Consider the following 56,306-nt stretch of genomic DNA (forward strand, 5'->3'; position numbering starts at 1 on the left):
GGACGATACCGGTGTCGCCCTCGGCGTACTCGGGCGCGAACCGCTGTTCGTCCATCACGAACACGAGGTCGCCACGCTGCATGTTCGGCTGCATGCTGCCGCTCTCCACGGCGACCAGCGGCGGCCAGACGCCGCTGACCGCGAACAGCAACACGCCGACCATGGCGACGGTGAGCGCGCTGCTGGCGGCCTCCCGGACGAAGAGGACGCCCGCGTGGTCGGTGCGGAGGAACCAGACGACCGCGTCCCGCAGGCCGCCGCACGGGTCGGGCACGTCGTCGCCACTCGTCATCTACCCCGAGGTTCGGTGGTGTCGCGTTTCAACCTTCCCCTCTGCGTGTCGTCGGGGAGACAGCGGGGCGCCGCGTCCCACGTCGGCACCGTACACTCCGTCGACCCCGGGACCGCCATCCTTTTGCTGGCGGTCGCCGTGCGGACGTGGTGTGCCGCGAGAACCCCCAGTTCGGGTCGTTCGTGAACTGACCAGCCGGGGGTACAACGCCGAACGCGAGGCGGTGACGCTGCTGGCGGGCGCCACGGACCCCGTCGACGCGGTGGAGCGCGCAGTCGAGCACGCGCCCGAGGACGCGCTCACGCTCACGACCGCGCACGTCCGCGAGGTACTCGACGACGCGCTCGACAGCTCCGCCGACGAGTTCGACGCTGGCTCGGCCGACAGTGCCGCTGGGGGCGGTGGTCCAGGAACGGGGAGCGAGGGGACGGGCGGAGCCGCCAGTCCTGGCGCGGAGGCGGTCGCCACGGACACCGCCGACGGTGCGGACGGCGCTTCCGGGACCGACTCGAAGACGTCCAGGGCCGCCGCGTCGGCGACGGGACCGGACACTCGACGAACGCCGGAAACCACCGCTTCTACTGGAGCACAATCGACGAATGAAACGAAGACAGGGACGGAATCTCCAGTAGAAACGAAGGGGGTCGGGACTGGCGGCGTGGAGACCGACCCCGGACCGGGCGACTCCGCGACGAACTTCGACGACGCCGAAGGGGACGGCGAGCGGGTGGACGAGGAGCGCGACAGCGCCGACCGCGACGACGCCGACCGCGACGATGCCGACCGCGACGACGCCGACCGCGACGATGCCGACCGCGACGATGCCGACCGCGACAGCGCCGGCCGCGACGATGCCGACCGCGACAGCGCCGGCCGCGACGATGCCGACCGCGACAGCGCCGGCCGCGACGGCAGCGGCCGCGCTGCTGACGAGGCCGAGTCCGCCGACCGCAGCGTGACCATCGAGGGCGACATCACCGGCGAGTCGACCGGGACCGGCGAGTACGAGGACTTCGTCGCGACGTTCCGCGACCGCTACGACCGCCTCTCGAAGAAGCTCCGCGGCCGCGTCAACCACCGGCCGACGGACGCACTCGACTCGATGCCGGGCGGCAGCGACGCCGCCGTCGTCGGCATGGTCAACGACGTCCGCTCGACGGCGAGCGGCCACTGGCTCGTCGAACTCGAGGACACGAACGGCGTGTTCCCCGCGCTCGTGATGAAAGACCGGGACATCGCCGAGCACGTCGACGAACTCCTCCTGGACGAGGTCGTCGCCGTCGAGGGGACGCTCTCGGACGACGGCGGCATCCTGTTCGCCGACGAGCTCCACTTCCCCGACGTCCCGCGCACGCACCGGCCGTCGACGGCCGACCGCCACGTGCAGGCCGCGCTCGTCTCCGACGTGCACGTCGGCAGCCAGGAGTTCGCGGCGGACGCCTGGTCGGCGTTCGCGGACTGGCTGCACACCGACGAGGCCGACCCCGTCGAGTACCTCCTGATCGCGGGCGACATGGTCGAGGGGGTCGGCGTCTACCCCGACCAGGACGAGGAACTCGACATCGTCGACATCTACGAGCAGTACGAGACGTTCGCGGAGCACCTCAAGGACGTCCCCGGCGACGTGGAGATCGTGGTGATCCCCGGGAACCACGACGCCGTCCGGCTCGCGGAACCCCAGCCGGCCTTCGACGAGGAGCTCCGCTCGATCATGAGCGCTCACGACGCCCGCTTCACCGGCAACCCCTCGACGGTCACCGTGGAGGGCGTCAGCGTCCTGATGTACCACGGCGTCTCCATCGACGAGATCATCGCGGAGAACCCCAGCGAGGCCGTCTCCTACGACGCCCCCCACCGGGCGATGGCCCAGCTCCTGAAGAAGCGCCACGTCGCCCCGCAGTTCGGCGGGCGCACCAGGGTCGCGCCCGAGGACCGCGACTACCTCGTCGTCGACGAGGTGCCGGACGTCTTCCACACCGGCCACGTCCACAAGCTCGGCGTCGGCGGCTACCACAACGTCCGCCTCGTGAACTCGGGGTGCTGGCAGCACCAGACCGCCTTCCAGAAGTCCGTGAACATCGACCCGGACGTCGCCACCGCTCCCATCCTCGACCTCGACACCCTCGACGTCACGGTCCGGAAGTTCGCCTGAGCGCGTGAACGGTCACGCGTCGACCCTCGAAATGCGGACTCCCACATCGCTCTCGCGGCCGCTGTACGTCCCGTGGACGCTATCGGCACTTCTGTGTGGCTGACAGTCTATCCGAAATTCCGGGTTTCGGGGCCCGACGTCCGTGGTAACGCGACCCTCGGAAGTCTTATCCGTACAACACACCTCCCTACTGATGCAATGGCAGAAGGCAACGTTGACTTCTTCAACGACACTGGCGGTTACGGTTTCATCGAGACTGAGGACGCGGACGAGGACGTTTTCTTCCACATGGAGGACGTTGGCGGTCCGGACCTCGAGGAGGGCCAGGCAGTCGAATTCGACATCGAGCAGGCCGACAAGGGCCCGCGCGCGACGAACGTCGTTCGCGCCTGATCTCGGCGTACTGAACTAAAGCGGTATTTTCCCGCTCTCGCGGCGCACAGCGACGCGTCCGCGGAGCACACGCACTCACGTCCCGTAGCGACAGCTGTCGTCGCGCCCCGACCGCTGCTGGTCACCGCGACTGCTACTGGTCGCCGCGCCGATATCGTCGCGCCGCGACCGCTACTGGTCGACGTCGACGCCGCGCTCCGCGAGCAGGTCGAAGAACTCCGCGGGCGACACCTGAGGGACGCCGTGCTCGTCGGCGGCCTCGCGCTTGCGTGCGCCGGGGTTCTCGCCGACGACGAGGTAGTCCGTGTTCCCGGACACGGACGAGGGCGCGTCGCCGCCGTGCCGCGTGACGAGGCCCCGGAGGTCGTCGCGCGTCCAGCCCTCGACGCCGCCCGTGAACACGAACGCCAGTCCCGCGAGCTCGTCGCCGCCCGCCGCGGACGGCGACCGGGGTTCGCCGAGGCGGTCCTCGTCGCGGAGGCGCTCGATGACGCGGCGGTTCCGGTCGTTCGCGAGGAACTCCGCGATGTGGCCGGCGACCACGTCGCCGACGCCCTCGACCTCGCGGTAGTCGGCCTCGTCGGCGTCGAGGAACGCGTCCAGGGTTCCGAAGTGCGCGGCGAGGTCCCGGGCGACGGTCGGGCCGACCTCCTTGATGCCGATGGCCGCGAGGAACGCCCCCAGCGGCGGGTGGCGGGCGGCCTCGAGTTCCGCCAGGAGGTTCCGCGCGCTCCGCTCGCCCCACCCCTCGAGCGCGGCGAGCTCCGCCTCGGAGACGTCGTAGAGGTCCGCGACGTCGTCCTCGACGATTCCCGCCTCGACGAACTGCTCGGCGGCCTCCTCGCCGAGCCCCTCGACGTCGAGGACGTCCGCGAAGTAGCCGACCGAGCGCACGAGCTGGGCGGGGCACGCCAGCCCGCCCGTGCAGAACGCGATGGGGCCGTCGTACTCCACGTCGCTCCCGCAGCGCGGGCACGTCGCCGGCAGCTCGAAGTGGCCGGCGGAGTGGGACTCGACGACATCGGCGACGTACGGGATGACGTCGCCGGCGCGCTCGACGCGCACCTCGTCGCCGACGTCGACCCCGAGGGCCGCGATCTCCTCGCGGTTGTGGAGGCTGGCCCGGGACACCGTGACGCCGCCGACTTCGACGGGTTCCAGGAGCGCGACCGGCGTCAGCCGCCCGGTCCGCCCCACCTGGACGACGACGTCCGTGACGGTCGTGACCTCGGCGCGCGGCGGGAACTTGTACGCGAACGCCCACCGGTAGTGCCGCGACGTGGTGCCGAGGTCGACGCACGCCGCGCGGTCGTTCACCTTGAGGACGACGCCGTCGACCTCGTAGTCGAGGGCCTCGCGGTCCTCGCCGAGCGCGTCCCGGTACGCGACGGCGGCCTCGACGTCGTCGACGAGTTCGGTGCGGTCGTTGACCTTTAGCCCCCACTCGGGCAGCGCCTCGTGTTCGGCCCAGTGGGTCGCCAGCCCGACGTCGAGCCCGCCGCGGGAGGCGTCCGCGTCGACGTCGCTCTCGCTCCCGTCGTCGGCGGCGAGGACGCCGGAAGATCCGCCTTCCGAGCCCCCGCTTCCCTCCCTGGCAGCGAGGACGTCGTAGAAGAAGCAGTCCAGCGGCCGCTCGGCGGTGACGCTCGGGTCGAGCTGGCGGAGCGTGCCCGCGGCGGCGTTCCGCGGGTTCGCGAACGGCTGGTCGCCGCGCTCGACGCGCTCGGCGTTGTACGCCTGGAACGCGTCCCGCGGCATGTACACCTCCCCCCTGACGGCGAGGAACTCCGGCGGGTCGCCGCGGAGCCGCTGGGGGACGCTCTCGATGGTGCGGACGTTCTCCGTGACGTCCTCGCCCGTCCGGCCGTCGCCGCGCGTCGCCGCGCGCACGTACCGGCCGTCCTCGTAGACGACTTCGAGGGAGAGCCCGTCGAACTTCGGCTCGCAGACGAAGTCGACGTCGCCGACGCCGCGTTCGACGCGGTCGGCGAACTCGCGGACGTCGTCGGCGTCGCCGCTGGCGTCGATAGACAGCATCGGCGCGACGTGCTCGACGGTGCCGAGGCGCTCGACGGGCTCGCCGCCGACGCGCTGCGTGGGGCTGTCCGCGGTCTGGAGGTCGAATGCGTCCTCGAGTTCGCGGAGGCGCTCGAACAGCCGGTCGTAGGCGGCGTCGGAGACGACGGGGTCGTTGCGGACGTAGTAGCGGTAGTCGTGGTAGCGGACGGCCTCCCGCAGCAGTTCGGCCTCCGTCTCGGCCGCCTCCTCGGTGACGTCCCCGAGGGGCGCGAAGTCGGTGTGGGGGTCGCGCACGTAGGGGTTGTCCTCGGGGGCGTCGTCGAGTTCGTCGTGGACGTCGTCGCGTCCGTCCGCGTCGGCCATGCGGTGGGGTACACGGCCATCCGTGGTAAGCGGTGGGGGAACGGCACTCCGGGGTAGCGGTGGGGGAACGGCACGCCGGGGAGAGCGGTGGCGAACGGCGGTCCGCGACCGGCACCGAGTGACGCTCCACCGCGAGTGGGAGCCACTCGCAGACCGGCAGGCGTTGCATGGATCCGACCACCTTATCCGCGTTCGCGCCGACGTCCCGGTATGCGAGAGGACTTCCTACTGCTGAATCCGGGGCCGGTGCCGATGACGCGCGAGGCGCGCGCGGCGATGGCCGAACCCGCTGTGTCGCACCGCTCGGCCGCCTTCGAGGCGGTCTACGAGCGCGCCCAGGACCACCTCGAGTACGTGTTCGAGCACTCGACGCCGAGGGGGGCGTCGACGTCCGCCGGCGGCACCGCCCTGCTGTTGAACGGCACGGCGACGATGGGGATGGAGGCGGCGGTGGCGAACCTCACGGACCGCGACAGCGAGGTCGTCTCCGTGGTGAACGGGAAGTTCGGCCGGCGGTTCGCGCGCATCGCGGACCGGCACGCGGACGCGACGCGCGTGGACTTCGACTGGGGGACGTCCGTCGACGTCGACGCGGTCGCCGACGCGATCACGGACGACACGGACGTGGTGACCATCGTCCACAACGAGACGAGCACGGGCCTGCTGAACCCCGTTGAGGCGGTGGGCGAGCTCGCCGCCGAGCACGACGCGCGCTTCGTGGTGGACGGCGTGACGAGCATCGGCGGCGACGAGTTCCGCGTCGACGACTGGCACGTCGACGTCGCCGTCACGGACGGCCAGAAGGCGCTGGCGGGGCCGCCGGGCGTGAGCGCGCTCTACGTCACCGAGGCCGCCGCGGACCACGTGCACGGCGAGGGCGCGCCGTTCTACGAGGACCTCGACTGGCACCTCCGGAAGGCCGAGTCGAACCAGACGCCGTTCACGAGCGCGGTGCCGCTGTTCCGCGGGCTCGCGGCGGCGGTCGCGGACATCCGCGAGGAGGGGATGCCCGACCGCATCGCGCGCCACCGCCGGCAGGCCGCGGCGTTCCGGGAGGCGTTCCGGGCGATGGGCCTCGAGTCGTTCCCGGAGGTGGCCGAGGGCTCCGCGCTCTCGAATACGGTCACCGCCGTCCGCCTTCCGGAGGCCGTCCGGGGCGACGCCGCGGACGACTTCCACGACGCCGTGGCCGCTCGCGGCGTCTCCATCAGCGGCGGGCAGGCCCACCTCGGCGGGGAGATCTTCCGCGTGTCGAACATGGGCGGCCTGACGAGCGAGCAGATCCTGCGCGGCGTCCGCACCGTCGGCGAGGCGTTCACCGAGGTCGACGTCGACGTCGACGCCCGGGCGGGCGTGGAGGCGGCGCGCGACCGGCTGCGCTGAGGCGGCGCCGGGCCGCTACGCGTCCGGGTCGAGGCGCACCAGCGCGGGGAGCGCGAGCAGCGCGAGCGCGAGTTCGGCGCCGCCGGCGACGAGGAACGCGGTGAGGTAGTCGTGCTGTTCGGCGACCCAGCCGCCGCCGACGATGCCGGCGAGGAAGCCCAGGGAGCCGGCGGCGTTGAAGCCGGCCATGGCGACGCCGCGCTCGCTGTCTGCGGCGAGGTCGGTGACCAGCGCCATCGTCGCGGGCGCCATGAGCGCGCCGAGGACGCCGACGACGACCATCCCGCCCTGGGCGACCCGGAGGTGGGGGGCAAGGCCGACGCCGAGGACGGCGAGGCCGTAGGTGGCGGAGCCGGCGGCGATGGGGGCGGTGCGGCCGACGCGGTCCGACAGCCGCCCGAAGGGGTACTGGAGGAGCGCGAACGGCGCGAAGAACAGCCCGAGGGTGAGGCCGACCGCGCCGGCGTCGAGGCCGAACGCGTTCCGGAAGTACAGCGTGCCGACGAGCGCGAAGAAGCCGGCGGTGAAGCGGTCGATGAACCCGAACGCGTAGGGCACGCCGAGGGCGGGCCGGTCGGCGAGCGTGCGGAGGCCGCGCCGGAGCGGGTCGCCGTGGCCGTCGGGCGCACGGTCGGGGATGCGGACGGCGAGGGCGGCGGCGACCGCGAGCACGACCGCGCCGGCCGCGAGGGGCGCACGCGGGTCGAGCTCGGTGAGTTGACCGCCGACGGGGGCGCCCAGCGCGGTCCCCGAGCCGATGGCGATGCCGGCGGCGCCCATGTCCTTGCCGTGGTCGTCGGAGAGGTCCATCAGCATCGTCATCGCCAGGGAGAACGCGCCGATGGTGGCCGCGCCCTGGGCGACGCGGAGCGCGAGCACGGCGCCGAAGGAGACGTCGGCGAGCGCGAGCGCGGCGTACCCGAGGCTGCCGGCGAGCGCGCCGGCGACGATGAACGGGACGCGGCGGCCGGCGCGGTCGCTGGCGACGCCCCAGACGCCGGCGAACGCGACGAACGCGCCGAACTCGGCGGCGAGGAACCACCGGCTGGCGGTCTCGGTGTCGGTGGCGCCGAACGACGCGACGACGTCGGCGGCGCCGGGGTAGAGGAGGACCTGGGCGAACAGCACGGTGAAGACGACGCTCGCGAGCGCGCCGCGTTCCCGCGTGACCATACGCCGCGTTGGGAGGCGGGTGTGAAGAACGCGCCGGAATCGGACGCCCCGCCGGACGCGTCCGGCCCCGGGCCCGCTGGCGGTTCCGCCGACCCGGCCGCCCGGGGCAAGCGTTGCCGTAACTGGCACGCATATTCTCTCCCGACTCTATTACCTCGATACATGACCGACGCGAGCGGCGGGCGCCACACCCGCAGCGTCCACGCGGGCCAGGACGTCGACCCCGCGACAGGGGCGCGCGCCCCGCCAATCCACCAGACCACGTCGTACGTCTTCCCGGACGCCGACGACGCCGCCGACCGGTACGCGCTCGACTCCGAGGCCGACGTCTACTCGCGCATCTCCAACCCCACCGTCGCCGTCCTCGAGGACCGCCTGGCCAGCCTCGAGGGCGGCGTCGGCGCCGTCGCCACGAACGCCGGCATGGGCGCCATCGACGGCGTCACGACTGTGCTCGCCGACGTCGGGTCGAACGTCGTCGCCGGCGAGGACATGTACGGCGGCACCGCCACGTACTTCTCGCACATCGCCGGCAAGCGCGGCGTCGAGACGCGCACCGTCGACGCCCTCGACCCCGACGCCGTCGCCGACGCCGTCGACGAGGACACCGCGTTCGTGCACGTCGAGACCGTCGCGAACCCCTCGCTGGTGACCCCGGACTTCGACGCGCTCGCCGACGTCGCCCACGACAACGCGGTCCCATTGGTCGTGGACAACACGTTCGCCACCCCCGAACTCTGCCGCCCCGTCGAGCACGGCGCCGACGTCGTCTGGGAGTCCACGACGAAGTGGCTGCACGGCGCCGGCACCACGCTCGGCGGCGTCGTCGTCGACGGCGGCACGTTCCCCTGGGACCACCCGGACGCCGACTTCCCCGAACTCTCCGGGGAGAACCCGGCGTACGGCTTCGACTTCGCCGAGCGGTTCGGCGACCGCGCGTTCGCCGCCGCGGTCCGCCAGCGCGCCGTGCGCGCCACCGGCACCGGCCAGGCCCCCTTCGACGCCTGGCAGACCCTGCAGGGCGTCGAGACGCTGCCGCTCCGGATGGACCGACACTGCAGCAACGCCGCCGCGCTCGCGGACTTCCTCGCCGACCACGACGGCGTCGCGTGGGTGTCGTATCCCGGCCGCGAGGACCACCCCACGCACGACAACGCCACCGAGTACCTAGACAGCGGCGGGGACGGCGCTGGCGGCGGCTACGGCGGCATGCTCACGTTCGGACCCGAGGGCGGCTTCGACGCCGCCAAGCGGTTCTGCGAGACCGTCGACCTCGCGTCGTTCGCGGCGAACGTCGGGGACGCGAAGACGCTGGTCATCCACCCCGCCAGCACCACGCACGCACAGCTCTCGGCGGCCGAGCAGCGCGCCGCCGGCGTCGAACCCGACATGGTGCGCGTGTCGGTCGGCATCGAGGACGAACGGGACGTGCTCGCGGACTTCGACGCCGCGCTCGCGGAGGCGCACCGATGACCGTCGCCCGGACCGCCGCGGCCGCGCGACCGGAGGTGGGCGCCTGATGCCGACGACGACGTTCGACCGCTTCGAGTTCGAGTGCGGGCAGACCCTCGCGGACTTCACGGTCGCCTACGAGACGTACGGCGACTTCGACGGGGACAACGCCGTCCTCGTCTGCCACGCGCTCACCGGCAGCCAGCACGTCCGCGGCCGCAGCGACGGCCAGGGACGGGGCTGGTGGCACGACGTCGTCGGCCCCGGGAAGGCCATCGACACGAACGAGTACCACGTGGTCTGCGCGAACGTCCCCGGGTCGTGTTACGGCACGGACGGGCCCGCCAGCGAGGGCCCCGACGGCGAGCCGTACGGCACGGACTTCCCGCCGGTGACGGTCGGCGACTGGACGCGCGTCCAGCGCCGCCTCCTCGACGACCTGGGGGTCGGCCGACTGCACGCCGTCCTCGGCGGGAGCGTCGGCGGCATGAACGCCCTCGACTGGGCGCGCCGCTACCCGGACGACGTGCGGCGCGTCGCCGCCATCGCCGCCGCGCCCCGACTGGACGCCCAGTGCCTCGGGCTGAACGCCGTCGCGCGCCGCGCCATCCGCGGCGACCCGGACTGGCAGGGCGGCGACTACTACGGGGACTCGCCGGCGGACTCCGCCGGCCCCGAGCAGGGACTGGCTCTCGCGCGCCAGCTCGGCCACCTGATGTACCTCTCGAAGGACTCCATGGAGCGGAAGTTCGGCCGCCGCACCGCGGGCCGGGAGGCCGGCGGCGACGCGTTCCCGGTCGACGAGGCGGCGGGGTTTTTCCCGTACCGTGACGTGGAGTCGTACCTCGACTACCAGGCCGAGAAGTTCACCGACCGCTTCGACGCGAACAGCTACCTCTACCTCACCCGGGCGATGGACGACTACGACCTCGCCGAGGGCTACGAGTCCGACGCCGCCGCGGTCGGCGCGTTCGCGGGCGAGGCCCTGCTCGTGTCGTTCACGGGCGACTGGCACTTCACCGTCGAGCAGAGCGAGGGCCTCGCCGCGGCGTTCCGCGAGCGCGACGTCCCCGTCTCCCACCACGTCGTCGACTCCGACCACGGCCACGACGCGTTCCTCGTCGAACCCGAGTCGGTGGGGCCGCCCGTCCGGGACTTCCTCGCGGACGGCGTCGCCGGGCGCGCGGTGACGGACACCGTCGAGCACGACGAGGACCGCCGGACGCAGTACGCGCCCGTCCACAACAGCCTCTTCTCGGGGTAGCCGGTCGGGACCGGCGGCCGCGTCACAGCGACCGGCAGGAACTGCAGGTGCCCACGCGCCTTATCGTCCTGCGTCCCTCCCTGTGCGTATGGCTGACGACTACGGCTTCGACACGAACAGCGTCCACGCGGGCCAGGACGTCGACCCCGCGACGGGGTCGCGCGCGCCGCCCATCTACCAGACGACCTCGTACGTCTTCGAGGACAGCGACGACGCCGCCGCGCAGTTCGGCCTCGAGAAGCCCGGGTACATCTACTCGCGGCTGATGAACCCGACCGTGGAGACCCTCCAGGAGCGCCTCGCGGCCCTCGAGGGCGGCGTCGGCGCGGTCGCCACCGCCTCCGGGATGGCGAGCCTGGACCTCGCGACGTTCCTGCTCGCGAGCGCGGGCGACAACGTCGTGGCGTCCAGCGACCTCTACGGCGGCACGTACACCTACCTCACGCACAGCGTCGAGCGCCGCGGCGTCACGACGCGGTTCGTGGACGCCCTCGACTACGGCGCCTACGAGGACGCCGTCGACGAGGACACCGCGTACGTGCTCGTCGAGACCATCGGCAACCCGAGTCTCACGACGCCGGACCTCGAGCGCCTCGGCGACATCACCGACGAGGCCGGCGTGCCGCTAATCGTGGACAACACGTTCGCGACGCCGTACCTCTGTAACCCCATCGAGCACGGCGCCGACGTCGTCTGGCACTCCACGACGAAGTGGCTCCACGGCGCCGGCACCACCGTCGGCGGCGCGCTCGTCGACGGCGGCACCTTCGACTGGGCGGAACACGCCGACAGGTACCCCGAGATCGGGGCGGAGAACCCCGCCTACCACGGCGTGAACTTCGCCGAGGCGTTCGGCGACGCGGCGTTCACGTACGCCGGCATCGCGCGCGGCCTCCGCGACCTCGGGAACCAGCAGTCGCCGTACGACGCCTGGCAGACCCTCCAGAAGCTCGAGTCGCTGCCGCTGCGCATGGACAAGCACTGCGAGAACGCCCAGCGGGTCGCCGAGTACCTCGCCGACCACGAGGACGTCGCGTGGGTCACGTACCCGGGCCTCGAGGACCACCCCACCCACGACAACGCCAGCGAGTACCTCGACGGTGGGTACGGCGGCATGATCGCGTTCGGCCTCGAGGGCGGCTACGAGGCCGCCAGGCGGACCACGGAGCACACCGTCCTGGCGAGCCTGCTGGCGAACGTCGGGGACGCGAAGACGCTGGTCATCCACCCCGCCAGCACCACGCACCAGCAGCTCACGGCCGAGGAGCAGGCCGCCGCGGGCGTTCGCGACGACATGGTGCGGCTGAGCGTCGGCATCGAGGACCCGGCGGACGTGGTCGCGGACCTCGCGGACGCCATCGAGGCGGCGACCGAGTGAGCGGGCCTACCGGCGGAGCCGGTGGACGAGCGAGCTCCGCTGGCTGTACGTCCGGTAGGCGCCGGCGACGGCGACGGCGGCGAACCCGAGGACCGCCCACGCGCTGGCCCCGACCGCGCTGACGCCGGGGACGCCGGTCTCCGCGGCGGCGACGAGCAGCGCGCCGAGCACCCCGAGCCCGGCGACGAACTCGCCGAACGACAGCCCGTACTTCGGGACGACCTCCATGTAGACGCCCACCTCGGGGGCGTTCTCGGCGGGCCGGACCTCCTTCGTGTTCTCGTCGTAGTCGACGATGCCCAGCGACTCGAGTTTCGGGAGGTGCGTCTGCTGGAGCGAGATGTAGACGCTCTGGCGGACCTTCCGCGGCGGCGGGTCCTCGCCGGCCTCCCGCGCGGCGATGGTCTCCGAGAGGTCGCGCGCGGTCAGCGGGCCGTCGGCGTCGCCGAGCAGTTCGATGACCATGCGGCGCCGGTCGTTCCGGAGGACGTCGTGGATCTCGGCCTCCGGGAGCCGGTCGTCGGTCGCGTGTTCCCCCACCACTGTCCGACCGTAGCCGCGCGCCCCAAATCAACGTTCTCGTTGCGTCCCCGACAGAAAACCGCGCGATGAAACGGTGTTAACGCCCAATTAAGCAAGGGACGGACCCACCTAGGTGCGACCGCCCGGGTCGAGTCCGCTCAGTGTGCCCTGGCCGTTCGACCCGGGAACCCCGCGACCCCACCCGTCGCGGGTTTTTCCGTCACACGCTCCCGACAGCCGGTCGACGAGCGGCGGCCGAGCGACGACCGACGGTAGGACGACGACCGACGATAGACAGCACGACGACCGACGGCGGCGGGGCGGTGCTCGTTCGCGCCGGAGTGGTCGCGGAATTTACCTGTAAGTTTTAACACCGGTGAGGGGAACCGTACGGTCGATGTCAGGTCAAAACGACGACGCCGAGTCGCCGGGCGAACTGCGGACGGACGACCAGCCAGCGGGCCAGCAGCCAGCGGGCCAGCAAGCAGCCGGCCAGCCGGCGGGCGGTCAGCAGGCGGCAGGACGCGCCCAGCCGTCTGTCGGGGACCTCGTGTCGGACCCCGCCACGAGGGCGTACGTGAAGTTCGCCGTCGCGTGCTTCGGACTGGTCGGGGTGGCGGTCGGCCTCGGCGTCGTCTTCGTCGGGTTCGTCGGCGGCAACCCGCTGTCGTCGTCGCTGGTGTCGTCGCTGAACGGGCTGGCCCAGATGTCGGGGGCGAGCGTCGACGTCGGGCCGACGATGGACCAGCTGTACGTCAACCGGCTCGCGTTCCAGGCGATCAACACCGCGCCGGTCGCGGCGGGCGTCCTCGGCGTCGCGACCGGGCTCTACGTCGCCGGCAACCTCGACGGCAGCGACCGCCACTCCTACGTGGCGTCCGCGCTCGGCGGCGGCGTCGGCGCGTTCGTGCTCGTGTTCGTCGTCGGCGCGCTCGCGTCGGTCGCCATCGCCGACATCCCGGTCCCCGAGGAGGCCCTGGAGAGCGCCGGCACGGGGACGTCGAGCGCGGCGCTCTCCCAGGCGGGCATCTCCGCGAGCGACGCGGTCTCCTCGAGCCTGTCGACGATGTACATCGGCGGGACGGAACTCGCGTTCGAGACGCTGGCGTTCAACGCGGCCGCCGTCGGCGTCGGCGTCGCCGTCGTCAGCGTCGGCGCGGCGTACGTCAGCAGGGAACTCGCTCCGACGAACTGAACCGCCGCGGTCGCGGCGCAGTCGGGCGGTCACACACTACTTGTTCGGCTGACAACTGTGGCGAAGCTATAAGTCCCGCAGGTGTCAGTCCATCAGTGATGTCAGGTCAAGACGCGGACACCGGCGTGGAATCGCAGCCGACCACCCAGGCGGCCGGCGCGGCACAGCCAGCGGGGGCGGCCCGGCAGTCGTACGGCGACCTGCTGACGTCGCCGCTCACGAAGCGCTTCGCGAAGTTCAGTGCCGGCGTCAACGGCGGCGTCGCGGTCGGCCTCGGCGTGACGTTCGTCCTGCTGAAGTACCTCGGGAAGCCCGCCGTGACGTCCTCGTCGTCCGGCACCGGCGGCCAGGAGGGGGCCGCCGCGATGGCGGCCACGGAGTTCGCGAACACCAGCGCGCAGTTCGCCATCTACGTGCTCCCGGTGCTCGCGGCGGCGGTCGCGGCCTACGTCGGCCTGTACGCCGCCCGCGAACTCGACGTCGGGGACCGCGAACTGTTCGTCGCGGCCGGCGCGGGCGCCGCGGTCGGCGCGTTCCTGCTGGTCGTCGCGGGCGCGTTCCTCGTCTCCATGGGCTTCGGGACGGCGAGCGTCGAGGGCCAGCAGGTCGTCGGCAAGCCCGGGACGGTCGACCTCGCGAACGTCGCCTTCAACGGCGTGGCGGTCGCCGTCGGCGCGGCCGTGCTGAGCGTCGCGACGGCGTGGACGGACCGCACGCTCGCCTAGTCGAGGACGCCCCGTCCGCGAAGCAGCTCCTCGAGTTCTCCCATCGAGTCGACGACGACGTCGCAGTGCTCGGCGACCCCCGGTTTCGGCTGGAACCCCACGCCGAGGCCCGCCTCGGCGAGCATCGGCGCGTCGTTCGCGCCGTCCCCGACGGCGACCGTGTCCGCGACGTCGACGCCGAAGTCGTCGGCGACGTCGACGAGCGCGTCGTCTTTCGTCCCCTCCACGAGCGGTCCCTCGACGTCGCCCGCGAGCTCGCCGTCGGCCTCCGGCAGGCGGTTCGCGACCACGCGGTCGACGGCGACGTCCGCGGCGTCCAGCGCGGCCTCGACGCCGCGGCCGAAGCCGCCCGTGAGCACGACCACGCACACGCCGTCGTCGGCGAGCGTCCCGAGCAGGTCGCCGGCGCCGTCCCGCAGCCGGACGCCGTCGTAGACCTCGGCGGCGGCCTCGCTGTCGAGGCCGGCGACGAGGGCGGCCCGCTCCCGGAGGCTCTCCGCGTAGGAGAGCTCGCCGCGCATCGCGCGCTCGGTGATGGCGCTGACGTCGTCGCCGACGCCGCGCCGGGCGGCGAGCCGGTCCATCATCTCGGAGTCCGCGAGCGTGCCGTCGAAGTCGAACGCGACCAGCATCACCGCGCCGTAGGCGACGCGCAGGGAAAAGCGTCGCTGCCGTGGCAGACGTTGTAGCCGTCCTCACGCGCGACCGTACCGCTCGCAGACCGCCGCCCGCGTCGCGACCAGCGCGCCGAGGTGGTCGGCGTCGACGCGCCGGAGCTCGCAGTCCGGGAGCCGGTCGGCGGTCCGCTCGGCGGCCGCGAGCGCGACGTTGTCGTCGCGCTCGCCGTGCCACCACCGCACCGGACAGTCCACCGCGAACAGCGCGTCCTCCCAGTCGTCGGCGGACCGCGCGGCCTCCCGGACGACGCCGCTCCGGGACCGCGAGAGCGCCTCCAGGAAGTCCCGCTTCACGGCGGCCGCGACGTCGTCCGGGACGGGGTCGCCGCGGTCGCTGGCGGTGTACTGCGCGGTGACGAACGCCGGGGGGCGGCGGCGCGCGAGCCACGCCTGTCCGCGCAGGAGGCCGCCGAGCAGGCGCGGCGCGCGGGCGGCGAGCGCGCCGAGCAGGCGCAGGGGCGGCGGCGTCTCGTCGCGCTCCGGGCCGGGGACGCCGCCGGCGACGACGTCGACGCCGCGAACGCGCTCGGGGAGGCCCGCAGCGGTGGCGAGCGCGTGCGGCGCGCCGCCGGAGAACGCCGCGACGCCCGCGGACTTGACGCCGGCGTCGTCGAGGACGGCCGCCACCAGCGAGGGCGCGTCGGCGGGCGAGTAGTCGTCCCGGGGGTCGCTGCGGCCGTAGCCGGGTCGGTCGACGGAGAGGACGCGCACGCCGGCGTCGCGTGCCGGGCCGTGGTAGAGGCCGCCGAGCAGCCGCGACCCGGGCGTGCCGTGGAGGACGACCAGCGGTTCGCCCCGGCGGTCGCCGTACTCGGCGTACGCGACGCTCGCGCCGCCGACCGACGTGGTCCGGGGTGGCGACGACCTACCGTCGCACGGCGGTTCCTCGGCGTCGTCGGTGCGTTCACGCGGGCTCGCCGTGGCGCTCATGGTGGACGATTGCCGGCCGCCGGTGGTGTGCCCGTCGCCGCACACATCCGGTGTTTTAAATTGGTGGGCGTGGTGTCTCGGCGCGTGAACCGCGTCACCTTCGAGGCCGCGTACCCGCCGGAGTACACGCACCCGGTCCACGCCGCGGTCGTCGAGCGCGACGCGCTCTCGCGGGTGTCCGTGCTGACGTGGGGGCCGGTCGGGAGCGCGACGACGCTGACGGTCTTCGACGCCGGCGAGGACGTCGTCCGCGACGTGCTGGCCGGCGTGGACGCCGTCGCGGACTGGAGTCTCGTCGCCGACCCCGACGGCACCTTCGCGTTCACGCGCCAGACCGAGTACGGGTTCGCGGCCCCGCTGTTGGACCTGGTCGCGGCCGCGGACGCCGCGTTCCTGCCGCCGCTGACGTTCCGCGCGGACCGCACCGCGCGCTTCGAGGCCGTGGGTGACTCCGCGGCGCTCGCGGCGTTCCACGAGGACCTCTCGGCCGTCCTGGACGCGCGCGTCGCGTCCGTCCGCGACTTCGAGCACGGCGACGCGCCGGCGGCGCTGACCGGCCGGCAGCGCGAGGCGCTCGCCGCGGCCCTGGACTGCGGCTACTACGACGTGCCGCGCACGGGGTCCGTCGCCGACGTCGCGGCTGCGCTGGACTGCGCGACCAGCACCGCCGGCGAACTGCTGCGGAAGGCGGAGGCGGCAGTCGTCCGCGACGCCGTGGGTGGTCGCTGACGCCGTGGGTGGTCGTCCGTGACGCCGGGGTCGCGTGGCGCCGAGCACGCTCGCGCGAGGCGGGTGCGGCAAGCGCCGCCGATTGCACGCGCGGGCGTGGACAGTCCCGCCGCGAACCGCGCCCCGAATCCCACGAACGTGCACATCGTACGCCGAGCTGACAGTCGACAATTCATGCACGTGCGGAAACGCTTATCCGCGGCGGCCCCCGACCCCTGTTGCATGAAGGTACTCGTGACGGACCCCATCGCGGACGCCGGCCTCGACCGACTCCGCGAGGCGGGCCACGACGTGGAGACGGCCTACGACGCCGAGGGCGACGACCTCCTCGACGCCGTCGGCGACGCGCACGCGCTCGTCGTGCGCTCGGGCACCGAGGTCACCGAGGCCGTCTTCGAGGCGGCGCCCGACCTCGTCATCGTCGGCCGCGCCGGCATCGGCGTCGACAACATCGACATCGACGCCGCCACCGAACACGGCGTCGTCGTCGCCAACGCCCCCGAGGGGAACGTCCGCGCCGCCGCCGAACACACCGTCGCGATGGCGTTCGCCGCCGCGCGCTCCATCCCCCAGGCCCACGCCCGCCTCCGGGACGGCGAGTGGGCGAAAGGCGAGTTCCTCGGCACGGAACTCAACGGGAAGACCCTCGGCGTCGTCGGCCTCGGCCGCGTCGGCCAGGAGGTCGCGAAGCGCCTCGGCGGCCTCGGCATGGACCTCGTCGCCTACGACCCCTACATCGGCGAGGAGCGCGCCGACCAGCTCGGCGCCGAACTCGTCGAGTTCGACGAGTGCGTCGCCCGCGCGGACTTCCTCACGGTCCACGTCCCCCTCACGGACGAGACGGAGGGCCTGATCAGCGAGGACGAACTCGCCCAGCTCGAGGGCGGCTACGTCGTGAACGTCGCGCGCGGCGGCGTCGTCGACGAGGACGCGCTCGCCGAGGCCGTCGCGGACGGCGTGCTCGCCGGCGCCGCCCTCGACGTGTTCGCCGAGGAACCGCTCCCCCGTGACTCGCCGCTGCTCGACGTCGAGGACGTCGTCCTCACGCCGCACCTCGGCGCGTCCACGCAGGCCGCCCAGGAGCACGTCGCCACCACCACCGCCGACCAGGTCGTCGCCGCGCTGCGCGAGGAGCCCGTCCTGAACGCCCTGAACGCGCCGAGCGTCGACGAGTCCGCGTTCGGCCGCATCGAGCCGTACATCGACCTCGCGGAGACCGCCGGCAAGGTCGCCGCCCAGCTGTTCGACGGCCGCATCGAGCGCGTCGAGGTCAGCTACGAGGGCGACATCGCCGATGAGGACCTCGAACTCGTCACCGCGAGCGCCCAGAAGGGCGTCTTCGAGCCCCTCGAGTGGCAGGTCAACGCCGTCAACGCCCCCCGGGTCGCCGCGGAGCGCGGCATCGACGTCACCGAGTCGAAGTCCCGGCAGAGCGAGGACTTCCAGAGCCTCGTCTCGGTCACCGTCGGCGACGGCGAGGGGGAACTCACCGTCTCCGGAACGCTGTTCGCGGGCGACGACCCCCGGCTCGTGAAGATCGACGGCTACCGCGTCGACGCCGTCCCGCACGGCCACATGCTCGCCGCGCGCAACCGCGACGAGCCCGGCGTCATCGGCTTCATCGGCACCGTGCTCGGCGACAACGACGTCAACATCGCGGGGATGTTCAACGCCCGCGAGACCATCGGCGGCGAGGCGCTCACCGTCTACAACCTCGACTCGCCGGTGCCAGCGGGCGTCGTCGAGGAACTGCTCGCCGACGACCGCATCATCGACGCGAAGGCCATCGAGCTGAACGGCGAGTGAACCGCCGGCGGCCCGGTCGGAACCCGTCCGTCCTGGGGTGGAGCGGTCGAACGTCCGTCCTGGGGTGGCGCGGTCGAACGTCCGTCCCGGGCTAGATACGCTCCCCCTGGCGGCACGCGCGTGGACGCGGAGACGGCAGCTCGACGCGACGCGCGCGACCCTAGTTCTCGTAGACGGTCACGGCGCCGACGTCCACCTGCTCGGAGAGGACGTACGCGCCGGCCACGACGGCCACGACGCCGACTGCGAGCGCCGCCCACACCGGGGTCCCGTAGCCCGCCGCGAGGAACAGCAGCGTCGCGACGCTGCCGGCGAGGACGGCGTACGGGATCTGGGTGTTCACGTGGTCGACGTGGTCGCTCGCCGCGAACATGCTCGAGAGGACGGTCGTGTCCGAGATGGGCGAGCAGTGGTCGCCGAACAGCGAGCCGGTGAGGATGGCGCCGACGGCCGCCGGGAGCGGGCCGCCGATCTCGACGGCGAGCGGGACGGCGACCGGGAAGATGATTGACATCGTCCCCCAGGACGTGCCGATGGCGAACGAGATGAGCGCCGCGCTCACGAAGATGACCGCCGGCAGGAGCTCGGGCGTGACGAGCCCCTCCGTGATGCTGACGACGTACGGGCCGACGCCGAGCTGCTGGCTGACCGCGCCGATGGTCCACGCCATCGACAGCACGGCGACGGGGAACATCACCATCTTGAACCCCTCGAAGATGGAGTCGCTGACGTCCTCGAGTTCGACGCGCGCGTGCCCGACGAGGATGGCGAGGATGGTCGCCGCGCTCGCGAACGCCGCCCAGAGGATGGCGTTCGCGGTGTTGGCCTCGCTGAGCGCGTCGACGACGCCCCGGCCGCCGAAGAAGCCCCCGGAGTACAGCAACGAGAACCCGGTCATCCCGACCATCACGAGGATGGGCGCGGCGAAGTACCACCACTCGCCCTCGACGTGGTCGGGCGTGTCGATGTCGTCCTCCTGGGTCTCGATGAGCGGCGTCGCGTCGTCGCGGACGAGCTTCCCCTCCTCGCGGGCGCGGCGTTCGGCCTCCTTCATCGGCCCGAAGTCGAGGTCGCCGAGGACGACGACGAACACGAGCGCCATCGCGAGCAGGCTGTAGAACCGGAACGGGATGGACTGCAGGAACAACACGAACGGGTCGACGCCAGCGCCCGCGTTCTGCAACTGGGTGCGGATGAGGCCGACCTCGAACCCGAGCCACGTCGAGACGACGGCGACCGACGCGGTCGGCGCGGTCGTGGAGTCGAGGATGTACGCGAGCTTCTCCCGGGAGATGTCGTAGCGGTCGGTGATCGGCCGCATCACCGACCCCGTGATCATCGTGGAGGCGTAGGAGTCGACGAAGATGAGCATCCCGAGGACGCCGGTGCCGAGCTCGGCCTGCTTGCGCGTCTTCACTCGCCGGGTGATGCGGTTCGCGAGGGCGTTCATGCCGCCGGAGAGGAACACCATCCCGAGCATCGCGCCGATGAGGAACGTGAACAACAGCAGCCTGACGTTGAACGGCTCGGTGACCTGGACCGCCAGGAGGTCGAGGCTCTTCGCGGCGCCCGCGATTGGGTTCCAGCCGACGAGGACGGTCGCGCCGATCCAGATGCCCGCGAACAGCGAGAGCAACACCTGCCGCGACCACAGCGTGAGGGCGATGGCGAGCAGCGCCGGGGCCAGACTGATCGCGCCGTACGTCTCTGCGGTGGCCATGACGTCCCGAACGCAGGATTGTCGGACGGAAAAATGGCGTTGGCGGAACCATGTTCAGAGCACCCGACACGACGGTAGTGGCGGCGAGGCGGCTCCGACGCGCCCCGAGTCGGGCGAGCAATTTTGCCGGCGGCGGCCGTCTCTCCGGCGTGCCAACCGTCACCGACACCTACATCGAGAACCGGGTGCGCGTCCAGCCCAACGACACGAACAACTACGCGTCCGCCCACGGGGGCAACGTCGTGAAGTGGATGGACGAGGTCGGCGCGATGTCGGCGATGCGGCTCGCCGGCGAGACGTGCGTCACCGCGCGCATCGACGGCCTGGACTTCGAGCGCCCCATCCCCCAGGGCGACACGTGCGTCATCGAGTCGTACGCGTACGCCGCCGGCCGGACGAGCGTGCGCGTCCGACTGCGGGCGTTCCGCGAGGAGCCCCGCACCGGCGAGCGCGAGCAGACGACGACCTCGCAGTTCGTGTTCGTCGCCGTCGACGAGGACATGCACCCGACGACGATTCCCTCCCTGGACGTCGAGACCGAGCGCGACCGGCGCCTCCGCGACGAGGCGCTCGACGCGGAGGCCTGAGCCGCCCTGGTGGCGTGTGCTGCGCTGGGCGTGTCCGCCACGCCTGTGGCGTGTGCTGCGCTGGTCGCGTCCGCCGCGTGGGTCGCGCCGCGACGACCACGGCGCTGCGCTCGCCGGGGCTACAGCGCGTCCAGGACGCCGTCGGCGTCCGCCGGGACCGGCGTCGGCTCGCCGCCCGCGTCGGCGGCGGCGTCGGGGTCTTTGAGGAGGTGGCCGGTCGTCAGGCAGACGACGCGCTCGTCGGCGCCGACCGCGCCGCGCTCGCGGAGCTCGAGCAGGCCGGCGACGCTCGCCGCGGACGCCGGTTCGACGCCGACGCCGTCCTCGGCGAGCGTGCGCTGGGCGGCCGTGATCTGGTCGTCGGAGACCGCGACCGCGGTGCCGCCGGTCTCGTAGATGCCCGGCAGGGCCTTCGGCGCGTTCACGGGGTTGCCGATGCGGATGGCGGTCGCCTTCGTCTCCACGTCGTCCCAGCGCTCGACGTGGTCGCGGCCCGCCTCCACGGCCTCCACCAGCGGCGCCGCGCCCGCGGCCTGGACGCCCGTCAGCTTCGGCACCTCGGTCTCGTCCATCGCGCCGGCCGCGACGAGCTCGCGGAAGCACTTGTACAGCGCCGCCGTGTTCCCCGCGTTCCCCACCGGGAGGACGACGCGGTCCGGCCACTCGCCGGTCGCCGCCAGCGACTGCTCGAGGACCTCGAGCCCGATGGTCTTCTGGCCCTCGAGGCGGAACGGGTTCAGGGAGTTCAGGAGGTACGCCTCGCCGCGGTCCGCGAGCTCCGCGACGACGTCCAGGCAGTCGTCGAAGTTCCCGTCCACCTCGCAGATGCGCGCGCCGTGCAGCGCCGCCTGTGCGACCTTCCCCGCCGCGACCTTCCCCGCGGGGAGGAGGACGAGGACGGGCGTGTCCGCTCGCGCGCCGTACGCCGCCAGTGCCGCCGACGTGTTCCCCGTGGAGGCGCACGCCAGCCGGTCGACGCCCAGCCGGTCGGCGACCTTCACGCCGACGGTCATCCCGCGGTCCTTGAAGCTCCCCGTCGGGTTCGCGCCCTCGTGTTTCACGCGGACGTCCGCGACGTCCGCCGCGGCGGCGACGTCCGGCACCTCGTACAGCGGCGTGTCCCCCTCGCGGATGGAGACGCCCTCGTCGAACGGCAGCGCCGCCGCGTACCGCCAGACGCCGCTGCCGTCGAAGTCGTCGAACGTGGGGTAGTCGGCGTACCGCGCCTCGAGGAGGCCGTCGCAGTCCGGACACCGGTACACCACGTCGTCGAACGGCGCGACGGTCGCGCCGCACTCCACGCACGCCAGCCAGACGCCGTCGTCGGCGACGGCCGGCGGTTCGCCGCCCAGCGAGAGGTCGCTCATGTCCCCCACTCCGTGGCGGACACACAAATACCGGCCGGGTGCTGCGTGTTTTGCCGGCCCGGCGGCGGGCGCCGCGACGGCCGCGGGGACCCGCGACCTCGCGCGCACGACCGCGCTCGGTCTCGGCTACGGCGTGGTGCTGTGGGCGGTGCTCGCGGTGCTCGTGATGCCGGTGTGGCTGCAGGCGGTCGGCTTCGGCGGCGCGCCGAGCGTCCCGACCGTCAGCGTGCCGAGCCTCGTCGGCCACGTCGTCTACGGCGCGGTCACCGGCGTCGTGTACGCCGCCCTCGACTGACGACACGGCCCTCCCGACCGACGGCCTCGACTCGCTCGACGCCGACTCGCTCGACGCCGACTCGCTCGACGCCGCCGGAGTCCGGGGTCAGCCGAGCAGGTGGACGAGCAGCGCCTTCTGTGCGTGCAGGCGGTTCTCGGCCTGCTGCCAGACCGCGGACTGGGGGCCGTCGATGACGTCTGCGGGTACCTCCTCGCCGCGGTTCGCGGGCAGGCAGTGCATGAACGCCGCGTCCCCGAGCAGGTCCGCGTCGACCTGGAACCCCTCGAAGGCGGCGAGGCGCTCGTCGCGCTCGGCCTCCTGGCCCATGCTCACCCAGACGTCCGTGTAGACGACGTCCGCGCCGTCGGCGGCCGCGCCGGGGTCGCTCGTCACCGACACGCTCCCGCCCGACGCCGAGGCGTGGCCGCTCGCGCGGTCGAGGACGTCCTCGCTCAGGCCGTAGCCGTCCGGCGTCGCGACGCGCACGTCGTAGCCGAGCATCGCGGCCCCGACGGCGAACGAGGCGGCGACGTTGTTGCCGTCGCCGACCCACGCCACCGTCCCCGAGTCGCCGACTTCCTCGCGGAGCGTCAGGAGGTCCGCCAGCCCCTGGCAGGGGTGGGCGTCGTCCGTGAGGCCGTTCACGACCGGGACGCCGGCGTTCGCGGCGAGCGTCTCCAGGTCGCCGTGGCTGAACACGCGGGCCATCACCGCGTCCGCGTACAGGCCCAGCGCGGCCGCCGTGTCCGAGAGGGGCTCGCCGCGGTCTAACTGGACGTCGTCCTCGCCGAGGAACGCCGCGTGGCCGCCGAGCTGGGTCGCGCCGACTTCGAAGCTGACGCGCGTCCGCGTCGACGGCTTCTCGAACAGCATCGCGAGCGTCCGGCCGGGCAGCGCCTCGTGGGGGATGCCGTCGGCTTGCGCGCGCTTCAGCGCCGCCGCGTCCTCGAGGACGGCGGCGAGGTCGTCGGTCGTAAGGTCGTCGATTGTCAGGAAGTGCATGTTCGGGTGGTCAACGGCCGCAGAGGCGGTCTGCGGCGGTGGTGAGTACCTCGACGCCGCGGTCGAACGCGGCGAGGTCGATGCGTTCGTCGGGCGCGTGGTCCAGCGACGAGTCGCCGGGCCCGTACGTCGCGACGGGGCAGTCCCACGCGTCCGCGTAGACGTTCGCGTCGCTCGTGCCGGTCTTCCGGAGGTGCGTGGGGTCGCCGCCCGCACCGCGGATGCCCGCGCGGAGCGCGCCCGCGACCGGCGTGCGCGGACTCGCCATCGCGGGCGGAATCGACTCCGTCCACGCGAGCTCGCCGTGCGTGGTGCAGTCGGCGACGGTCGCCTGCACGTCGCCGGCGGTCGTCCCTGGCGGCAGGCGGAACTGGACGTCGACGGCGGCCTCGACGCGCTCGCCGTCGGCCGCGAGGCCGCCGTCGAACGAGACGGGCTTCACCGTCACCGATTCGAACACCGGCGCGTCCGCGGCGCCGCCGTCGCCGGTCGGTTTCGCGTCGAAGGCGGCCTGCACGCGCTCGACCCACGCGGTCGCGTGCTGGACGGCGTTCGGTTCGGGGCGCGAGGAGTGGCCGCTCTCGGTGGCGACGGTGTACGTCCCGGCGAGCATGCCGCGGTAGCCGAGCGCGACCGCGTCCCAGCCCGAGGGCTCGCCGTTCACGACGGCCTCGGGCTGTTCGCGGTCCGCCACGAGGTGGCGCGCGCCCTTCGAGGTGGTCTCCTCCTCGACGACGCCCGCGAACGACGCGCCCGTCGCCACGCTGGCGGCGGCCATCGCGGCGAGCGGCCCCTTCGCGTCGACGCTCCCGCGCCCCCAGAGTTCGCCGTCTTCCTCGCGCACGTCGATGTGGCCGGGGACGGTGTCGACGTGACTCGTCAGGAGGACGCCGTCGTCGGCGGGCGCGCGGACGTTGCCGGCGTCGTCGGTCCACGCGGTGCGGCCGCTGGCCTCGAAGTAGTCGACGAGCACGCTCGCAGCTTCGGCCTCTCCACCGGAAACGGAGGGGGTGGCGACGAGGTCGCGGAGGAGGTCCCGGGGCGTCATAGCACGTCGTCGAGCGCGGCGACCACGCGGTCGGCGTGGCGCTCGTCGACGGTCAGCGGCGGCAACAGCCGCACGACGGTGCGTCCCGCGGGGAGCGCGAGAATCTCGTGCTCGAGGGCGAGCGCCCTGAGCGCGCGGTTCGCCCCCCGTTTCACCTCGACGCCGACCATGAGTCCCTCGCCGCGCACGTCGCGGACGTCCAGCGCCGACAGCCCGGCCCGGAGGTAGTCACCCACGTCCGCGGCGTTCGCCGCGAGCCCCTCGTCCTCGAGGACGTCCAGCGTCGCGAGCGCCGCCGCGCACGGCACCGGGCCGCCCGAGAACGTCGACCCGTGGTCGCCGGCGTCCTCGGCGATCCAGTCCGCGACCAGCGTCGCGCCGACGGGGAGCCCGCTGCCCAGCCCCTTCGCGACCGTGAGCGCGTCGGGTTCGACGCCCGCCTGCTCGCACGCCCACAGCGACCCCGTGCGGCCGAGCCCGGTCTGGATCTCGTCGAACACGAGCGCCGCGCCCGCGTCGTCGCAGGCGTCGCGGGCGGCCTGCAGGTAGCCCTCGGGCGCCGGGTTCACGCCGCCCTCGCCCTGGACCGGCTCGAGGAGCACGGCCGCCGTCTCCTCGTCGACGGCCTCGGCGAGCGCGTCGGCGTCCCCGTAGTCCACGAACTCGACGTTCCCGGGGACGGCGAACCCCTCGCGGTACTGCTGTTTCCACGTCGCCGCGAGCGCGCCGAGCGTGCGGCCGTGGAACGCGCGCTTGGCCGCGACGACCGTCTCGCGGCCGGTGGCGTGGCGCGCGAACTTCAGCGCCGCCTCGTTGGCCTCCGTCCCCGAGTTGCACAGCCAGACGTTCTCGACGCCGCCGGGCGCCAGGTCCGCGAGGCGGTCGTACAGCGCCGTCCGCGTCTCGGTGGGGTACGACCCCTGGACGAACAGCAGGTCGCTCGCCTGCGACTCGACGGCGTCGACGACCGCGGGGTGGCAGTGGCCGACCGGCGCGCAGGCGTACGACGCCCCCGCGTCCAGGTACTCGGTGCCGGACTCGTCGTAGACGTGGACGCCGTCGCCGGACGCGACCTGGATGGGCTTCTCGCCGAACACGAACCCGCTCACCGCGACCACCCCTCACCGTGCGACCCCGACGACACTGCCGTGTCGCCGGTCATGCCGCCTCACCGTTGCCGTTCGCGTCGTCGGCGAGCGCGTCCGGGCTGAAGCGCGTGCCGGCGCCGCCGAGCGCGCGCACGACGGGGTCGCGGCTGTTCGCGTCCGCCACGACGACCTCCTCGGCGCCGTCCTCGAGGGCCTCCGTCGCCGCCAGCACCTTCTTCGTCATGAACCCCTCCGCGGCGTCTCTCGCGCCGTCGAGGTCGCTGGGCGTCAGCACCTCCTCGATGAGCGAGTCCGGGTCGTCGGGGTCCGCGTAGACGCCCTCGACGTCCGTCAGGACGACCAGCGTCGCGTCGAGCGCGCCCGCGATGGCGGCCGCCGCGCGGTCCGCGTCCGCGTTCACCGGCACGAGGTCGCCGCCGTCCTCGCCGAGCATCGGCACCGAGACGACCGGCACGTAGCCCGCGTCCAGTTGGGCCTCCAGGAGGTCGGCGTTCACCGAGTCGATGCGACCCGAGTGCTCGCCGCGCTTGATCTTCCGCTTGCCGTCCTCGACGACGCGCACCGCGGACTTCCGCGGGCCCGACAGCAGCTGGCCGTCGACGCCGTTCAGGCCGACGGCCGGTACGCCCGCGTTCTCGAACGCCGCGACGAGGTCGGTGTTCACCTTCCCCATCGCCATCTCGAAGACGTCCATCGTCTCCCGGTCGGTGAACCGCCCCGTCACGCCCGACGGCGACTCGACGTACTCCGGCTCCCTCCCGACCGCTTCGAGCGCGTCGTCCACCGCGGTGGAGCCGCCGTGGACGACCACGACGTCCTCGTCGTTCACCGTGAGGTGTGCGACGTCCGTGACCGCGCCCGCCGGGTCGACGGCGCGCGCGCCGCCGATCTTCACGACGACGGTCACGCCGACCACCCTCCGGGAACGCCGGTCATGGACTCCCCACCGGGTGCAGCCCCAGCATGTCAAGTCCCGCCGTCTCCTCGAAGCCGAGCGCGACGTTCGCGGCGTGGACGGCCTGTCCCGCCGAGCCCTTCGTCACGTTGTCGATGGCCGAGAACGCGACGACGCGCTCGTTGCCGGGGTCGACCTCGAAGCCGACCTCCGCGGCGTTCGTGCCGGCGACGGCCTTCGGTTCGGGGTAGCGGTAGACGCCGCTGCCGCCCGCGACCGTCTCGACGAACGGCTCGTCGTCGTACGTCTCGCGGAACGCCGTCCAGAGGTCGCCCGTGGTGGCCGGCTCGTCGGGGAACAGGTGGACGGTGGCGCTCGCGCCGCGCACCATGTCGACGGCGTGCGCCGTGAACGACACGGAGACGCCGAGCTCCTGTTCGATCTCGGCCTCGTGGCGGTGGCCAGTGGGCGCGTACGGCCGCACGACGCCCGAGCGCTCCGCGTGGCTCGACGCCGCGCCGCCGCCCGCGCCGCCCTCCGAGGAGCCGACCTTCACGTCGACGACGACGTCCGCGCCGTCGAGCAGGCCGGCCTCGTGGAAGGGGAGCAGGCCGAGGATGGTGGCGGTGGCGTTGCAGCCGCCGCCCGCGATCAGGTCGGCGCCGGGCAGGTCCTCCCGGGAGAGCTCGGGGAGCGCGTAGACGGCGTCCTCGAGGTGCTCGGGCGCGGCGTGGCCGTCGTACCAGTCGTCGTACTGCGCCTCGGTGTCGAGGCGGAAGTCCGCGCTCAGGTCGACGACGGTGTCCGCGGCGTCCCGCCACTCGTCGACGTGCTCCATGGCGACGCCGTGGGGCGCCGCCGCGAACAGCACGTCCACCGACTCGAGGTCGGTGGGCTCGGAGAACCGGAGGTCGAGGCCGCGGAGGTTCGGGTGGACGCTCCCGACGGTCCGGTTCGCGTACTCGCGGCTGGTCGCCTGCGCCACCGCGAAGTCGGGGTGGCCGGCGAGCAGGCGCAGCAGTTCGCCGCCGGCGAACCCGCTGGCGCCCACGACGGACGCCGTCGCTGTCGCCGCGTCCGCGGCGTCGGTGGCATCGGTGGCCGCCATCACGCCGGCACCTCCAGTTGGGTGTCCGCCTTCTCCTCCAGCCAGTCCGCCACGGCGGCCGGGACGTCCACCTCGCTGACCTCGTTCAGCGCCTTGAACTCGACGGTGTGGTTGACCTCGTGGACGGTATAGCTGTCGCCCGTCTCCATCAGGTCCACGCCCAGGAGGCCGCCGCCGACCGCGTCGCTGGCCTCCGCCACCAGCTGTTCGACCTCGCCGTCGACCTCGAAGGGCGCGGTGTCGGCGCCCCTCGCGGCGTTGGTCAGCCAGTGGTCGCCGGAGCGCGTCATCGCGGCGATGGGTTCGCCGTCGGCCGCGAGCACGCGGATGTCCCGTCCCGGCTTCGCGACGAAGTCCTGGACGTAGAACACCTTGTGCTCGTAGTGGCCCAGCGTCGCCTTGTGCTCGAGGACGGCCTCCGCGGCGTTCCGCGAGTCCAGTTTCGCCATCAGGCGGCCCCACGACCCGACGACGGGCTTCAGCACGCAGGGGTAGCCGTAGTCTTCGACGGCCTCGAGCGCGCTCTCCGTCGTGAACGCCACCGTGGTGTCCGGCGTGGGGACGCCCCCCTCGGCGAGGGCGAGGCTGGTCCGGACCTTGTCCGCGCAGACGGCCGCGGTCTCGGGGCTGTTGACGACGGGGACGCCGTAGTGCCGGCAGAACTCCGTGGCGTACTTGCTGCGGCTGGTCGCCAGACAGCGGTCCACCACGAGGTCGCAGTCCGCGACGGCGGCGTCCGAGCCGTCGAGGCCGAACCCGTGCTCGCGGACGTCGATCTTCTCGACGTCGTGGCCGCGCTCCCGGAGCTCGGTCAACAGGAGCTTCTCGTCCTGGCGGATCCGGGAGTACAGGATGCCGACGTGCACGCTACTCCCCCCAGTCCTCGGCGAGGTCGGGCGCCTCCTCGAGGACCGGCGGGTCGACGTCGACGACTTCCAGTTCGGTGCCACAGGTGCCGCAGTCGACGATCTCGCCGACTTCGAGGTCGTCGTGCAGGGCCAGGTCGGCTCCGCACTCGGGACATGTGCTCATAGCAGTCCCTCCTTCGACCGCATCACACTTAAGCTAATCGGACTTGTCAGACGAACAAAATAAACTACAGTAGCGACTGGTAGCGCGAGAAGCGCGAAAACGAGCGTTCCGCCGAGACCGTATCCACTGATGGATTGTTGTCTATTTGCCCCGGACGGGGCGGTCGTCGCGGTCGCAGCGGCCCGGCGACGCCGACCGGCACCGCGACGGCGTCAGTCATACGACGCCACCTCCGCGGCGAGCGCGTCCCTCGCCTCGGCGAGCGCCGCCTCGCGCTCCGCGACGGCCGCCTCGTCGTCCTCCAGGCCGGCCCGGACGCCCTCGAGTGCGTCGCCGACCGCGCTCGGCGCCGGCCCGCCCGCGGAGTCGCGCTGCGCGACGCTCTCCACGGGGTCGAGTGCGGCCGCCACGACCGCTGGGTCAGCGAGGTCCGCCAGCTGCTCGCCGGTCGCCTCGCGCGCCGCCGCGTCGACGGCGTCCAGGTCCGCGCCGCGCTCCGCTGCCAGCGCGACGATCTCGTGCGCCTCGCGGAACGGCAGCCCCGCCGCCGCGAGCGCGTCCGCGACGCCGGTCGCCGTCGAGAACCCCTCGCCCGCGGCGGCCTCGAGGGCCTCGGCGGGCCAGTCGGCGGTCGCCACCGCGCCCGCCGCGACGTCGACCGCCTCGGTGACGGCGTCGACGGCGGTCCACGCGTGCCCGGTGGCGTTCTGGAGGTCGCGGTTGTACGCGCGCGGCAGCCCCTTCAGCGTCGTCGCCAGCCCCTGGTAGGCGCCGAGCGCGTCGCCCGCCGTCGAGCGCACCAGCTCCAGCGTGTCCGGGTTCTTCTTCTGGGGCATGATCGACGACGTCGACGCGTAGTCGTCGTCGAGGGCCACGAACCCGCGGTTCGCGAAGAACACCACGTCCTCCGCCAGCCCCGAGACCGTGACCGCGACCGACGCGAGCGCGGCGACCGCCTCCAGCAGGAAGTCGCGGCTCGCCGACGCGTCCATCGCGTTCGTCACGACGCCGTCGAACCCCAGGAGGTCGGCCGTGCGCTCGCGGTCCACGTCGAAGGTCGTCCCCGCGAACGCCGCCGCGCCGAGCGGCGAACGGTTCGCGCGGTCGTACGCGTCCAGCAGGCGCCCCGCGTCCCGCGCCAGCGCGCCCTCGTAGGAGAGCGCCCAGTGCGCGACCGTGGTCGGCTGGGCGGGCTGGAGGTGCGTGAACCCGGGCATCACCGTCTCCGCCTCGGCCCCGGCGACGTCCGCGAGCGCCTCGCGGAACGCCAGCACGGACTCCAGCGCGCCCAGCAGGTCCTCGCGCAGGCGGACCCGGATGCAGGTCGCGACCTCGTCGTTGCGCGAGCGCGCCGTGTGCATCTTCCCGCCGACGCGCCCGACGCGCTCGACGACCGCGGTCTCGACGGCCTCGTGGACGTCCTCGCCGTCCGGCAGCGCGTCGAACCCGGCGGCTTCCACGTCCGCGAGCGCGCCGAGAATCGCCGCCGCGTCGTCCTCACTGACGACGCCCTGCTCGGCGAGCATCACGACGTGCGCGCGGTCGACCGCGAGGTCCGCCGCGAAGATGCGGTCGTCGTCGTCCATCGAGGAGAGGAACGACCGCGCGGGGCCGCCGCTGAAGCGGTCGCGGCGAACCACCGTGCCGTCGCCCTCTCCGCCGCTCATTCGTCGCTGTCCTCGTCGCCGGACGGCAGTCCGTCGTCCGCCTCGCTGCCGCCGTCCGCGGCGAGCTCGGGCTTCGACGCGTTCGCGAGGCGGCTCTGGAAGCCGTGGTACTTCGCGACGCCGGTCGCGTCGGCCTGCTCGATGCCGTTGACCGTCTCCGTGTCGAAGGAGGCGGCGTCCGCGGAGTACACCGCGTACTCGCTCTCGCGGGCGACCGGGCGCGCCTGCCCGCCCTCGAACTTCACGGTCACCGTGCCGGTGACCTTCTGCTGGGTCGCCCCGAGGTAGCCCTCCAGGGCGTCCATCAGCGGGTGGTCGACGAGGCCCTCGTAGGCCTTCTCCGACCACTGCTGGCTGATCTGCTCGCCGAACTCGCGCTCCTCGGTCGTCAGGACGAGCTGTTCGAGCGCCTCGTGGGCCGTCAGCAGCGTCGTCGCCGCCGGGTGCTCGTAGTTCTCGCGGACCTTCAGGCCGAGCATGCGGTCTTCCATCATGTCCGTGCGGCCCACGCCGTAGCTCCCGGCGAGGTCGTTCAGGTACTCGACGAGCGGCACCGGCTCCATGGCGTCGCCGTCGACGGCGACCGGCACGCCCGCCTCGAACTCGATGGTGACCGTCTCGGTCTCGCTACCGGGCGCGTCCGTCCAGTCGTAGATGTCCGCCGGCGGCTCGTAGCCCGGGTCCTCGAGCTGGCCGCCCTCGACGCTGCGGCTCCAGAGGTTCGTGTCGATGCTCCACTCGCCGTCGTTGCCCGCCTCCACCGGCAGGCCCTTCTCGGCGGCGTACTCGATCTCCCACTCGCGGGTCAGCCCGAGCTCGCGCACCGGCGCGACCACCTCGAGGTCGCTGGCCCGCCAGACCGCCTCGAAGCGCAGCTGGTCGTTGCCCTTCCCCGTGCAGCCGTGCGCGAGCGCCGTACAGCCCTGCTGCTCGGCGACGTCCAGGATGGCCCCGGCGATGACCGGGCGCGCGAGCGCCGTCCCTAGGGGGTAGCCCTGGTAGCTCGCGTTCGCCTGCACGGCGTCGAAGCAGCGGTCGGCGAAGTCGGCTTTCGCGTCGACGACGTGGTGCTCGACGCCGAGCGCGTCGGCGGTCTCGCGGGCCTCCGCGAACTCCGCGTCCGGCTGGCCGACGTCGACCGTGACGCCGATCACGTCGTCGTAGCCGTACTCCTCTTTCAGCAGCGGTACGCAGACTGTCGTGTCGAGCCCGCCCGAGAAGGCGAGCGCGACGGTTCCTCCCGTCATGTACTGTGTGTGTCTCGTGTGTGTGCCGCGACGTTCGAACGCTGGTGCAACCGACCGGAATCGAAGGATGAGGCTAGTGAGGGGTCAGAACGACCCCGGTCGTCGCGGCACGCGACGGGAGCCGGTCCAGCGGCTCGCGGCGGGCGAGCGCGCTGTGGTGACCGGCGACTGCATCGTTACCACCCACAACTGCCTCCGCGGATTTAAGCGTTGCTGCTCGACGGCCGACTTGCCGCGGCTCGCCGCCGCTCCCACGGGTCGCGGTGGCACGCGACGCGGCACCGGACGTGCCGCGGTGGTACGCGACACGGCACCCCAACGGCGGGTCGCGGTGGCACGTGACGCGGCACCGGACGTGCCGCGGTGGACACGCGACGCGCTCGCTCGCCGACGCCCCGAACTCGTCGCTCGCGCGGCCTGAACGCTTTTCCCGGTAGTTCGCCAACTCGCGGCCATGACCCGCGCTCGCGGCGCACTCGAAGTGGAGGACCTCCTGAAGATCATCCTCGTGCTCGTGGTGGTCTGGCTCGTCCTCGAGGTCGTCGGCGCCATCGTGGACACGCTCGCCGGCGTCCTCGGGCTCGCCCAGCCGGTCGTCGCGGTCGTCATCCTCGTGTTGCTCGTGCTGTGGCTGCTCGACGAGATCTAACGTCAGCGCTTTCACCGTCCGGCCCCCAGTTGCCGGTGTGTACAGCGTCAACGCCCCGGTGCCGGACGCCGTCAACGAGGTCGCCGCCGACCTCCAGCCGGCGCTGACGGGGTTCCGGCGCGTCCGCGAGTGGCGCGAGCGCACGCTCCTCGTCAAACGCGTCCCCGCCGACTCCCGGAAGGAACTCCGCACCGCCTGGCGGACCGCCCGGGACGCGCTCGCGGGCGCGCCCGCCGTCGAGGCCCGCGTCAGCGAGGTCGACACCTTCCGGAACCCGCCGAACGGCTCCAGCCCCGTCGTCTACCTCGCCGTCGAGAGCCCCGGCCTCCACCGCCTCCACGACCGCCTCTGCGAGGTGTTCGACCCCGTCCCCGTCATGGAGGGCGGCGACGACTACGACCCCCACGTCACGCTCGCGCGCGACGCCGACGGCTTCCGGGGCCGCCGCGCCGTCGAGAACGTCGACGGCCGCCAGGTCGGCCCCGTCACGTGGACCATCGACGAACTCCACCTCTACGACGCCGAGTACGGCGAACGCGTCGACTCGCTCTCGCTGCCGGCGTGACCGGAGCCGCCTCCCGTCCGCGCCGCGGCTGCCGGCCGTTCCGACCGCCGCCCGGGAAACGCTTAGGACGCCGGCCCCGCCCCTGACGAACGGAGCAATGAGCGACGACGACACCGACCGGCCGGCGTTGACGCCCGAGAACCTGGACCGCACGCACCTCCCCGAACAGACGATGTACAGGGTCCGGACCGCGGCCGACGGCGATTCGGACGCCGGAGCCGTCCGGTCCACCCCGCTGGTGGTCAGGACGAACGAGTTCCGGCTGCTGTACTTCGAGATGGAGCCCGGCGAGACGATCGACTGGCACACGCACGCGCCCGGCCTCGACGAGGTGAACTACTGTCTCGAGGGCCGGGCGAGGTACACCCTCGAGCGGGCGGACGGCAGCCACCAGACTCTCGACGTCGGTCCGGGGGAGTTCGTCTACCTGCCCGGCGGCGCGCGGCACAAACTCGAGGCGGTCGGCGACAGCGTCCACCGGTCGCTGTCGGCCGCGCGGTTCGACACCGTCGCCCGCCTCGAGGACCTCGAGGACGCGAACGAAAGCGGCGCTGGCGACGCGGATGGGACCGGCGGTGGGGACGCGGATGGGACCGGCGGTGGGGACGCGGATGGGACCGGCGGTGGGGACGCGGATGGGACCGGCGGTGGGGACGCGAATGGAACCGGCGCTGGGGACGGCGAGTGGGGAGACGCCCTGTTCGTCGACCGGAAACGCGACGAGGTCGTCGCGAGAGACGACCGGTACGTCTCGACGTAGCCGGCAGCAGCCCGTCTACGCGCGGAGCAACCCAGGTCACGGACTCGGCGGACTGCCGTCGTAGGCGTCGAGGTCCGTGAAGAAGTTCAGCATCGAGACCCGGAGCCTCTCCGGGTCGATGTCGACGAGCTCGCGGCGGACCTCCGCGGGGAACGTCGGGTTCACCGAGTACTTCCGCATCTCGGTGCGGCTGGCCTTCGTGTACCGGCGGTCGACGAGCATGCGGACGCCGAAGTCGTCCGGGGAGCGGATGACGCGGCCGACGGCCTGCCTGGTCTTCCGGACGGTCGGGATCTCGACGGCGTACCGCCAGCCGGCGTCCTCGCCGCCGTGGCGGCCGTCGTCGCGGTACCCGAAGGTGCGGCTGTAGGCGTCCTGGACGGCCTCGGCGCGCGCGTCCAGGTGGGGGTAGGGGACGCCGACGACCGCGACCGTGCGCGCGTCGTCGCCGTCGAAGCTCACGCCCTCCGCGAGCGTCCCCCACAGCGACGTGAACAGGACGCCGTTCCGGTCGGCGACGAACGACTCGCGGAGGTCGTCGGCGGCGACGCCGGGTTCGTCGAGGTAGCGGGCGGCGTCGACGTCCGACAGGAGGCCGTGGTAGCGCTCGGCCTCGCTGTAACTCGGGAAGAAGAACAGGCAGTTCCCGGGCGTGAACGCGACGGCGTCCCGGAGGACGCCCGCGACCTCCCGCTGGACGCCGGGGTCCTCGCGCTTCGAGGAGAACAGCGGCTCGGTGTCGACGGCGAACGTGCGGCGGCGGTCCTCGGGGAACTGGAGGCCGAACGCCATCGTCGCCGGGTCGTCCAGCCCGAGGACGTCCGCGGTGACGTCGAACGGCCGGAGTGTCGCGCTCATCAGGACGCTCGCGTGCACGGCGTCGAAGAGGTCCGTGGTGACGTCCCGGGGGATGCACGTGTACAGCTCCGCGCGGCCGTAGACGTCGTCGGTGCTCTCGTCGCGCCGGACGGCCGCCGTGGGGTACTGGCCGAGTTCGCCGCCGTCCTCGACGTACGACTCGACGAACTCCGCGGCCTGCTGGACGAAGCACTCGCGGCGCGTCGTCGTCTCGCCGCTCCGGTAGGCCTCGTCGTACGCCTCGTCGAGGGCGTCGCCGAGCGCGAGCGCGTCGTCGAGGTCCTCGCGGATGCCGGGGCCGGTGTACGACTGGAGGAACGCCAGCGTCAGGTCGTCGCGCCGGTCGTCGTTCGCGACCGGGACGTCCAGCCAGTTCGCCCCCACCTCGGAGCGCGCGACCGCGGGGCCGTCGCCGCCCGGGCCGAACGCCGACTCGTAGGTATCGACGAGCGCGTCCCGGAACGCGGCGAGCACGCGCTCGGCGGCGTCGGCGCCCGTCCGCTCGACCGCCTCGAGTTCGGCGAGCGCGCTGTCGAGGGTGTTCTCGGTGAGCGTCTTCGCGGCGTGGTCGCGGGCGGCGTCCTCGACGTTGTGCGCCTCGTCGAACACCACGACCACGTCCTCGGGGTCCCGGCCGAGCCACCGGAAGAACTGCGCGCGGATGCCCGGGTCGAGCAGGTGGTGGTAGTTGCAGACCGCGAGGTCGACGCCCTCGATGCCGTCCTTCAGGAGCTCGTACCCGCAGAGCCCCGCCTCCTCGGCGTACTCGTAGATGTCCTCGGGGGTGCGGACGCCGTCGTACAGCCACTCGTAGAAGTCGTCGGTGTCCCCGACGAGGTTCTCGTAGTAGCGCTCGCAGACGTTCCCCTCGCGGAGGTCCTCGAGTTCGTCCTCGACGGACGCGAGCTCGTCGAGGACCGCCTCGCGCGCCTCGGCGGCCTCGCCGTCGCCGGCCCGACTCTCCTCGAGCAGCGCCTGCTGGCGCTCCTCGAGCTGGCGCTTGTCGCGTTCGGCGTCGACGACTTCGTGGGTGTTGTCCCGGAGCACCTGGCACTCCTGGTAGTCGACGTCGATGTGGCACATCGACCCCTTGCCCTTGAAGACGACCGCGCGGATGGGCGCGGCGTCGTGGATCTCGCGGGCCTCGCGGACGAACTGCCGCATCTGCTGGTGGACGTTCGTCGTGATGACGACCGTCTTGTTGGTCTCGCGGGCGTGCGCGAGCGCCGGCGCGAGCGCGGCGAGCGTCTTCCCCGTCCCGCAGGCCCCCTCGAAGAGGACGTCGCGGCCGGCGTCGAGGGCGTCCCGGATGCCGTCCATCGCCTCCCGCTGGTTGTCGTACGGGGACGGCTTCGGGAAGTACCGGAGGTAGTCGGGGGAGTCGCTCGCGGCCACGATGGGGGTGGATTGGTCGCCACGGCGTATAAACGTCCGGCCCGGGGGCCGCGCGCTCGCCGCCGCGGCGGCGCGTTCCCGCCGGGCGCCGGTGATTTAGGCGGACCAAAACGTATATTCGTGGTGGGGTCCGTAGGAGGTGTCGATGGCAGTCACGCAGGACCGCGAAGACGACGCCCAGGCCCCCGAAGAGGCAGTCGCGGCGTTCCAGTCCTCGCCGGAACGCACCGTCTTCACCGAGTCCGACAACCCCGACGGCTGGATCTCGACCGACGTCACCGTCGACGTCGAGCAGTAGCCGCCGCCCGCCGTCCCGGCCCCCGCCGCGCTCTCTGCACGCTCCCGCAGCACCTGCCGGCCTCGCCGCCAGCGCTCGCCGTGCCGTGGGCTCGCTCTGCTCGCCCACGCTGTTCGCGGGTCGCCGCGCTCCCCGCTCACTGTATCGTGGCGCGCCGGTGGCGCGCCACGCTGCTCGCGGCTCCGCCGTCGCCGCTCGCCGTGCCGTGGGCTCGCTCTGCTCGCCCACGCTGCTCAAGTACTCGCGCCCCTAGACCCGGACAATGAGCGACGCCAGCGGCCCCCTGCAGCCGGACCGACCGGACGCCGAGAAGCCGTTCCGCGTGGACGCGCCGTTCGACCCGGCGGGCGACCAGCCCGACGCCATCGAACAGCTCGTCGAGGGGTACGAGCGGGGCGCCGAGAAGCAGACCCTGCTGGGCGTGACGGGCTCCGGGAAGACGAACACCGTCTCGTGGGTCGTCGAAGCGCTCCAGCAGCCCACGCTGGTCATCGCGCACAACAAGACCCTCGCCGCGCAGCTCTACGAGGAGCTGCGGACGCTCTTCCCGGACAACGCCGTCGAGTACTTCGTCTCCTACTACGACTACTACCAGCCCGAGGCGTACGTCGAACAGACGGACAAGTACATCGAGAAAGACGCCTCCATCAACGACGAGATCGACCGCCTCCGGCACTCCGCGACGCGGTCGCTGCTGACGCGTGACGACGTCGTCGTCGTCGCGTCCGTCTCGGCCATCTACGGGCTCGGCGACCCGCGGAACTACGAGGAGATGAGCCTGCGGCTCGAGGTCGGCCAGACCGTCGACCGCGACGACCTCCTCGGCCGGCTCGTCGACCTGAACTACGAGCGCAACGACGTCGACTTCACGCAGGGGACGTTCCGCGTCAGGGGCGACACCGTCGAGGTGTTCCCGATGTACGGCCGCTACCCCGTGCGCGTGGAGTTCTGGGGCGACGAGGTCGACCGCATGGCGAAACTCGACCCCCTCGAGGGCACCGTCGAGAGCGAGGAGCCCGCCGTCCTCTTCCACCCGGCGGAGCACTACTCCGTGCCCGACGAGGAGATGGAGCAGGCCATCGAGGAGATCCGCGCGGACATGGACGAACGCGTCCGGCACTTCGAGCGCCAGGGCGACCTCGTCGCCGCCCAGCGCATCGAGGAGCGCACCACCTTCGACCTCGAGATGATGGCGGAGGCCGGCTACTGCTCGGGCATCGAGAACTACTCGGTGTACCTCTCGGACCGCGAACCCGGCGACGCCCCCTACACGCTGCTGGACTACTTCCCCGAGGACTTCCTCACCGTCATCGACGAGTCCCACCGCACGGTGCCCCAGATCAAGGGCCAGTACGAGGGCGACAAGTCCCGGAAGGACAGCCTCGTCGAGAACGGCTTCCGCCTGCCGACCGCCTACGACAACCGCCCGCTGACCTTCGAGGAGTTCGAGGCGAAGACCGACCGCACGCTGTACGTCTCCGCGACCCCGGGCGACTACGAACGCGAGGTCTCCGACCGGGTCGTCGAGCAGATCGTCCGCCCGACGTACCTCGTCGACCCCGCCGTCTCGGTGACCGACGCCACCGGCCAGGTCGAGGACCTCATGGCGCGCATCGACGACCGCGTCGAGCGCGACGAGCGCGTGCTCGTGACGACGCTCACCAAGCGCATGGCCGAGGACCTCACCGAGTACCTCGAGGAGGCCGGCGTCGCCGTCGAGTACATGCACGACGAGACGGACACCCTCGAGCGCCACGAACTCGTCCGGGGGCTGCGCCTCGGCGAGTTCGACGTCCTGGTGGGCATCAATCTCCTCCGGGAGGGCCTGGACATCCCCGAGGTGAGTCTCGTCGCCATCCTCGACGCCGACCAGGAGGGGTTCCTGCGGTCGGAGACCAGCCTCGTCCAGACGATGGGGCGGGCCGCCCGGAACGTCAACGGCGAGGTCGTGCTGTACGCCGACGAGACCACCGACGCGATGCAGGACGCCATCGAGGAGACCCAGCGCCGCCGCCGCATCCAGCAGGCGTTCAACGAGGAACACGACGTCACGCCGACCACCATCGAGAAGGCGGTCGGGGACACGAACCTCCCGGGCGCTGAGACCGACACGTCCTCGGTCACGGGCGACGGGCCCAGCGACGAGCAGGAGGCCGCCGTGCTCGTCGAGGAACTCCAGCGACGCATGGCCGAGGCCGCCGACAACCTCGAGTTCGAGCTCGCGGCGGACATCCGCGACCGCATCCGCGAACTCCGCGAGGAGTACGACCTCGACGGCGGCGACGCCGACGACGCCGCGGTCGCGCCCGAGGCCGAGGAGTGGTAGGCCGCTCGGCCGCCGACGGAGGCGTCGGCCACGGGGACCGCACCGGCGTCAGTCGTCGTCGCCGGCGACGCCCGCGCCGCCCGTAGCGGCGCCCTGGCGCGCGAACCGCCACGTCCGGCTGTCGCAGCTCGTGTGAACATTGAGGTACTTTCATGTCGGTGGTTCCGCGATTCGGTAGTATGCCCGCCATCCAGACGGACGGCCTGACGAGGCGCTTCGGCGACCTCGTCGCCGTCGACGCCCTGAACCTCTCCGTGAACGAAGGCGAGGTGTTCGGCTTCCTCGGCCCGAACGGCGCCGGGAAGTCGACCACCATCAACGTGCTCCTCGGCTTCCTCCAGCCGAGCGAGGGAACGGCGACCGTGCTCGGCCACGACGCCGCCAGCGAGTCCCGGCAGGTCCGCGAGCGGACCGGCCTCCTGCCCGAGGGGTTCGAGCTCTACGAGAACCTCACCGGCCGCGAGCACGTGGTCTCGGCCATCGAGACGAAGGGCGCGAGCGACGACCCGGACGAACTCGTCGACCGCGTCGGCCTCGACCCCGAGGCCGCGCGCCGGCGCGCCGGCGGCTACTCGAAGGGGATGACCCAGCGGCTCGCGCTCGCCATCGCGCTCGTCGGCGACCCCGACCTCCTCATCCTCGACGAGCCCTCCAGCGGCCTCGACCCGAAGGGCGCGAAGCTCCTCCGACAGATCGTCCGCGAGGAGGCCGACCGCGGCGCGACCGTGTTCTTCTCCAGTCACATCCTCGGGCAGGTCGAGCAGGTCTGCGACCGCGTCGGCATCATGCACGAGGGCGAGATGGTCGCCGTCGACACCATCGAGAACCTCCGCGACCAGATGGGCACCGAGTCCACCGTCGAGGTCGAGGTCGCGTCCGTCCCGTCGACGGACTCCATCGCAGCGGTCGACGGCGTCCGCGACGTCACGACCTCCCCGCACAAGCTCGAGATCACGTGCACGCAGCCGACCGCGAAGATGCCAGCGCTGCGTGCCGTCGACGACGCGACGGAGGTCCGGGACGTCTCCATCGAGGACGCGTCCCTCGAGGCGCTGTTCGAGCAGTACACCGAGAACGGCGGCGCGCCCGCCACCGAGGCGGACGCCCCCCAGGAGGTCGCCGCGGCCACCGGAGGTGACGCGGCGTGAGCCTCCGCACCGTCGCCCGCGACGACTTCACGAACGCCCGCCGGTCGTACGCCGTACTCGGCGTCGTCGGCGTGTTCACCGCGCTGGTCGCGCTCATCGTCGGGATGGACAGCGGCCACCACCCCGACTTCTACCGGGCGCTGTTGGACGTGTCGTTCTTCCTGTTCCTGGTGTTCCCCATCATCGTCGCGCCGCTCGCGTACCTCGCCATCGCGGGCGACCGCGACGGTGGCGCCATCAAGTACGTGATGGGACTCCCGAACACGCGCGCCGAGTACGTGTTCGGGAAGCTCGTGTCGCGACTCGGCGTCGCGCTCGCGGCCGTGCTCGTCGGGATGCTCGTCGCGCTCGCCATCGGGTTCGCGTCGTACACCAACGCGCCCGCCCTCGACCGGTTCGCCAAGTTCACCGGGCTGATGTTGCTGTTCGCGTTCTCGTTCATCGGCATCTACGTCGGCATCTCCGCGGTCACGGCGAGCCGGTCGCGCGCGATGCTCGGCGTGTTCGGCGCGTACTTCTTCCTCGTGCCGTTCTGGTTCGGGTTCCTCCCGGTCGTCGGCCTCCCCGCGCTCGTCAACACCGCCGCCGACCTGCTCGGGGTGAACGTCTCGAGTGACACCCAGAGCTTCATCCGGTCGCTGTCGCCCGCCACGGCGTACCTGTTCAGCACGAAGATCGTCTACCAGGGCGTCCACGACACCTACCCGATGATCGCCCAGAACTTCGAGGGCGCGTACACGTCCGACGAGCTCCAGGCGCAGTTCTGGTTCAACGCGCTCGTCATGTTCGTGTGGGGCGCCGGGTCCATGCTCGTCGGCTACCTCTCCTTCCGCCGCTCCGAGCTCGGGTAGTCAGAGCCGCCGCTGGATCGTCTCGGCTGTCGCCTCGCCGACGCCCTCGACGCTCCGGAGGGCCTCGGCGCTCGCCTCGCGGACGGCCTCGACGCTCCCGAACCGCCGCAGCAGCCGCTTGCGCAACTCGGGCCCGACTCCCTCGACGCCGTCCAGCGCCGTCGCCACCTCGTCCCGGACGGTCTGGTGGTAGGCCACCGCGAACCGGTGCGCTTCGTCGCGGACGCGCTGCAGGACGTGCAGCTGGGGCGCGTCGCCGTCCCAGTCGTACGTCCGCTCGGGGGTCACCACCACCTCCTCGTCTTTCGCCAGCGCCACCACCGGCACGTCCCAGCCGACGTCCTCGAGGGCGTCCAGCGCGGCGTCCAGCTGTCCCCTGCCGCCGTCGATCAGGAGCAGGTCCGGGTCCGGGCGGTCGTCCCGGCCCTCGACCGCGCGCTCGGCGCGCCACGCCACGAGCCGCCGCACGTTCGCGTAGTCGTCGTTCTCGTCGTCGAGTTTCTTCCGCCGGTAGTCCGGCTTCTCCGCGCTCCCGTCGACGAAACACACGTCGCTGCCGACGACCGCCTTCCCCTGCGCGTGGCTCACGTCGAACCCCTCGATGCGCGCCGGCCGGTCGATGCCCAGCGCGTCCGCCAGCGCCGCCAGCTCGTCGCCGCCGCCCGAGCGCCGGTGGGCGTTCTTCAGCGCGAGGTCGACGAGCGTCGCCTCACGGCCGGCGCCCGGCACGCGCACCTCCACGCCCGCCGCGTCCAGCCACGCCGCCACGTCGTCGTCGCCGTGGTGCTCGGGCAACAGCAGGCGGTCCGGCAGCTCTCGCTCCGCGTAGAACTGCACGAGGAACGCCGACAGCACCTCGGCCACGCGGCTCGCGGGTCGTTCCTCCCCGCTCGCTCGTTCCGTGGCCGCACTCCGCTCGACCGCCGGCGCTTCCACGCGGTGGCGCTCGCGCTCGACGAGCTGGCCGCGCTCGGCGTGCAGCCGCGCGACGGTCGCCTCCTCGCCCGCCACGGCGACGCCGAGCACGTCCGTCGTCGCCGCCTCGTCGCCGCCCGCGACGGCACCGCCGCCGCCCTCGTGGAACGACGCGACGACGTCCAGGCGGTCCCGGAGGTTCGCCGCGCGCTCGAAGTCCTCGGCCCGCGCGGCGTCGTCCATCGCGCGCTCGAGGGGGTCCGCGAGCGCGCCCGTCTCCCCCTCGAAGAACCGCCTGGCCGTCTCGACGTCCGCCGCGTACTCGCGCTCGCCGACCTCGCCCGTGCAAGGCGCCGAACACAGCCCCATCTCGTAGTCCAGGCACGGCCGGTCGCGGTGCCGGTACTTGTGGTCCGAGCAGCCTCTGAGGCCGTACACCTCGCGGACCGCCTTCACGACCGTCTCCACGTCGCCTTTGTCCGTGTACGGCCCGAACGCCGCGGCGCCCTCGTCGGGGTCCCGCGTCACCTCGACCCGGGGGACGTCGTGGTCGGTGAACTGCACGAGCGGGTAGGACTTGTCGTCTTTCAGCCGGACGTTGTACCGCGGCTGGTGGCGCTTCACGAGGTTCGCCTCCAGCAGCAGCGCCTGCGTCTCCGTGTCCGTCACCGCGAAGTCCACGGCGTCCGCCCGCCGCACCATCCGCTGGATGCGCTCGCTCCGCGGGTCGACGTACGACCGCACGCGGTCGCGGACGTCGACCGCCTTCCCGACGTACAGCACCGTGCCGTCGGCCGCCTCGAACTGGTAGACGCCCGGCTCCGCGGGCAGGTCGCTCGCGCGCTCCCGGACCGCGTCCGCGTCCATCGGTCCAGGGTTGGGCCGCCGCGGCTTTCAACTGCGCGGTCGCGGCCCAGGCCCGCCGCTCGCGGTCTCCCCGGGCTCGTGTCACCGCGCGCGAACCGTCGCCGGCCTTACCTCGCTCCGGCGAGACCCCCCACCGATGCCCGCTCCCACCGAGTCCCCGGCGGACGCCCCGTCGTCGCTGTTCTACGACCGACTGCTCGACTACCTGCTCGTCGCCCTCCTCGTCGTCGAGGGCCTCGTCGTCGCCGCGCTCGGCGCGACCGTCGCGACCGCCGACGTCCGCTCGTTCGCCGAGCGGGTGGCCGCTGACGCCGCCGCGAGCGGGGAGCTGCCGCTGGGCTACTCCGAGCAGGCGCTCGCGGACGCCATCCGGACGCTCGTCGCTTGGGGCGGCGGCGGCCTCGCCGCGGCCGGCGTCCTCCTGGTCGCCGCCGCCGCGTGGTTCTACCGGTACCGCGGCCGCGTCCGCGACCGCCTCGCCGACGGCCGCCGCCCGCCGCGCTGGCACGCCGTCCTGCTCGGCGCCGCGCTCGCGACCGCGCTGGCGTTCGTCCCGTTCGTCCAGGTCGCCGGCGGCGCCGTCGCGGGCCACCTCACCGACCGCGGCGCGCTCGTCGACGGCGCGCTCGCCGGCGTGCTGTTCGGCGCGCCCGCGTACGTCGTCTGGGGCGCGGTCGCCGCCGGCGCCGTCGCCGCCGGCGCGCCGGCGCTGGTCGGGTTCGTCGCCTTCGGCGTGCTCGTGTACGTCGCCGTCGACGCCGTCCTCGCGGCGGTCGGCGGCCTGATCGGCGGGTTCGTCGCCTGACCGGCGGCCGAACCGCCAGCCTTGAACCGCGGGCGCGCGAACCACGACGCATGTCCGAGGACGAGACCGAGCGCGTCTGGCTGGTCTACCGCGAGTACACCGACAAGGGCCTGCTGGACCTCACGTACGCGACGCCCGACGGCGACCGCGTCCTCTCCAGGCAGCGGTCGCTGAACGCCGGCGACCCGACCGCCGCCGTCGACGCCGACCCCGCGGACCTCGAGCCGGTCGAGGACCCAGCGGACCGGAAGCGGTACGGCCAGGAGGCCTCGCGGATGCGCGACGACCACGGGCCCGACGAGCGCGTCTGAACGCCGCCGGCGCGCGCCGGCCGCTCGTTCGCAGCGGCCGCGACGCCGCCGAAGACACTTCACGGCCGGCCGCGAGTACCCGGTCGTGCCCGCACGCCCCCAACCCGCGGTGGTCGTCCCGTGACCTGGCCGGTGATCGCGCGCCGCGACGTCCGCGTCCTCCGCGCCGACGACGCGCTCCTCGTCTACCCGGGCTTCCTCGTCCTGTTCGCCGCCGTGACGGCCTACGACGCGACCGGCGGCCGGGGCGGAGCGTCCCTGGCGGCGACGCTGTCGCTTCTGGGCCTGCTCGCGGTGCCGTTCGTCGCGAGCGCGCTCACCCACGAGGCCGTCCCGGGCGCGCTCGCCAGCGGTCGGCTGCGCCTCACGCTGTCGCTGCCCCACAGCAGGCGCGCGTTCCTCGGCGGCGCGGCCGTCGCGCGGTTCGCGGCCGCGTTCGGGAGTGTCGCCGCCGCCGCGGCCGTCGCCACCGCCGTCTACGCCGTCCGGGGCGGCGCGCTCGCTCCGGTCCGGACGCTCGCGACGCTGGCGCTCGCCGCGCTGCTGGCCGCGGCGTTCGTCGCGGCGACCCTCGCGCTGACCGCGCGTTCGACGTCCACGACGTACGCCGCGGCCGCCGCCGTCGGCTTCGTCGTCGCGGCGTACGCCTGGCCGGCCGCCGTCCAGTTCGGCGACTCGCTCGCCGGTAGCCACCTCGGCGCCGGCGTCCCGGACGCCGCGGTGCTCGCCAGCCCCGTCTACGCGTACGCGAGCGCCGCGAGCAGCGCCGGCGGTCCGCCCGCCACCGCGGTCGGCGACGCCGTGGTGGGGGCGTTCGTGCTCGCCGCCTGGACCGCGGTCGGGTTCGCGCTCGCCGCGCGCAGATTCGGGCGCGTGGAGCTCTGAAACGCCGAGAATCGCCGTCGCTTTCGTTGAGAACCACCACAATGGATTTACGAGCGGCGCGTCACCTGCCGGCCATGGCAGCAATCGAGCTCTCCGGCGTCACCAAGCGGTACGGCGACGTCACCGCCCTCCGCGACCTGGACCTCGAGGTCCGGGACGGCGAGATCTACGGGTTCCTCGGCCCGAACGGCGCCGGGAAGTCCACCACCATCGACGTCCTCCTCGACTTCGTGCGGCCGACGGCCGGCAGCGCGCGCGTGCTCGGCCACGACGCCCAGGCGGAGTCGCTGGCCATCCGCCGGCGGATCGGCGTGCTCCCCGAGGGGTTCCACGTCTACGACCGGCTCACCGGCCGCCAGCACCTCGAGTTCGCCATCGAGTCGAAGGGCGTCAGCGACGACCCGGACGCCCTCCTCGAGCGCGTCGGCATCCCGGACGCCGCCGACCGGAAGGCCGGCGGCTTCTCGAAGGGGATGGCCCAGCGGCTCGCGCTCGCCATCGCGCTCGTCGGCGACCCCGAGCTCCTCGTCCTCGACGAGCCCTCGACGGGCCTGGACCCGAACGGCGCCCGCGAGATGCGGTCGATCATCACCGAGGAGGCCGACCGCGGCGCGACCGTGTTCTTCTCGAGTCACATCCTCGAGCAGGTCGAGGCCGTCTGCGACCGCGTCGGCATCCTCAAGGGCGGCGAACTCGTCGCCGAGGACACCATCCGCGGCCTGCGGGACGCCGCCGGCACCGGGACGACGCTCTCGGTCACCGTCGACGAACTCACGCCCGCCGTCGTCGAGGCCGTCGAGGCCGTGCCCGGCGTCGCCAGCGTCTCCACGGACGGCGACACGCTCACGGTGTCCGCGGAGAGCGCCGCGAAGACCGACATCCTCGACGCCGCCGAGTCCGCCGGCGGCGAGGTCGTGGACTTCGCGACGCGCGAGGCGTCGCTCGACGACGTGTTCGCCGCGTACACCGACGACGGGGTGGGAGCATGAGCTGGGCGGTCGTCGCGAAGAAGGACTTCCGGGACGCCGCGCGCTCGAAGGCCCTCTGGGGGCTGACCGCGCTGTTCGTCCTGTTCATGGCGGGGTTCGCGTACCTGTTCACGCTCTTCCAGACCCAGGACCAGGGCGACACCGTCCTCTCCAGTCTCGACTACGTCTCCTTCCTGGCGAGTCCGGCCGCCCTCCTCATCCCCATCACCGCGCTCGTCGTGACCCACAAGTCCCTCGCCGGCGAGGTCGAGTCCGGCAGCGCGAAGTTCCTGCTGTCGCTGCCGCACACGCGCCGGGACGCCGTCCTCGGGAAGGTCGTCGGTCGCGGCGCGGTGCTCGCGGCGTCCATCCTCGTCGGCCTGCTGTCCGCGCTCGTCGTCGTCCTCGCGCTGTACGACGTCTTCGACGCCGCCGTGTTCGGGACGTTCGCCGCGCTCACGCTGCTGCTCGGCGTCGTCTACACGGCCGTCGGCGTCGGCATCTCCGCGACCACGAAGGACTCCGGGCGCGCCACCATCCTCGCGGCCGGCTTCTTCGTCGTCTTCGAGGTGGTCTGGGGGTTCGTGCCGAACGCCGTCCACTACGTCGTCGAGGGGTCGTTCTCGCCGGACGTCGCCCAGGCGGCCGACGGGGCGCCGTACCTCGACGCGCCCGGCTGGTTCTTCTTCCTGCAGCGGCTCTCCCCGAGTACCGCGTTCTCCACGGCGACCCAGTCGTTCACCGACAGCGCGGCGTCGCTGCTGCCGGCGTACGACACCGTCCCCGTCTACCTCACGGGGTGGGCGTCGCTGGCCATCCTGCTCGCGTGGCTGGTCGTCGTCCCCGCCGTCGGCTACGTCGCGTTCTCGCGGGCGGACCTCTAGTCGGCCGCCGGCTCGCAGCGGTACCGCCGCGTCCGGTCGCCGTCGAACATCGGGCCCGGGCCGACCTCCTCGAACCCCACGTCGTCGAGCACGTCCGCGAGCCCGTCGCCCTCCACGAGCACCACCTCGACGGGCAGCCCCTCGCGTTCGGCGAACGCGCACGGCTCGTCGAGGAGGCGGCCGACTGCGTCGGGGTCACCGTCGACGCGCGTGACGTGGACCGTGCCGCGCCACGCGTCGAACGCGACGAACCCCGCGACGTCGCCCTCGCGTTCGGCGACGCGGACGCTGCGGTCGCGGACGAGGCGGACGGCGTCAAGGTCGTCGTCCGCGAGCGTCGCGAGCGCCGCGGCGTCGTCGACGGTCGCGTCTCGGATCTGCATACCCCCAGTACGCGGCCGCTCGACTTAACGCTCGGGCCCCGCGCGGCCGCGAACCCGGTGGCCGCGGCGCCGTCGCACCGCTGGCAACGGTTTCATCCATGCAAGCAGTTATCACCGCGTCGGTCCGTACGGCCCGGCAATGAGCACGGCACAGCCGACCGGTGAGCGGCGATGCGCGTAGTCGCGAAGTTCGGCGGGACGAGCCTCGGCAGCGGCGAACGCGTCGAGCGGGCCGCCGACTCCATCGCGGACGCCGTCGCAGCCGGCCACGAGATCGCGGTGGTGGCGTCGGCGATGGGGAACACGACCGACGAGCTCCTCGAGGACATCACGTTCGACGCCGGGGACGCCGACCGCGCGGAGATCGTCTCGATGGGGGAGCGGACGTCCGTGCGGATGCTGAAGGCGGCGCTGGCCGCCCGCGGCGTGAACGCGGTCTTCCTCGAGCCCGGCCACGAGGACTGGCCGGTCGTCGCGAACGACCGCGGCGAGGTCGACACCGAGGAGACCCGGCGGCGCGTCCGCGCGCTCGCCGACAAGCTCGACGACGTCGTCCCCGTCATCACGGGCTTCCTCGCCGAGGACCACGACGGCAACGTCACGACGCTCGGGCGCGGCGGCAGCGACACGACCGCCGTGATGCTCGGCCGGTACGCGGACGCCGACGAGGTCGTCATCGTCACCGACGTCGAGGGCGTGATGACCGGCGACCCCCACGTCGTCGAGGGCGCGCGCAACGTCGGCGAGATCACCGTCGACGAGCTCCGGAACCTCTCGTTCCGCGGCGCGGAGGTGGTCGCGCCGTCGGCGCTCTCGTTCAAGGACGACGCCCTCTCGGTGCGGGTCATCCACTACCAGCACGGCGACCTGCTCTCCGGCGGCACGAAGATCGAGGGTCAGTTCGAGAACATGATCGACATGCGGGAGTCGCCGCTGGCCTGCCTCACCGTGGCCGGCCGCGCCATCCGGAACCGCCCCGGCATCATGTCGACGCTGTCGACGGCGCTGTACGACAGCGACATCAACGTCGACGCGGTCGCCTCCGGCATGGACTCGATGACGTTCTACGTCGACGAGACGGTCGCCGAGCGCGCCGAGAACGTCCTCCACCGCGAGGTCATCGAGGTCGACGAGCTGTCCTCGATCACGGTCCGGGACGACGTCGCCGTCGTCCGCGTGCTCGGCGGCGAGCTCCCGAACCAGCCGGGCGTCCTGCGGCGCATCGTCGACCCCATCGCCGAGGCCGGCATCAACGTCATCGACATCATCTCCAGTGCCACGTCCGTCGCCGTCTTCGTCGACTGGAGCGACCGCGAGCAGACCCTGGAGATCGTCCAGGAGCACTTCGGTTCCTGACCGCCGACGGACGCAGCCGCCGACCGTCGTACAGCCCTGTACACCGCCGTACACGGATGCTACGCCACGTTTTTCGCGGTTCCGGCCGTCCTCGTCGGTGTGCGCTCCTACAAGGCAGCGATGGTCGAGCCCGTCCGGCTGCTCGCCCGGGAGGACCGCGAGGCCGCGCTCCGCGAGGCCGGCTTCAACGTCTTCAACCTGGACAGCGCGGACGTGTTCGTCGACCTACTCACGGACTCCGGCACCGGCACGATGAGCACCGCCCAGTGGGCGGCCCTGATGGAGGGCGACGAGGCGTACGCCGGCAGCGACAGCTTCCGGGAGCTCCGGGACGCCGTCCGCGACGTCATGGGGTTCGAGCACCTCGTGCCCGCCCACCAGGGACGCGGCGCCGAGAACGTCCTCTACGGCGCGCTCGTCGACGACGGCGACGTCGTCCTGAACAACGCGCACTTCGACACGACGCGCGCGCACGTCGCCGCGAACGGCGGCGAGCCCGTCGACTGCCCGGTTCCCGAGGCGAGGGACGGCGACAGCGACCACCCCTTCAAGGGGAACTTCGACGTCGACGCCGCGCGCGAGGTCGTCGACGACGTCGGCGCCGAGAACGTCCCCGCGGTCGTCCTCACCGTCACGAACAACTCGATGGCCGGCCAGCCGGTCAGCGTCGCGAACACCCGCGAGGTCGCCGCGTTCGCCGACCAAATCGACGCGACGTTCGTCGTCGACGCGTGCCGCTTCGCGGAGAACGCTCACTTCGTGGGGCGCCGCGAGGACGAGTTCGCCGACTGCTCGGTCGCCGCTGTCGCCCGCGAACAGCTCTCGTACGCCGACGCCTGCGTGATGAGCGGGAAGAAAGACGGCCTCGTGAACGTCGGCGGCTTCGTCGGCCTGCGCGAGCGGGGAGACCTGTACGAACAGTGCCGCCAGCGCGGCATCCTCTACGAGGGGTTCTCGACGTACGGCGGCATGTCCGGCCGCGACATGGCGGCGTTCGCCGTCGGCCTCCGCGAGGCCGTCGACCCGCCGTACGTCGCGGAGCGGGTCGCCCAGGTCGAGGCCCTCGCGGACGCCCTCGCGGACCGCGGCGTCCCCGTCTACCGGCCCGCCGGCGGCCACGCCGTCTACGTGAACGCCAACGACGCGCTCCCGCACATCCCGCGCGGGGACTACCCCGGTCAGGCGTTCGTCTGCGAGCTCTACCGCGAGGGCGGCGTCCGCGCCGTGGAACTCGGCCGGTTCGCGTTCCCCGGCACCGACCGCGACGACCTCGTGCGGCTCGCCGTCCCCCGGCGCACGTACGGCCCCGACCACCTCGAGCACGTCGCCGACACCGCCGCCGCGGTCTGCGAGCGCGGCGAGGCCGTCTCCGGGTTCGAGGTCGTCTCCGAGCCCGCGATGCCCGAGCTCCGGCACTTCTCCGCGGAGCTGCGGCCCGTCGACGCCGCCGAGACGCCCTCCCGGTAGGCGGTCGCGGCCGCGGTCACCGTCCCTCCGACAGCCGCTGTGCGGTCCCCTCCGGCAGCCCCGCCTCGCGGACGGCCGCCGCGACGCGCTCGACGTCGTACTCGACGCGGTGCTCGGTCACGGCCAGCGAATCGAGGTCGAGGACCGCGTACGCCGCGCGCGGGTCGCGGTCGCGGGGCTGGCCGACGCTCCCCGGGTTCAGCACCACGCCCTCGTCGTACGCTTCGTGGTACTGGACGTGCGTGTGCCCCAGCACGAGGACGTCCTCGTCGCCGAGCAGGTGCGGGCCGAACGCCTCGGGGTACGTGTACCTGTCCTGCACCTCGGGGTGGTCGTGGACGACTTTCACGCGGCCGTCGAACAGCGTCCGCTCCCGGGGCAGGCGTTCGACCCACGACCGCTGGACGTCGTTCAGCTCCCGGCGCGCGTGCCGGACGCCCGCCTGCGCCATCCCGTTCCCGCGGAAGTTCCGGCCGGAGGCCACCATCCGGTCGTGGTTGCCCATCACCGTCGGGACGTCGCGCTCGCGCAGCGCGTCCACGCACTCCGCCGGCCACGGATTGTAGCCGACCACGTCGCCCGCGCAGACGACGGCGTCCACGTCCGGCAGGTCCGCGAGGACCGCGCCCAGCGCCACCAGGTTCGCGTGCACGTCGGAGACGACGCCGACCTTCATACCCCTCTGTCGGTCGCCCCCGGACTTCAGTGTCCGGCTCCCGCCCCGTGGCTCGCTCGCGCGGTCAGCGCTCCAGCACCGCGGGGCGCTGCAGGTCGACGTCCGCGTCGACCGCGGACGCGGTCAGCGTCGGCCAGTCGCCGGTCGCGGTCAGCACCGAGAGGTCGTCCCCGGCGACGAGCACCGTGTCCTCGCTCTTGGCGCCCCGGACGGTCGGGTTCCAGGCGTACGCCATCGGCGCCGTGACGCGCTCGCCGCCGTCCGGCGTCCCGATCCACTCCCGGCCGGCGAAGCCGGCGGCGCCGCCCTGGTGGTGTGCGCGCCACTCGTCCGGGAACCCGACCGCGTCGTAGGCGTCCCGTATCGCGGCGAAGACGTCCGCGGCCGTGCCGCCGGCCGCCGCCGCGGACTGCGTCGCGGCCAGCGCCGTCGCCTCGACCCGCGCGGCGGCGCGGTGGCGCTCGGCCAGCCAGCCGGGCGCGTCGAAGGCCACCGTCCGCGTGCAGCTCGCGAACAGGCCGCCGCGTTCGGCGGTCACCGAGAGGAGCGCGTACTCGTCGACGGCCGCGTCGCTGGGCGTGTAGTGGCGGTAGCGCCGCGCCCGGTCGTCGCCGCCCACGAGGACGACCGGCGCGCGGACGCCCTCGCGCTCGAGGCGCTGCCGGAGCCGCGCGGCGACGGCCCGCTCCGTCGCGCCGCGCTCGAAGCCGGCCGCCACGTCCTCGACGGCGGCGGCGACCCGCTCGCCGAGGTCGCGGTAGCGGGCGCGGTCGCGCTCGGTGAGCGGCTGCCGGCGGTCGCTGACGTCGACGGTCGCGAGCCCCGGCACGTCGAAGTCGGCCGCGGCCGGCCGCGGCGTCCGCTCCGCGACGGCCGCCGCGAGCCCCTCGCGGTGCCAGTCGTACTCGGCGACGTCGACCGCCGACGGGACCTCCTCCTCGCGCAGCCGCGCCGCCTCGACGTTCGACGCGACCACCGTGACGCCGTCGCCGTCGTAGCCGGCGGCCGCGACGCCGACGTCGCCGTCCCTGTCGACGACGTTGTCGCCGCCGGTGAGCCACGCGAACCCGCCCGGGCGAGCCAGCCAGACGGCCTCCAGGCCGCGCTCGGCGAGCAGGTCGTCCAGGCGGGCGAGCTTCGGCGCGTCGAGGCTCCCGGTCACGGCCCGAACCCCGGCGCTGTCTCGGCGGCGTCCGCGCCGCGGCCGTTCCCCAGCGCGGTGACCACGCCGTTGGTCCACCCGAAGCCGTACTGCAGCCGGTACTCGCCGTCGTCGGCCGCCACGGCCGTCGACTGGACGTCGTACTTCTCGGCCATCCGGCCGCGCTCGGCGAACGCCGAGCGGTTCAGCGCGAGCCAGCGGTCCGTCACTTCCGCGGCCAGGTCGTCGTGGCCGTACCGTCGGAGGCCGACCGCGGCCATCCAGTGCAGGGGCGCCCAGCCGTTCGGCGCGTCCCACTGCTCGCCGGTCGTCGACAGCGTCGTCACGAGGCCGCCGCGGTAGAGGAAGTCCTCGCGGAGCCGCCGCGCGACCGCGTCGGCGCGCTCGGGGTCGGCGGCGCCCGTGAACAGCGGCACCACGCCGGCGAGCGTCGGGCGGGCGACGCGCTCCCCGTCAGCCCAGCAGTAGTCCACGTAGAACTCGCGGTCGTCGTCCCAGCAGTAGCGCTCGACGACGCGGCGCCGTCGGTCGGCGGCGTCGGCGTACCGCCCGGCGGCCTCCGGTCGGTCGAGCCGCGAGAGCCACTCCGTGAGCGCGGACTCGACGCCGTAGAGGACCGCGTTGAGGTCCACGGGGACGATGTCGGTGGTGCGGATGGTCGCCCGGTCGTCGTCGTCCGCGAACCACCGGGAGCTGAAGTCCCAGCCAGACTCGCAGGCCGCCCGGACGTCCCGGAACAGCTGCGGGCGGTCGTCCGGCGGGACCGCGGCGGCGAGCTCGCGGTCCTGCCGGTAGGACTCCGGGCGCGGCCGCGTGCGGTCGTCCCAGTAGCGGTTCGCGACCGGGCCGTCGGGCAGCGAGACGGTCCGCCGGTGGCTGTCGGGGCCGTCCGGTCGGCCGACCCGCTCGCGGCCGTCCATCCAGAAGGCGTACTCGGTCTCGAGGGCGTCGACGAACGGCGCGACGGCGTCGAACCCGCGCTCGCGTTCGAGGATCCGCAGCATCCGGTAGAACAGCGGGAGCTGCGAGCGGCTGTCGTAGTAGACGCGGTTGCCGAGTGGGACGAACCCGAACCGGTCGACGAGGGACGCGACGTTCTCGACCATCCCCGCGACGGCGTCGACGCGGCCGATGGTCGCGAGCCCCTCCGCGGCGAAGTAGCTGTCCCAGTAGTACATCTCCCGGAACCGGCCGCCCGGCACGACGTGGGGGTTCGGCAGCGACACCAGCGTGGACGTCGCGTCCGGGTCGACGTCGAACGACCGGGTCAGCGGCCCCCACAGCGACTCGACGTGGGACTCCATCGTCGTCCGCGTCGGGTCCGGGTCGGCGGCGACGGGGTCCGGCAGCCGGAAGTTCCGCTCGACGAACGCCGCGAGGTCGAACCCGGGGTCGTCTCGCGCCGCGAGGTAGCGCTCGCGGAGGCGGGCGGCGGGCACCCTGGGCTCGGCGTCGACGAAGTGCTTGCAGTCCTCGAAGAGGCCGCGCTCCTGGACCGACCGGAACAGCTCGCCGGCGACCTGCGGGTAGCGCCTGTAGTCGAACGCGCGGGTGCTCATCCACCCTATCTTGTGATAGGATTAGTAAGTAAGTGTTGTCTCGGGCGGGAAATACGAGGACTGGGGGCCGCTCCGCGAGAGTTCCATTTCAATTCTGGATGATTAATTATAAGTGCAGTAAATCAGTACACCATGGTACGTCTATGACCAGCATTAGCATGCAGTCGGTCAGCAAGTTCTTCGACGGAGGTGATATAATCGCGAACTACAAACTGGACCTCGAAGTACGGGACGGCGAGTTCCTGGTCTTTCTCGGACCGTCCGGCTGCGGGAAGACGACCGCGCTCCGGATGATCGCGGGACTGGAGACGCCCTCGGAGGGCGACATCTACTTCGACGACGACCGGGTCACCGACATGGCGCCGGCCGACCGGAACGTCGCGATGGTCTTCCAGAACTACGCGCTGTACCCCCACATGAGCGTGCGGGAGAACATCGAGTACCCCCTGAAGATACGGGGCGTCCCGCCCGAGGAACGCGACGAACGCGTCGCCGAGATCGCGGACCTCCTCCACATCGAGGACCAGCTCGACAGCGACCCGGCGAACATCTCCGGCGGGCAGCGCCAGCGCACCTCCCTGGCGCGAGCCATCATCCGCGAACCGTCCGTGTTCCTGCTGGACGAACCGCTCAGCAACCTCGACGCGAAACTCCGCCTGGAGATGCGCTCGGAGCTCAAACGCCTCCAGAACGAACTCGACATCACGACCGTCTACGTCACGCACAACCAGGAGGAGGCGATGAGCATGGGCGACCGCATCGCCGTCATGAACGAGGGGACCATCCGGCAGGTCGCCGACCCCGAGGAGCTCTACCGGCGACCCCGGACGGCCTGGGTCGCGGAGTTCATCGGGTCGCCGCCGATGAACCTCCTCGAGGGCTCCCGGCGCAACGGCGCCATCCACGTCGACGACGAGAACGCCGTCCCGGCGACCGACGACGCGCCGCCGGACGACGTCTCCGTCGGCTTCCGGCCGGAGGACCTCGCCGTCACCGCGACCGAACCCGACACCGACTGGTGTCTCCGGGGGCGCGTCAAGACCGTCGAACCGCTCGGCGAGTACGTGCTCGTGAACGTCGACGTCGGCGACGCGACGGTGAACGCCAAGGTCGACCACTCGGACCTCGAGTCGGGCCAGCAGGTGTTCGTCAGCGTCGACCGGGGAGACGTCTACCTCTACGACGGGGACGGCGAACTCGTCGCCTGAGACGATGTCGGTCACGAACCTCCTCGACGGCCGCGTCGACCGGGACGTCGACTGGGAGAAGGTCATGGCCATCCTCGTCTTCATGGCGCCGGGACTCACCCTGTTCGCCATCTTCTCCGTCGGCCCGATGCTGTACTCCGCGTGGGGGAGCTTCTACGCCTGGGACGGCTTCACCGTCCAGCAGTTCGTCGGCCTCGACGCGTGGGTCGCGACGTTCACGGACGACGCCATCGTCAACTGGTCGAACCTCGCGTCGTTCACGTACCCGATGGGCGCGCTCCCCCAGAACCTCATCTGGATGGTCGTCCACGTCCCGCTGAGCACGCTCCTCGGCCTCGGGCTCGCGTTGCTGTTCGCCGACCTCCGCGGCCGCCGCGTCCTCCGGTCGATGGTGTTCCTCGGGTTCACGACGCCGACGGTCGTCATCGGCCTCGTGTTGCTGTTCGTCTACGACCCCCAGGCGGGCGTGTTCAACGAACTCCTCCGGACGGTCGGCCTCGAGGGCCAGGTCCGCAACTGGCTCCAGCAGCCACAGATCGCCATCTACGCGCTCATCGCCGGCGGCGTCTGGGTCCAGACGGGGTTCAGCATGCTCGTGTACAGCTCCGCGCTCGCCGGCATCGACCCGGCGCTCCTCGAGTCGGCGCGCATCGACGGCGCCGGCCCGTTCCGCCGGTTCAAGGACGTCATCTGGCCGCTCGTCAAGCCGGTGACCGCCGTGGTCGTCATCATGAGCACCATCTGGGTCATCCGCATCTTCGCCATCGTGTACGCGGCCGGCGGCCCCTCGGGCGGCCCGAACGGCGTGTTCTCCGTGCTCGGCCTGGAGGTCTACCAGGCGGCGTTCTCCGTCCCCATCGAGTACGGGAAGGCGATGGTCGTCGCGCTGATTGAACTGGTGATCACGCTCCCGATGGCGTGGTACATCGCGCGAATGGACTGACTCACAATGACCGAGCACACACCCGACGACACGACCGCTTCCGACACCGACGACGCGCACGCGGACGGCGGGACGCGCGTCCGCCGCGACCCGCCGGAGACGGCACCGGCGGAGTTCCAGGACACCCGCAACCGACTGCTGACGTCGCTACCGACCGGCACGCGAGCCGCCAGGTACGCCGTCGCCGTCGCCGTCGCCGTGCTCTGGGTCGTCCCCCTGATCGGGCTCGTCATGGCGTCCGTGCGCCCCCTCGAGCAGGTGATCCAGGGCTGGTGGCACCTCGAGGGGATGACCGTCACCCTCCAGAACTACAGCGCGGCGTGGACGTTCAAGTCGGGACCGATGCGGCAGGCGCTGTTCAACACCGCCATCGTCACCGTCCCGTCCGTGCTGGCCGTCACGCTCCTGGGGACGATGGTCGCGTACCCGTTCGCTCGCTTCGACTTCCCCGTGAAGACCGGCCTGTTCTTCCTGCTGATCGTCGTCATGGCGGCGCCGCCGGAGCTAGTCGCGATGGGCAACTACAACACCCTCCGGGAGACCGGCCTGTTCGACACCTACATGGGCCTGATTCTGGTCCACATCGGCTGGGGGATGGGCTGGGTCGTGATGTTCCTCCGGAACTACCTCCTGGGCCTCCCCGAGGAGCTCGAGGAGGCCGCGCGCATCGACGGCGCGTCCCGCTACCAGATCTTCAAGTCCATCGTGTTGCCGTACTCGATGCCGGCGCTGGTGTCCGTCGCCGTCATCCAGTTCACCTGGGTCTGGAACTCCTTCTTCTTCCCCCTGGTGTTCATGCGCTCGACGGACAAGAAGCTCGCACCCCAGGTGCTCCCGCTGATGAAGGGCCGCCTCCAGATCGACTGGGGGCTGGTCGCCGCGGGCTCGGTGCTGACCATGATCGTCCCGATCGTGTTGTTCCTCGCGCTCCAGAAGTACTACAAGCGCGGGATGGTCGCGGCGGTCGCCGACTAGGCGCCGCGGCGGGCGGCCTGCCGCCGTCGTCGCTGTCGTGCTCGTCGCTGCCGCCGTCGTCGCTGTCGTGCTCGTCGCTGCCGCACTCCCCCTCGCCGGGTCGCTCGCCGCTGTCCGCTCGTCGCCGGCGCGTCGAAAAGCAGCGCAGTCGCGGCGTCGCGGTCAGTACGGTAGCGGGCCGGCGACGGTCGCCAGCACCACGACCGCGACGGCCAGCAGCTGGGCGAGGAAGAACGCCCGCGAGGACGCCCAGCCGAAGTACAGGAGCGCGACCGTCGGCACGGCGGCGATGGCCGCCGGCCACGCCCCCTTCGTGAACAGGATGGCGAGGAACCCCGTGGTGAACAGGATGAGCGCGTCCATCCCGAGCGACAGCGAGTTGCGGCGCCGGAGCTCCTCGGGGTCGAGCGCCTGCCGGACGCCGCGAGCGCCGCCGTCTGAGGGCTCGTCGGACGTTCCCGTCGAGGCCATCCTCACGCCTCCAGGGTGTTCTCGTGGGCCTCGTCGAGCGCGGACACGATGTCGGACGTCGGCGTGTCCGGCGACGCCCACAGGCCCTTGAGCACCGACCAGAACTCCT

Annotated in this window: 54 protein-coding genes (2 of these 54 running past the window's edge); 29 read left to right on the top strand and 25 right to left on the bottom strand. The window is 72.6% G+C overall.

From position 1 onward, the window contains the following. Nucleotides 1–292, bottom strand: the 5' portion of a protein-coding gene (locus U5911_RS04815) for a S26 family signal peptidase (protein WP_336035739.1). It extends 503 nt beyond the left edge of the window; 292 of the gene's 795 nt are visible here — the first part of the coding sequence; it begins with the start codon at nt 290–292; the stop codon falls past the left edge of the window. A 151-nt stretch (nt 293–443) separates the two neighbouring features. Here U5911_RS04815 and U5911_RS04820 point away from each other — a divergent pair, with 151 nt between their 5' ends. Beyond that, nucleotides 444–2,444 carry a DNA-directed DNA polymerase II small subunit gene (locus tag U5911_RS04820; protein ID WP_336035741.1) on the top strand — a complete coding sequence of 667 codons (2,001 nt, stop codon included), beginning with the start codon at nt 444–446 and terminating at the stop codon, nt 2,442–2,444. A gap of 198 nt (nt 2,445–2,642) precedes the next feature. Continuing rightward, entirely contained in the window at nt 2,643–2,837 is a 195-nt protein-coding gene (locus tag U5911_RS04825) for a cold-shock protein (protein WP_336035742.1), read from the top strand. A 171-nt stretch (nt 2,838–3,008) separates the two neighbouring features. Here U5911_RS04825 and ligA read toward each other — a convergent pair whose 3' ends face one another. After that, nucleotides 3,009–5,219, bottom strand: a complete 2,211-nt coding sequence (ligA, locus tag U5911_RS04830) for an NAD-dependent DNA ligase LigA (RefSeq protein ID WP_336035743.1) — start codon at nt 5,217–5,219, stop codon at nt 3,009–3,011. Between the two features lie 210 nt (nt 5,220–5,429). Here ligA and U5911_RS04835 point away from each other — a divergent pair, with 210 nt between their 5' ends. Next, entirely contained in the window at nt 5,430–6,602 is a 1,173-nt protein-coding gene (locus U5911_RS04835; protein WP_336035745.1) for a pyridoxal-phosphate-dependent aminotransferase family protein, read from the top strand. Between the two features lie 15 nt (nt 6,603–6,617). On the opposite strand, the gene U5911_RS04840 is transcribed toward U5911_RS04835, so the two are convergent. Beyond that, entirely contained in the window at nt 6,618–7,775 is a 1,158-nt protein-coding gene (locus U5911_RS04840) for an MFS transporter (protein WP_336035746.1), read from the bottom strand. Between the two features lie 162 nt (nt 7,776–7,937). On the opposite strand from U5911_RS04840, the gene U5911_RS04845 reads away from it, so the two are divergent. The 3 genes from U5911_RS04845 (at nt 7,938) to U5911_RS04855 (ending at nt 11,869) form a co-directional block, all read left to right on the top strand. Then, entirely contained in the window at nt 7,938–9,248 is a 1,311-nt protein-coding gene (locus U5911_RS04845) for an O-acetylhomoserine aminocarboxypropyltransferase/cysteine synthase family protein (protein WP_336035747.1), read from the top strand. 46 nt (nt 9,249–9,294) lie between these two features. Further along, nucleotides 9,295–10,491, top strand: a complete 1,197-nt coding sequence (gene metX, locus U5911_RS04850) for a homoserine O-acetyltransferase MetX (RefSeq protein ID WP_336035749.1) — start codon at nt 9,295–9,297, stop codon at nt 10,489–10,491. An 88-nt stretch (nt 10,492–10,579) separates the two neighbouring features. Then, nucleotides 10,580–11,869 carry an O-acetylhomoserine aminocarboxypropyltransferase/cysteine synthase family protein gene (locus U5911_RS04855; RefSeq protein WP_336035751.1) on the top strand — a complete coding sequence of 430 codons (1,290 nt, stop codon included), beginning with the start codon at nt 10,580–10,582 and terminating at the stop codon, nt 11,867–11,869. Nucleotides 11,870–11,875: 6 nt separating this feature from the next. On the opposite strand, the gene U5911_RS04860 is transcribed toward U5911_RS04855, so the two are convergent. Next, nucleotides 11,876–12,412, bottom strand: a complete 537-nt coding sequence (locus U5911_RS04860; RefSeq protein WP_336035753.1) for a DUF7344 domain-containing protein — start codon at nt 12,410–12,412, stop codon at nt 11,876–11,878. A 376-nt stretch (nt 12,413–12,788) separates the two neighbouring features. On the opposite strand from U5911_RS04860, the gene U5911_RS04865 reads away from it, so the two are divergent. Continuing rightward, on the top strand, nt 12,789–13,586 hold the full coding sequence (locus tag U5911_RS04865) for a hypothetical protein (protein WP_336035755.1): 798 nt from the start codon (nt 12,789–12,791) through the stop codon (nt 13,584–13,586). A 98-nt stretch (nt 13,587–13,684) separates the two neighbouring features. Next, the gene (locus U5911_RS04870; RefSeq protein WP_336035757.1) at nt 13,685–14,311 is read left to right on the top strand and encodes a hypothetical protein; all 627 of its coding nucleotides are present in this window, start codon (nt 13,685–13,687) and stop codon (nt 14,309–14,311) included. On the opposite strand, the gene serB is transcribed toward U5911_RS04870, so the two are convergent. Further along, nucleotides 14,308–14,946: a phosphoserine phosphatase SerB gene (serB, locus tag U5911_RS04875; protein WP_418771512.1), complete on the bottom strand. Its 639-nt coding sequence runs from the start codon at nt 14,944–14,946 to the stop codon at nt 14,308–14,310. The two genes, U5911_RS04870 and serB, sit on opposite strands and share 4 nt — an antisense overlap. A gap of 60 nt (nt 14,947–15,006) precedes the next feature. Continuing rightward, nucleotides 15,007–15,918 (bottom strand): alpha/beta fold hydrolase, encoded by a 912-nt coding sequence (locus U5911_RS04880; RefSeq protein ID WP_336035759.1) that lies wholly within the window; start codon nt 15,916–15,918, stop codon nt 15,007–15,009. An 84-nt stretch (nt 15,919–16,002) separates the two neighbouring features. On the opposite strand from U5911_RS04880, the gene U5911_RS04885 reads away from it, so the two are divergent. Together U5911_RS04885 and serA are read left to right on the top strand one after the other, a co-directional pair. After that, nucleotides 16,003–16,647 carry a helix-turn-helix domain-containing protein gene (locus U5911_RS04885; RefSeq protein ID WP_336035760.1) on the top strand — a complete coding sequence of 215 codons (645 nt, stop codon included), beginning with the start codon at nt 16,003–16,005 and terminating at the stop codon, nt 16,645–16,647. Between the two features lie 222 nt (nt 16,648–16,869). Further along, nucleotides 16,870–18,453, top strand: a complete 1,584-nt coding sequence (serA, locus tag U5911_RS04890; RefSeq protein ID WP_336035761.1) for a phosphoglycerate dehydrogenase — start codon at nt 16,870–16,872, stop codon at nt 18,451–18,453. A 160-nt stretch (nt 18,454–18,613) separates the two neighbouring features. Here serA and U5911_RS04895 read toward each other — a convergent pair whose 3' ends face one another. Continuing rightward, nucleotides 18,614–20,173 (bottom strand): Na+/H+ antiporter NhaC family protein, encoded by a 1,560-nt coding sequence (locus U5911_RS04895; RefSeq protein WP_336035762.1) that lies wholly within the window; start codon nt 20,171–20,173, stop codon nt 18,614–18,616. Nucleotides 20,174–20,322: 149 nt separating this feature from the next. Between U5911_RS04895 and U5911_RS04900 the strand changes: the two genes are divergently transcribed. Then, complete coding sequence (locus U5911_RS04900; RefSeq protein ID WP_336035764.1) at nt 20,323–20,760, top strand: acyl-CoA thioesterase; 438 nt, start codon at nt 20,323–20,325, stop codon at nt 20,758–20,760. 119 nt (nt 20,761–20,879) lie between these two features. On the opposite strand, the gene thrC is transcribed toward U5911_RS04900, so the two are convergent. Continuing rightward, nucleotides 20,880–22,127, bottom strand: coding sequence for a threonine synthase (gene thrC / locus U5911_RS04905; RefSeq protein WP_336035766.1), 1,248 nt, complete (start codon nt 22,125–22,127; stop codon nt 20,880–20,882). On the opposite strand from thrC, the gene U5911_RS04910 reads away from it, so the two are divergent. After that, nucleotides 22,126–22,422: a hypothetical protein gene (locus U5911_RS04910; RefSeq protein ID WP_336035768.1), complete on the top strand. Its 297-nt coding sequence runs from the start codon at nt 22,126–22,128 to the stop codon at nt 22,420–22,422. The genes thrC and U5911_RS04910 overlap by 2 nt on opposite strands. Nucleotides 22,423–22,509: 87 nt before the next feature. On the opposite strand, the gene argF is transcribed toward U5911_RS04910, so the two are convergent. The 9 genes from argF to U5911_RS04955 all read right to left on the bottom strand — a co-directional run bounded on the left by argF (nt 22,510) and on the right by U5911_RS04955 (nt 31,512). Further along, on the bottom strand, nt 22,510–23,406 hold the full coding sequence (gene argF, locus U5911_RS04915) for an ornithine carbamoyltransferase (RefSeq protein ID WP_336035770.1): 897 nt from the start codon (nt 23,404–23,406) through the stop codon (nt 22,510–22,512). Nucleotides 23,407–23,416: 10 nt separating this feature from the next. Next, on the bottom strand, nt 23,417–24,454 hold the full coding sequence (locus tag U5911_RS04920) for a [LysW]-lysine hydrolase (protein WP_336035771.1): 1,038 nt from the start codon (nt 24,452–24,454) through the stop codon (nt 23,417–23,419). Then, nucleotides 24,451–25,563, bottom strand: coding sequence for an aspartate aminotransferase family protein (locus U5911_RS04925; protein ID WP_336035773.1), 1,113 nt, complete (start codon nt 25,561–25,563; stop codon nt 24,451–24,453). The genes U5911_RS04920 and U5911_RS04925 overlap by 4 nt, the downstream gene beginning before the upstream one ends. 49 nt (nt 25,564–25,612) lie before the next feature. Then, nucleotides 25,613–26,479, bottom strand: a complete 867-nt coding sequence (locus U5911_RS04930; protein WP_418771513.1) for an acetylglutamate/acetylaminoadipate kinase — start codon at nt 26,477–26,479, stop codon at nt 25,613–25,615. A gap of 16 nt (nt 26,480–26,495) precedes the next feature. Next, nucleotides 26,496–27,566 carry an N-acetyl-gamma-glutamyl-phosphate reductase gene (gene argC / locus U5911_RS04935; protein WP_336035775.1) on the bottom strand — a complete coding sequence of 357 codons (1,071 nt, stop codon included), beginning with the start codon at nt 27,564–27,566 and terminating at the stop codon, nt 26,496–26,498. Further along, nucleotides 27,566–28,432: a lysine biosynthesis protein LysX gene (gene lysX, locus U5911_RS04940; protein ID WP_336035776.1), complete on the bottom strand. Its 867-nt coding sequence runs from the start codon at nt 28,430–28,432 to the stop codon at nt 27,566–27,568. The genes argC and lysX overlap by 1 nt, the downstream gene beginning before the upstream one ends. Before the next feature lies 1 nt (nt 28,433). Continuing rightward, nucleotides 28,434–28,598, bottom strand: coding sequence for a lysine biosynthesis protein LysW (lysW, locus tag U5911_RS04945; protein ID WP_336035778.1), 165 nt, complete (start codon nt 28,596–28,598; stop codon nt 28,434–28,436). A 212-nt stretch (nt 28,599–28,810) separates the two neighbouring features. Further along, entirely contained in the window at nt 28,811–30,265 is a 1,455-nt protein-coding gene (argH, locus tag U5911_RS04950) for an argininosuccinate lyase (RefSeq protein ID WP_336035780.1), read from the bottom strand. Next, nucleotides 30,262–31,512: an argininosuccinate synthase gene (locus U5911_RS04955; protein ID WP_336035782.1), complete on the bottom strand. Its 1,251-nt coding sequence runs from the start codon at nt 31,510–31,512 to the stop codon at nt 30,262–30,264. Before U5911_RS04955 ends, argH begins: the two co-directional genes overlap by 4 nt. Before the next feature lie 454 nt (nt 31,513–31,966). On the opposite strand from U5911_RS04955, the gene U5911_RS04960 reads away from it, so the two are divergent. The 3 genes from U5911_RS04960 (at nt 31,967) to U5911_RS04970 (ending at nt 33,486) form a co-directional block, all read left to right on the top strand. Beyond that, nucleotides 31,967–32,161, top strand: coding sequence for a DUF7554 family protein (locus tag U5911_RS04960; protein ID WP_336035784.1), 195 nt, complete (start codon nt 31,967–31,969; stop codon nt 32,159–32,161). Between the two features lie 37 nt (nt 32,162–32,198). Beyond that, nucleotides 32,199–32,726: a 2'-5' RNA ligase family protein gene (locus tag U5911_RS04965; protein ID WP_336035786.1), complete on the top strand. Its 528-nt coding sequence runs from the start codon at nt 32,199–32,201 to the stop codon at nt 32,724–32,726. Between the two features lie 97 nt (nt 32,727–32,823). Further along, on the top strand, nt 32,824–33,486 hold the full coding sequence (locus tag U5911_RS04970) for a cupin domain-containing protein (RefSeq protein ID WP_336035787.1): 663 nt from the start codon (nt 32,824–32,826) through the stop codon (nt 33,484–33,486). Between the two features lie 36 nt (nt 33,487–33,522). Here U5911_RS04970 and U5911_RS04975 read toward each other — a convergent pair whose 3' ends face one another. Then, a complete protein-coding gene (locus tag U5911_RS04975) occupies nt 33,523–35,739 on the bottom strand; it encodes an ATP-dependent DNA helicase (RefSeq protein ID WP_336035788.1) in 2,217 nt (738 codons plus the stop codon). A gap of 145 nt (nt 35,740–35,884) precedes the next feature. Here U5911_RS04975 and U5911_RS04980 point away from each other — a divergent pair, with 145 nt between their 5' ends. The 4 genes from U5911_RS04980 to U5911_RS04995 all read left to right on the top strand — a co-directional run bounded on the left by U5911_RS04980 (nt 35,885) and on the right by U5911_RS04995 (nt 40,362). Beyond that, nucleotides 35,885–36,037, top strand: a complete 153-nt coding sequence (locus U5911_RS04980; RefSeq protein ID WP_336035790.1) for a hypothetical protein — start codon at nt 35,885–35,887, stop codon at nt 36,035–36,037. Nucleotides 36,038–36,299: 262 nt separating this feature from the next. After that, nucleotides 36,300–38,363: an excinuclease ABC subunit UvrB gene (gene uvrB / locus U5911_RS04985; RefSeq protein WP_336035791.1), complete on the top strand. Its 2,064-nt coding sequence runs from the start codon at nt 36,300–36,302 to the stop codon at nt 38,361–38,363. 179 nt (nt 38,364–38,542) lie between these two features. Next, complete coding sequence (locus U5911_RS04990; RefSeq protein ID WP_336035793.1) at nt 38,543–39,511, top strand: ABC transporter ATP-binding protein; 969 nt, start codon at nt 38,543–38,545, stop codon at nt 39,509–39,511. Then, complete coding sequence (locus U5911_RS04995; RefSeq protein ID WP_336035795.1) at nt 39,508–40,362, top strand: ABC transporter permease subunit; 855 nt, start codon at nt 39,508–39,510, stop codon at nt 40,360–40,362. Before U5911_RS04990 ends, U5911_RS04995 begins: the two co-directional genes overlap by 4 nt. On the opposite strand, the gene U5911_RS05000 is transcribed toward U5911_RS04995, so the two are convergent. Next, nucleotides 40,363–42,144, bottom strand: a complete 1,782-nt coding sequence (locus tag U5911_RS05000; RefSeq protein ID WP_336035796.1) for an excinuclease ABC subunit C — start codon at nt 42,142–42,144, stop codon at nt 40,363–40,365. 136 nt (nt 42,145–42,280) lie between these two features. Between U5911_RS05000 and U5911_RS05005 the strand changes: the two genes are divergently transcribed. The 5 genes from U5911_RS05005 (at nt 42,281) to U5911_RS05025 (ending at nt 45,997) form a co-directional block, all read left to right on the top strand. Further along, complete coding sequence (locus U5911_RS05005) at nt 42,281–42,949, top strand: DUF5518 domain-containing protein (protein WP_336035798.1); 669 nt, start codon at nt 42,281–42,283, stop codon at nt 42,947–42,949. Nucleotides 42,950–42,999: 50 nt separating this feature from the next. Continuing rightward, complete coding sequence (locus U5911_RS05010; RefSeq protein WP_336035799.1) at nt 43,000–43,260, top strand: DUF7967 family protein; 261 nt, start codon at nt 43,000–43,002, stop codon at nt 43,258–43,260. A 120-nt stretch (nt 43,261–43,380) separates the two neighbouring features. After that, nucleotides 43,381–44,145, top strand: a complete 765-nt coding sequence (locus U5911_RS05015; RefSeq protein WP_336035801.1) for an ABC transporter permease subunit — start codon at nt 43,381–43,383, stop codon at nt 44,143–44,145. A 74-nt stretch (nt 44,146–44,219) separates the two neighbouring features. Continuing rightward, complete coding sequence (locus U5911_RS05020) at nt 44,220–45,134, top strand: ABC transporter ATP-binding protein (RefSeq protein WP_336035803.1); 915 nt, start codon at nt 44,220–44,222, stop codon at nt 45,132–45,134. Then, nucleotides 45,131–45,997, top strand: a complete 867-nt coding sequence (locus U5911_RS05025; RefSeq protein WP_336035805.1) for an ABC transporter permease — start codon at nt 45,131–45,133, stop codon at nt 45,995–45,997. Before U5911_RS05020 ends, U5911_RS05025 begins: the two co-directional genes overlap by 4 nt. Here U5911_RS05025 and U5911_RS05030 read toward each other — a convergent pair. Next, nucleotides 45,994–46,380 carry a hypothetical protein gene (locus tag U5911_RS05030; RefSeq protein ID WP_336035807.1) on the bottom strand — a complete coding sequence of 129 codons (387 nt, stop codon included), beginning with the start codon at nt 46,378–46,380 and terminating at the stop codon, nt 45,994–45,996. The genes U5911_RS05025 and U5911_RS05030 overlap by 4 nt on opposite strands. A 171-nt stretch (nt 46,381–46,551) precedes the next feature. On the opposite strand from U5911_RS05030, the gene U5911_RS05035 reads away from it, so the two are divergent. Further along, nucleotides 46,552–47,736, top strand: a complete 1,185-nt coding sequence (locus tag U5911_RS05035; protein WP_336035809.1) for an aspartate kinase — start codon at nt 46,552–46,554, stop codon at nt 47,734–47,736. Between the two features lie 99 nt (nt 47,737–47,835). After that, nucleotides 47,836–49,203, top strand: coding sequence for a tryptophanase (locus U5911_RS05040; protein ID WP_336035811.1), 1,368 nt, complete (start codon nt 47,836–47,838; stop codon nt 49,201–49,203). A 16-nt stretch (nt 49,204–49,219) separates the two neighbouring features. On the opposite strand, the gene U5911_RS05045 is transcribed toward U5911_RS05040, so the two are convergent. From U5911_RS05045 to U5911_RS05055, 3 genes are all read right to left on the bottom strand, one after another. Further along, entirely contained in the window at nt 49,220–49,879 is a 660-nt protein-coding gene (locus U5911_RS05045; protein WP_336035813.1) for a metallophosphoesterase family protein, read from the bottom strand. A 64-nt stretch (nt 49,880–49,943) separates the two neighbouring features. After that, nucleotides 49,944–51,041: a M24 family metallopeptidase gene (locus U5911_RS05050; protein ID WP_336035815.1), complete on the bottom strand. Its 1,098-nt coding sequence runs from the start codon at nt 51,039–51,041 to the stop codon at nt 49,944–49,946. Continuing rightward, entirely contained in the window at nt 51,038–52,600 is a 1,563-nt protein-coding gene (locus U5911_RS05055) for a trehalase family glycosidase (RefSeq protein ID WP_336035817.1), read from the bottom strand. The genes U5911_RS05050 and U5911_RS05055 overlap by 4 nt, the downstream gene beginning before the upstream one ends. Nucleotides 52,601–52,758: 158 nt before the next feature. Between U5911_RS05055 and U5911_RS05060 the strand changes: the two genes are divergently transcribed. Genes U5911_RS05060 through U5911_RS05070 form a run of 3 tightly spaced genes read left to right on the top strand, consistent with a single transcriptional unit; the run spans nt 52,759 to nt 55,726 of the window. Next, nucleotides 52,759–53,808, top strand: a complete 1,050-nt coding sequence (locus U5911_RS05060) for an ABC transporter ATP-binding protein (protein WP_418771521.1) — start codon at nt 52,759–52,761, stop codon at nt 53,806–53,808. A gap of 4 nt (nt 53,809–53,812) precedes the next feature. Continuing rightward, complete coding sequence (locus U5911_RS05065; protein ID WP_336035821.1) at nt 53,813–54,751, top strand: carbohydrate ABC transporter permease; 939 nt, start codon at nt 53,813–53,815, stop codon at nt 54,749–54,751. Nucleotides 54,752–54,757: 6 nt separating this feature from the next. Next, nucleotides 54,758–55,726: a carbohydrate ABC transporter permease gene (locus U5911_RS05070; protein WP_336035823.1), complete on the top strand. Its 969-nt coding sequence runs from the start codon at nt 54,758–54,760 to the stop codon at nt 55,724–55,726. A gap of 162 nt (nt 55,727–55,888) precedes the next feature. Here the strand turns inward: U5911_RS05070 and U5911_RS05075 are convergent, their stop codons facing one another. Both U5911_RS05075 and U5911_RS05080 read right to left on the bottom strand, forming a co-directional pair. Beyond that, a complete protein-coding gene (locus U5911_RS05075; RefSeq protein ID WP_336035825.1) occupies nt 55,889–56,197 on the bottom strand; it encodes a hypothetical protein in 309 nt (102 codons plus the stop codon). 2 nt (nt 56,198–56,199) lie between these two features. Beyond that, nucleotides 56,200–56,306: the 3' portion of an ABC transporter substrate-binding protein gene (locus tag U5911_RS05080; RefSeq protein ID WP_336035826.1), read on the bottom strand. Its footprint extends 1,237 nt past the window's final position; only the last 107 of its 1,344 coding nucleotides appear in the window; its start codon lies off the right edge, out of view — the gene reads right to left on this strand; the stop codon is at nt 56,200–56,202.

This window comes from Halobacterium yunchengense, from assembly GCF_037031165.1.
GTDB lineage: Archaea > Halobacteriota > Halobacteria > Halobacteriales > Halobacteriaceae > Halobacterium > Halobacterium yunchengense.

Bases quoted from the DNA above. Each gene is read 5' to 3' on its own strand.
- U5911_RS04825 (WP_336035742.1), top strand. From the start codon at position 2,643: ATGGCAGAAGGCAACGTTGACTTCTTCAACGACACTGGCGGTTACGGT.
- ligA (WP_336035743.1), bottom strand. From the start codon at position 5,219: ATGGCCGACGCGGACGGACGCGACGACGTCCACGACGAACTCGACGAC.
- U5911_RS04835 (WP_336035745.1), top strand. From the start codon at position 5,430: ATGCGAGAGGACTTCCTACTGCTGAATCCGGGGCCGGTGCCGATGACG.
- U5911_RS04840 (WP_336035746.1), bottom strand. From the start codon at position 7,775: ATGGTCACGCGGGAACGCGGCGCGCTCGCGAGCGTCGTCTTCACCGTG.
- U5911_RS04845 (WP_336035747.1), top strand. From the start codon at position 7,938: ATGACCGACGCGAGCGGCGGGCGCCACACCCGCAGCGTCCACGCGGGC.
- metX (WP_336035749.1), top strand. From the start codon at position 9,295: ATGCCGACGACGACGTTCGACCGCTTCGAGTTCGAGTGCGGGCAGACC.
- U5911_RS04855 (WP_336035751.1), top strand. From the start codon at position 10,580: ATGGCTGACGACTACGGCTTCGACACGAACAGCGTCCACGCGGGCCAG.
- U5911_RS04865 (WP_336035755.1), top strand. From the start codon at position 12,789: ATGTCAGGTCAAAACGACGACGCCGAGTCGCCGGGCGAACTGCGGACG.
- U5911_RS04870 (WP_336035757.1), top strand. From the start codon at position 13,685: ATGTCAGGTCAAGACGCGGACACCGGCGTGGAATCGCAGCCGACCACC.
- U5911_RS04880 (WP_336035759.1), bottom strand. From the start codon at position 15,918: ATGAGCGCCACGGCGAGCCCGCGTGAACGCACCGACGACGCCGAGGAA.
- serA (WP_336035761.1), top strand. From the start codon at position 16,870: ATGAAGGTACTCGTGACGGACCCCATCGCGGACGCCGGCCTCGACCGA.
- U5911_RS04895 (WP_336035762.1), bottom strand. From the start codon at position 20,173: ATGGCCACCGCAGAGACGTACGGCGCGATCAGTCTGGCCCCGGCGCTG.
- U5911_RS04910 (WP_336035768.1), top strand. From the start codon at position 22,126: ATGTCCCCCACTCCGTGGCGGACACACAAATACCGGCCGGGTGCTGCG.
- thrC (WP_336035766.1), bottom strand. From the start codon at position 22,127: ATGAGCGACCTCTCGCTGGGCGGCGAACCGCCGGCCGTCGCCGACGAC.
- argF (WP_336035770.1), bottom strand. From the start codon at position 23,406: ATGCACTTCCTGACAATCGACGACCTTACGACCGACGACCTCGCCGCC.
- U5911_RS04920 (WP_336035771.1), bottom strand. From the start codon at position 24,454: ATGACGCCCCGGGACCTCCTCCGCGACCTCGTCGCCACCCCCTCCGTT.
- argC (WP_336035775.1), bottom strand. From the start codon at position 27,566: ATGGCGGCCACCGATGCCACCGACGCCGCGGACGCGGCGACAGCGACG.
- lysW (WP_336035778.1), bottom strand. From the start codon at position 28,598: ATGAGCACATGTCCCGAGTGCGGAGCCGACCTGGCCCTGCACGACGAC.
- argH (WP_336035780.1), bottom strand. From the start codon at position 30,265: ATGAGCGGCGGAGAGGGCGACGGCACGGTGGTTCGCCGCGACCGCTTC.
- U5911_RS04955 (WP_336035782.1), bottom strand. From the start codon at position 31,512: ATGACGGGAGGAACCGTCGCGCTCGCCTTCTCGGGCGGGCTCGACACG.
- U5911_RS04960 (WP_336035784.1), top strand. From the start codon at position 31,967: ATGACCCGCGCTCGCGGCGCACTCGAAGTGGAGGACCTCCTGAAGATC.
- U5911_RS04970 (WP_336035787.1), top strand. From the start codon at position 32,824: ATGAGCGACGACGACACCGACCGGCCGGCGTTGACGCCCGAGAACCTG.
- U5911_RS04980 (WP_336035790.1), top strand. From the start codon at position 35,885: ATGGCAGTCACGCAGGACCGCGAAGACGACGCCCAGGCCCCCGAAGAG.
- uvrB (WP_336035791.1), top strand. From the start codon at position 36,300: ATGAGCGACGCCAGCGGCCCCCTGCAGCCGGACCGACCGGACGCCGAG.
- U5911_RS04990 (WP_336035793.1), top strand. From the start codon at position 38,543: ATGCCCGCCATCCAGACGGACGGCCTGACGAGGCGCTTCGGCGACCTC.
- U5911_RS05000 (WP_336035796.1), bottom strand. From the start codon at position 42,144: ATGGACGCGGACGCGGTCCGGGAGCGCGCGAGCGACCTGCCCGCGGAG.
- U5911_RS05005 (WP_336035798.1), top strand. From the start codon at position 42,281: ATGCCCGCTCCCACCGAGTCCCCGGCGGACGCCCCGTCGTCGCTGTTC.
- U5911_RS05010 (WP_336035799.1), top strand. From the start codon at position 43,000: ATGTCCGAGGACGAGACCGAGCGCGTCTGGCTGGTCTACCGCGAGTAC.
- U5911_RS05020 (WP_336035803.1), top strand. From the start codon at position 44,220: ATGGCAGCAATCGAGCTCTCCGGCGTCACCAAGCGGTACGGCGACGTC.
- U5911_RS05025 (WP_336035805.1), top strand. From the start codon at position 45,131: ATGAGCTGGGCGGTCGTCGCGAAGAAGGACTTCCGGGACGCCGCGCGC.
- U5911_RS05030 (WP_336035807.1), bottom strand. From the start codon at position 46,380: ATGCAGATCCGAGACGCGACCGTCGACGACGCCGCGGCGCTCGCGACG.
- U5911_RS05035 (WP_336035809.1), top strand. From the start codon at position 46,552: ATGCGCGTAGTCGCGAAGTTCGGCGGGACGAGCCTCGGCAGCGGCGAA.
- U5911_RS05045 (WP_336035813.1), bottom strand. From the start codon at position 49,879: ATGAAGGTCGGCGTCGTCTCCGACGTGCACGCGAACCTGGTGGCGCTG.
- U5911_RS05055 (WP_336035817.1), bottom strand. From the start codon at position 52,600: ATGAGCACCCGCGCGTTCGACTACAGGCGCTACCCGCAGGTCGCCGGC.
- U5911_RS05060 (WP_418771521.1), top strand. From the start codon at position 52,759: ATGCAGTCGGTCAGCAAGTTCTTCGACGGAGGTGATATAATCGCGAAC.
- U5911_RS05065 (WP_336035821.1), top strand. From the start codon at position 53,813: ATGTCGGTCACGAACCTCCTCGACGGCCGCGTCGACCGGGACGTCGAC.
- U5911_RS05070 (WP_336035823.1), top strand. From the start codon at position 54,758: ATGACCGAGCACACACCCGACGACACGACCGCTTCCGACACCGACGAC.
- U5911_RS05075 (WP_336035825.1), bottom strand. From the start codon at position 56,197: ATGGCCTCGACGGGAACGTCCGACGAGCCCTCAGACGGCGGCGCTCGC.